Raw genomic sequence first — 57106 nt, 5'->3', positions numbered from 1 at the left:
CATCGCGTTCTCGAGTGCCTTGATGCTCTTCGGACGACCGACGAAGAGCGGAATCACCATGTGCGGGAACACCACCACGTCGCGCAAGGGCAACAGCGGCAATTCAATCGCTTCTTTGGGGAGGTCAGCAGGACCCGGCATTTTTTATTTCCTTCATGAAAGGGTTCCGCTCATCTATGGGCGGGCCCCAGGAATTCAAGTGGCGGGCTGCAACAAAGGCCCCGCGCTCAAGGCGCGGGGCATCAAGCCTCAATTGGCTCCCGACACCTTCTGCTGATCAGCATAGATCAGGAGCGGCTTGCCACCTTCCTCGATGGTCGATTCGTCCACGACAACCTTCTCCACACCGTCCAGCGTCGGCAGGTCGTACATGATGTCGAGCAGGGCCGCCTCGAGGATGGAGCGCAGACCGCGCGCCCCCGTCTTGCGCTTGATGGCCTTGCGCGCCACTGCGTGCAGTGCTGCGGGGCGGATCTCGAGCTCCACGCCTTCCATCGAGAACAGCTTCTGGTACTGCTTGACCAGTGCGTTCTTCGGCTCGACGAGGATCTGGATCAGTGCCTCTTCATCCAGTTCCTGGAGTGTCGCCACCACCGGAAGGCGGCCGATCAGCTCGGGAATGAGACCGAACTTGATGAGATCTTCCGGCTCCACCTGACGGAAGGTGTCGGTAAGGCTCTTGGTGTCCTTGCTCTTCACCTCGGCACCGAAACCGATCCCGACCTTCTCGGTACGGTTGCGGATCACCTTCTCGAGCCCGTCGAAGGCGCCACCGCAGATGAACAATACGTTGGTGGTATCGACCTGGATGAAATCCTGGTTCGGGTGCTTGCGCCCGCCTTGCGGCGGAATCGAAGCCACCGTGCCCTCGACGAGCTTGAGCAGGGCCTGCTGCACGCCTTCGCCCGAAACGTCACGGGTGATCGAAGGGTTGTCGGCCTTGCGCGAGATCTTGTCGATCTCATCGATGTAGATGATGCCCTGCTGCGCCTTGTCCACGTCGTAGTCGCACTTCTGCAGCAGCTTCTGGATGATGTTCTCGACGTCCTCACCGACATAGCCAGCTTCGGTCAGGGTCGTGGCGTCGGCCATCACGAAGGGCACGTCGAGCAGGCGGGCAAGTGTCTGCGCGAGCAGCGTCTTGCCCGAACCCGTCGGCCCGATCAGCAGGATGTTGCTCTTGGCCAGCTCGACGTCGTCCTGCTTGGCCTCGACATGGCGCAGGCGCTTGTAATGGTTGTATACCGCCACCGCGAGGTTGCGCTTCGCCTGCCCCTGCCCGATCACGTACTGATCGAGGATCTGGCAGATCTCGCGCGGAGTCGGCAGCGAGCCCTTGACGCCCTCGGGGTCGGACTTGCCAACGATCTCGTCGCGGATGATGTCGTTGCAGAGCTCGATGCACTCGTCGCAGATGAAGACCGAGGGGCCTGCGATGAGTTTGCGGACCTCGTGCTGGCTCTTGCCGCAGAACGAGCAGTACAACAGCTTCTCGCTGCCTGCCTTCTTGTCCGACATTGGGAAAATCTCCTGAATCAGGTGTCGTCGCGGCTGGTGAGGATCTTGTCGACCAGGCCGTACTCCACCGCGGCCGCGGCGGACATGAAGTTGTCGCGGTCGGTATCCTTCTCGATGCGCTCCATGCTCTGGCCGGTGTGCTTGGCCAGCATGCCGTTCAGGCGCTCGCGCAGGTAGAGGATCTCGCGCGCATGGATCTCGATGTCCGAGGCCTGGCCCTGGAAGCCGCCGAGCGGCTGGTGGATCATCACGCGCGAATTGGGCAGGCAGTAGCGCTTGCCCTTCTCGCCCGCCGCCAGCAGGAACGCACCCATGCTCGCCGCCTGACCGATGCACAATGTGCTGACGTTCGGCTTGATGAACTGCATCGTGTCGTAGATCGCCATGCCGGCGGTGACCGAACCGCCGGGCGAGTTGATATAGAAGTAGATGTCCTTGTCCGGATTCTCGGACTCGAGGAACAGCAACTGCGCAACGATCAGGTTGGCGGTGACGTCATTCACCGGGCCGACGAGGAACACCACCCGCTCCTTCAGAAGGCGCGAATAGATGTCGTAGGCGCGCTCGCCGCGACCACTCTGCTCGACCACCATCGGGACCAGGCCGAGACCGACCGGGTTCCAGTCGCTGCTGTGCTGGGGTGTTCCTTGCATCATTCGTCAGACCCTTTGCGACTTTAAGCCGCGTTGCCCATCAATTCGTCGAACGCCACTTCCTTGTCGGTGGCATCAGCCTTGCTGCTGACCCAGGCGACGACGTTGTCTTCGATGACCACCGCCTCGGCCTGAGCCAGACGCTCGGGTTGAGCGTAATACCAGCGCATGAGTTCCGCGGGATCCTCGTAGCTCTGCGCCATTTCCTCGACCAGCGCGCGCACCTGCTCGGGCTTGGCATGCAGTTCGTTGACCTTGACCAACTCGGCCATGATCAGGCCCAGCTTGACGCGGCGCTCGGCCTGCTCACCGAACCAGGACGGATCCACCGGGATGTCCTTGGTCTTGAGGCCGCGCATCTCGAGGTCGCGACGTGCGTTCTCAGCGAGTTGCTGCGCCTCGGCCTGCACCAGCGCCTTGGGCACTTCGATCGGCGTCACAGCGATCAGCGCTTCCATCACCTGCTCCTTGACGCGAGCCTGGATGCGGCGCTTGACCTCGCGCTCGAGATTGGCCTTGACCTCCTCGCGCAGCTTGGCAACCTCGCCATCGGCAACGCCAAGCGACTTGGCGAAGTCGGCATCGACCACCGGCAGCACGGCCTCTTCGACCGCCTTGACGGTCACTTCGAACTGAACCGCCTGGCCGGCCAGGTGCTGGGCATGGTAGTCGGCAGGGAAGCTCATGTCGAAGGTCTTGCTCTCGCCCGCCTTGAGACCGAGCACAGCGGTCTCGAAATCCTTGAGCATGGCGCCAGCACCGATTACGAACGGGAAGTCCTGGGCCTGACCACCCTCGAACACTTCGCCGTCCTTGCGACCGGTGAAGTCGATAAGAACGCGGTCACCGTCAGCGGCTGCACGATCGACCGCGCTGAAGGTGGTGCGCTGCTTGCGCAGCACATCGATCGTCTTGTCGACCTCGGCATCGCCGACGGCAAGCACCGGACGCTCGATCTTCTGGCCGGTCAGTTCGCCGATGGTGACTTCGGGGTACACCTCGAACACGGCGCTGAACTCGAGCGCGCCCTCGCCCTGCGCCTCCTTGGGCTCGATGCGCGGGTAGCCCGCCACACGCAGCCCTTGTTCGCGCACCTTGTCACCGAACGCCTTCTCGACCGCCGCACCGACGGCCTCACCGCGGGCCTGGCCGCCATGCGTCTGCGCCACGATCTTCATCGGCACCTTGCCCGGCCGGAACCCCGGCATCTTCACCGTGCGCGCCATGCGCTTGAGGCGTGCATCCACCTCCTTCTCGATGTCAGCCAGCGCGACGGTGATGTCGATACGGCGCTCCAGCGCGCTCGGGTTTTCCTGGTTCTGCTCCATTAAATCGATCCTGAGAAGTCAATAAGTGCCAATGAATGCGTCACGGCCGTCGCGCTTGCGCACCCGCAAAGTCTTGCGTTCGCAACGTCGCCAGCATGAACACGATGAACGAAGAGCGGAATTCTAGCACAGCCCCTGCGGCGCACCGGAGGCGTGATCGCGAGTGAGAAAAGCGACACACTTCCTGCGAAAAAAAGCCGCGCACAGACTGGAACTCACCCCCGCCGAACTGTTCTCATCTACTGACCCGGTCGGCATGTCCAATGCCCCGGCGAAGGCCGCGCAGACGGCCCCCTGCTGAACCATCCGAAATGGCGGCCGGACCTTGTATACGCGCCGCCCTGGCTCGCACAGGAGAGACGCCATGACCATCTTCAATGCCTACCAGGCGCGCTATGAGGCTGCACGCGAGGAAGAGATGTCCCTCCAGGACTACCTCGAACTCTGCCGCGCCGACCGCATGGCTTACGCGACCGCCGCCGAGCGCATGCTCACGGCCATCGGCGAACCCGAGCTTGTCGATACGCGGCTCGACCCCCGCCTGTCGCGCATATTTTCCAACAAGATCATCAAGCTCTACCCCGCCTTCCGCGATTTCTACGGCATGGAAGAGGTCATCGAGAACATCGTGTCCTACTTCCGCCACGCCGCCCAGGGCCTGGAGGAGAAGAAGCAGATCCTCTACCTGCTCGGCCCTGTTGGCGGCGGAAAATCCTCAATCGCCGAGAAGCTAAAGAGCCTGATCGAAAAGGTGCCCTTCTATGCCATCAAGGGCTCGCCGGTCAATGAGTCGCCACTCGGGCTGTTCAACGCCGCCGAGGACGCGCACATCCTCGAGGGCGACTTCGGCATCCCGCGCCGCTACCTCAATACCATCATGAGCCCGTGGGCCGTCAAGCGCCTGCACGAGTTCAACGGCGACATCACCCGCTTCCGCGTGGTCAAGCTCACCCCCTCGGTACTGCGCCAGACCGCCGTCGCCAAGACCGAGCCGGGCGACGAGAACAACCAGGACATCTCATCGCTTGTCGGCAAGATCGACATCCGCAAGCTCGAGCAGTACTCGCAGGACGACCCGGATGCCTACAGCTACTCGGGCGGCCTGTGCCTGGCCAACCGCGGACTGCTCGAGTTCGTGGAGATGTTCAAGGCGCCGATCAAGGTACTGCACCCACTGCTTACCGCCACCCAGGAAGGCAACTACAAGGGCACCGAAGGATTCGGCGCGATCCCGTTCGACGGCATCGTAATGGCCCACTCGAACGAATCCGAGTGGGTGGCATTCAAGAACAACAAGAACAACGAAGCCTTCCTCGACCGCATCTACACCGTCAAGGTGCCCTACAGCCTGCGGGTGTCGGACGAGATGCGCATCTACGAGAAGTTGCTGGCGCACAGTTCGTTGTCCGAAGCGCCGTGCGCGCCCGACACTCTGAAGATGATGGCCCAGTTCGCCGTGCTGTCGCGCCTCAAGGAACCCGAGAACTCGAGCATCTTCTCCAAGATGCGCGTCTATGATGGCGAGAACCTCAAGGACACCGACCCCAAGGCAAAGAGCTACCAGGAGTACCGCGACTATGCGGGCGTCGACGAGGGCATGACCGGGCTGTCCACCCGCTTTGCCTTCAAGGCGCTGTCGAAGATCTTCAACTTCGACCACCGCGAGGTCGCCGCCAATCCGGTGCACCTGATGTACGTGCTCGAACAGCAGATCGAGGCCGAGCAGTTTCCTGCCGAGACCGAGGCGCGCTATCTCGGCTACATCAAGGAATACCTTGCGCCGCGCTACGCCGAGTTCATCGGCAAGGAGATCCAGACAGCCTACCTCGAGAGCTACTCCGAATACGGCCAGAACATCTTCGATCGCTATGTGATCTACGCGGACTTCTGGATTCAGGATCAGGAGTTCCGCGACCCCAACACCGGCGAGATCCTCGACCGCGCCGCGCTCAACGAGGAGCTGGAGAAGATCGAGAAGCCGGCCGGCATCAGCAATCCGAAGGACTTCCGCAACGAGGTGGTGAACTTCGTGCTGCGCGCCCGCGCCAAGCACGACGGCCGCAACCCGAGCTGGACTTCCTACGAGAAGCTGCGCGCAGTGATCGAGAAAAAGATGTTTTCCAACACCGAGGACCTGCTGCCCGTGATCAGCTTCAATGCCAAGGCCAGCGCCGACGAGCAGAAGAAGCACCAGGACTTTGTCGACCGCATGATCGACAAGGGTTACACCGAGAAGCAGGTGCGCTTGCTGTGCGAATGGTACCTGCGCGTTCGCAAGTCGTCCTGACGTTGCCGGCCGGGCGGAGCGGGGCTTGACGCCCCGCCCGCCTCTTGCGTGATACGGGGAGGAGACATGGTCCGCATCATCGATCGACGCTTCGACAGCAAGAACAAGAGCGCGGTCAACCGCCAGCGCTTCATGCGCCGTTTCAAGCAACAGATTCGCAAGGCGGTGAGCGGAGCCATCCAGGGGCGCTCCATCCGCGATCTCGACAACGGCGAAGAGGTCTCGATCCCCGCACGCGACCTGGCCGAGCCGTCCCTTCATCACGGCCGTGGCGGTGTCTGGGAGCAGATCTTCCCGGGCAATGACCAGTTCAGCAGCGGCGACCGCATCAACAGGCCGCTCGGTGGGGGCGGAGACGGCTCGGGCAAGGGCAAGGCCAGCAACGAGGGCGAACATGAGGACGACTTCGTGTTCCAGCTCTCGCGCGAGGAGTTCCTCGAACTCTTCTTCGAGGACCTCGAGTTGCCACGCCTGATCCGCACGCAGCTTGCCAAGGTCACCGACTACAAGACACAGCGCGCCGGCTTCAAGTCCGACGGCGTGCCTGCCAACATCAACATCATCCGCTCGATGCGCGGCGCGCTTGGCCGCAGGCTTGCGCTCGGCTCGCCCTACGCCGCACGCATTCGCCAGCTTCAGGAGGCCCTTGACGATGCACTGGCCCGCCAGGAGGCAGATGAGGACAGCGACGAAGACACGCTGCGCGCCCTGCGCGAGGAACTCGCCGCGCTACGCGCCAAGGTCGAACGCATCCCCTTCATCGACAGCTTCGACCTGCGCTACAACAACCGCATCAAGGTGCCACGCCCCACCACCCAGGCGGTGATGTTCTGCGTGATGGACGTGTCGGGCTCCATGGACGAGGAGCGCAAGTCCATAGGCAAGCGCTTCTTCATGCTGCTCTACCTGTTCCTTACCCGGACCTACGAGCACATCGAAGTCGTCTTCATCCGCCACCACACCGTCGCCAAGGAAGTCGACGAGGACGAGTTCTTCCACTCCCGCGAGTCCGGCGGCACGGTGGTATCGAGTGCACTGGTGATGATGCGCGACATCGTGCGCGAGCGGTATGCCAACGGGCAGTGGAACATCTACGGTGCGCAAGCCTCGGACGGTGACAACTGGGACAACGACTCTCCAGTGTGCGGCCGGCTGCTGGCAAATGAGATCCTGCCCTGGTGCCAGTACTTTGCCTACGTCGAAATCACCGCTCGCGAGCCGCAGAACCTGTGGCGCGAGTATGCCCGCCTCGGTGCCGAGCACGACAACTTCGCCATGCAGCGCATCGAGTCGCCGGCTGACATCTACCCGGTGTTTCGCGAACTGTTCAAGAAGACGATCGCATGACCACCATGACCTCCAGAGCGAAAGCGCCCGCACGCAAGCCCCCCCTGCCCTCAGGCTCCGAATGGACCGCGGAAGCAATCGAGCGCTACAACGCGGAGATCGCGCGCGTGGCGGCCGCCTACCGGCTCGATCTGTACCCGGTGCAGATCGAGATCATTACCGCCGAACAGATGATGGATGCCTACGCCTCGGTGGGTATGCCGGTCAACTACCACCACTGGTCCTTCGGCAAGCACTTCCTTTCCACCGAGAAGGGCTACAAGCGCGGCCAGATGGGTCTGGCCTACGAGATCGTCATCAACTCCAACCCCTGCATCGCCTACCTGATGGAGGAGAACACGCTGACGATGCAGGGCCTGGTGATCGCTCACGCGGCCTACGGCCACAACAGCTTCTTCAAGGGCAACTACCTGTTCCGCACATGGACCAACGCCGACGCGATCATCGACTACCTGGTGTTTGCACGGAACTACATCAGCGAATGCGAGCAGCGCCATGGCGAAGAGGAAGTGGAACTGCTGCTGGACTCCTGCCATGCGTTGATGAACCTCGGCGTGGACCGATACAAGCGCCCGCCCAAGCTGTCGCTGGCCAAGGAAAAGCTGCGCCAGCAGGAGCGCGAGGAATACCTCCAGGGACAGGTCAATGACCTCTGGCGCACGCTGCCTGCCCATGACACCCGCAGCGGCCCGCGCGAAGCCCCCCGCTTCCCGCCCGAGCCGGAGGAGAACCTGCTCTACTTCATCGAGAAGAACGCACCGCTGCTCGAACCCTGGCAGCGCGAGGTCGTACGCATCGTGCGCAAGATCGCGCAGTACTTCTTCCCGCAGCGCCAGACCCAGGTCATGAACGAGGGCTGGGCCACATTCTGGCATTACACCCTGCTCAACCACCTCTACGACGAAGGCCTGCTGGCCGACAGCTTCATGCTGGAGTTCCTGCAGTCGCACACCAACGTCGTGTACCAGCCGCCCTACAACAGTCGCTGGTTCAACGGCATCAACCCGTATGCGCTCGGCTTTGCGATGTGGCAGGACATCCGCCGCATGTGCGAGCACCCCGACGACGAGGACAGGCGCTGGTTCCCCGAAATCGCGGGCAGCGACTGGCTGGACACCTTCGACTTTGCGATGCGCAACTTCAAGGACGAGAGCTTCATCGCCCAGTACCTGTCGCCGAAGGTGATGCGCGATTTCCGCATGTTCGCGGTACTCGACGACGACCGCCAGGACAAGCTGGAAGTCTCGGCCATCCACGACGACAGCGGCTTCCGCCGTGTGCGCGAGATCCTCTCCGACCAGTACAACCTTGGCGCACGCGAGCCCAACGTCCAGGCCTGGAACGTCGATCTGCGCGGCGACCGTTCGCTCACCCTGCGCCACCAGCCTCACCGCCGCCGGCCGCTGGGAGGCAGCACCGACGAGGTCATGCGCCACCTGGCTCGGCTCTGGGGCTTCACCGTGCGCCTGGAATCCGTGGACGAGGACGGCAACATCGAACTCAAGCATGAAATCCGCGCCGAGCGGCGCCGCAACGGCAACTGAGCGCGGCTGCATGCGGCCGCGAACGGCGTAGAATCCGGGCAACTTTCCGGGAGTCTTCGCATGTTCAGCCCCTTGCGCCCCATTTACCCGGTCGCCGGCATCCGCGCGATCGAGAACAAGCTCATTCCGAGCGCACGCCCACCCCTGATGGAACGCGCCGGACGCGCCGCTGCCGAGGATGCGGTGCGCCTGATCATGGACCGACCGGGCCCGATCCTGATCGCCTGCGGCCCCGGCAACAACGGCGGTGACGGCTTCGTCATGGCACGCCAGCTCGCGCAGGCGGGACGAGAGATCATCGTCGCCTTCGCCGGTCCCGCCGACAAACTCCCGGCCGAGGCCGCCAAAGCGCATGCCGACTACCTCGCAGCAGGTGGCACGGTTGTCTCAGACCTCCCCGCTGCGCCCGCCAATGGCTGGGCCCTGGTGGTCGATGCCTTGTTCGGCATCGGTCTCGGCCGCCCGATCGAAGGCCGTTACTCGAGCTGGATCAACACACTCAACGCCCAACCCGGCCCGCGCATGGCACTCGACGTGCCGAGCGGACTTGACGCCGACACCGGCCAGCCCATGGGCACCACTTTCTGCGCCACGCACACCACCACCTTCATCGCCCTCAAGCCCGGCCTGCTCACACTCGACGGCCCCGACTACTGCGGCGAGATCAGCGTGCAGCGCATCGACATCGACGCCCCGGCCTGGCTCCAACCACACGGCCACGCGATCGCCCCCTCGTTGTTCCGCCACATGCTGAGGCCGCGGCCGCGCAACTCGCACAAGGGCCTCTACGGCGATGCCGCCATCGTCGGCGGCAACACCGGCATGGTGGGTGCCGCACTGCTCGCCGGCCGTGCCGCGCTCTGGCTGGGAACCGGCCGGGTCTATGTGGGCCTGGCGGATCCGGATGGCCCTGCCGTCGACCTCGTACATCCCGAGCTGATGCTGCGCCAGGCCACAGAGGTGCCCGAGCGCCTGAGCGCCATGGCAGTGGGCCCCGGGCTTGGCACCGACACCACCTCCACCGCCCTGCTGGCAGCGGCGCTGCGGCGCGACATACCACTCGTACTCGACGCCGATGCGCTCAACCTCGTAGGCGCAGACCCCGCGCTGGCGAAGGCGCTCGGCACGCGCGCCGCGCCCACCGTGCTCACCCCGCACCCGGCCGAGGCTGCGCGCATGCTCGGCTGCGACACGGCCAGCGTGCAGGCAAACCGCCTCAGCGCCGCCATCGAGCTCGCCCGCCGCCACCAGGCGATGGTCGTGCTCAAGGGCTGCGGCAGCATCATCGCCACCGCAGACGGGCGCTGGTTCATCAACGGCAGCGGTCACTCGGGGATGGCCAGCGCCGGCATGGGCGACGTCCTTACCGGACTGACTGTCGGCCTGCTTGCCCAGGGTTGGCCCACCGAAGCAGGCCTGATGGCCGCGGTGCATCTGCACGGTGCCGCCGCCGACCGCCTCGCGCGCGAAGGCATCGGTCCGGTTGGGCTTACCGCGAGCGAGACCATCGACGCCGCACGCGGCGTCTTCAACGGTTGGCTGATCGAGGCACAGCGCGACCCGCGCCAGGCGGCCGTGCGCCCGCTGCGCTGACTTGGCAAGGCATCGGCAGCCCGTCTGCCGGTGCTAGAATTTTGACCCGTTTCCAGTCTTGGTCGATCACATGCTTTCTGAACAACTCCGCGTCGAAATCCAGCGCAACGTTGCCGCCTCGCTCGCCGAGGACATCGGCACTGGCGACCTCACCGCGCGCCTGATCGCCCCCGACACCGAGGCCCGCGGGCGAGTGATCACCCGCGAGCATGCCATCGTCTGCGGTACGGCATGGTTCGATGCCGCCTTCGCCGCACTCAGCCCGGCGGCCGTGGTGCACTGGCATGTGCGCGATGGTGACCGCGTCGAGCCCGGCCAGACGCTGTGCGAGATCATCGCGCGAGCACGCGTCCTTCTCACCGCGGAGCGCACCGCACTCAACTTCCTGCAGCTGCTGTCGGGCACGGCAACGGTGACACGCCGCTTCGTCGATGCCATCGAGGGCACGCAGGCGAAGATCGTCGATACGCGCAAGACGCTACCCGGGCTGCGGCTCGCGCAGAAATACGCGGTCGCAATCGGTGGCGGCACCAATCACCGCGTCGGCCTCTACGACGGCATCCTGATCAAGGAAAACCACATCATTGCGGCCGGTGGCATCCGCGAGGTGGTCGAGCAAGCACGCAGCATCGCACCCTCGAACGTCTTCATTGAGGTCGAGGTCGAGACCCTTGAGCAGTTGGAGGAAGCCCTCGGCGCTGGGGTGAACATGATCCTGCTCGACAACATGAGCCTCGACGACATGCGCACTGCCGTAGCGATCAACGCCGGCCGTGCCGAACTCGAAGCTTCCGGCGGTGTCAGCTTGGAGCGCGTGCGCGCGATCGCGGAGACGGGCGTCGACCGCATCTCGATCGGGGCGCTGACCAAGGACGTGCGCGCACTCGACCTGTCGCTGCGCCACATCGAGGACTGAACACCAGGTTGAGACCGGACGACGAGGCGCCCATGCCTGCCCCTGCAACCGACGCTCTGCACTGGCCGTCCGTTCCAGCCTGCTACGGATGGCTTGCGCTCGACGCCCGCGGGCAATGGCGCTTGCGCGACGAGCGCATCACCCACCCCGGACTCAATGCCTTCCTCAACGCCAACTACACCAGTGATGCAGAGGGCAGCTGGTTGGTGAATAACGGCCCCCAGCGAGTCTATGTGCGACTTGAGCTTGCACCGCTGGTGCTGCGCCTGGAGCCCGACGGCGGCCTGCTCACCCACACCGGGCGTCGGGTGCAGGCAAGCACACCTGTCTGCATCAATGAGGCGGGCCGTGTCATCATCGCCACCGATGCTGGCCCCGGTGCCGTTGACGATCGCGACCTTGCCGCCTTCATCGATGAACTGCGTGATGCAGCGGACAGAGCGCCCAACGACGACACCCTGCTTGCCTGCGTCGGTGGCGACACCACCATCGCGCTGACCTGGCGCGGTCTGCCTGTCGAGCCCTGCAGCTGCACGGAGCTGCCCGCCCGCTTCGGCTTTCGACTCGATCCGCAGCCCGGCAGCGACGAACGATCGGCCTGTTGACGTAGCCCGGGCATCAAGGCTATAGTCCGCGCCCTCGTACAGCAGCGCTTGCAGCATCCCTCGAACAAGCCCCGCTGCTGATCACGAATGCCTTGGTGGTGAAATTGGTAGACACGCTATCTTGAGGGGGTAGTGGCGAAAGCCGTGCGAGTTCGAGTCTCGCCCAAGGCACCATCTCCCGGCCGTTCGGCCGCGAGTCTCTCAGCCAGAAAGTCGATCAGCATCCTTACGCGGTGCGGGACGTGGCGATTGCTTGGCAATACCGCGAATACCCCCAGCTCGGGCGGCGCGTAGTCTTCCAGCACGCATTCGACGGCACCGGCCGAAAGTGCCTCATCGGCGATGAAATCCGGCTGTACCGAGATGCCCAGCCCTCTTACCGTCGCCGCCATCACCGCGTCGCCGTTGTTGGCATTGATGCGGCAGCGCGGCGTGTGCGTCTCGGCACGACCATCGACGGTAAAGCGCCACAGCTGGCTGCCGAGCCGCGTCATGTAGCCCAGGCACTCGTGATGGGCGAGCTCGCCCGGATGCCTTGGCCTGCCGTGACGCGCCAGGTAATCCGGTGCGGCGACCACGTAGAGGCGGCAGCTGGCAAGTCTGCGCACGATATCGCCCGGCTCGAGCTGCGCAGTGATGCGCACGGCAAGATCGAACCCTTCCTCGATCAGGTTCACCCGACGGTCGGCGTACTCCATGTCCAGCCCCACCTCGGGAAACTGCTGTGAGAAATCGAGCAGCAGCGGCGCAAGCCGGCGCAGGCCATAGCTCAGCGGCAGGCTCAGACGGATGCGCCCGCGCGGCGTCGCAAGCTCCTGCGCAACGCCAGCCTCGGCAACTTCGACCATGTTCAGGATGACACGGCAGCGCTCAAGAAAGGCCGTACCCGCAGTCGTCAGCGTCAGGCGGCGGGTGCTGCGTTCCATGAGCTTGGCACCAAGATGCGACTCCAGGGCCGCCACCTTGCGTGTCACCACTGAACGCGCCACGCCGAGTTGCTGGGCTACGGTCGAAAAACTGCCGGTCTCGGCCACACGCACGAAGAGCTGCATCGCTTCCAGCCGATCCATTGTTGTCATTCCTGCAACAGAAATAACTTGATTGTGCGGTATATGTGACGGAGCCGGAAGCCTATAGTGCATTCAACGCACACGTGAGAATGGTTTCCAACATGCAAGCACGACAGACCAGCCCTCGGCAGCCCGCCCTCTTCGTCCCACACGGCTCGCCCCTGTTCGCGCTTGCGCCGGGCGCGGCCGGCGCGGCGATGGCGGGTCTCGCAAACGTCATGGCTCAACCCCGCGCGGTGGTCATCGTGAGTGCGCACTGGGACACCACCATCCCGACCGTCGGTTTTGCCGAGCGACCTGAAACCATCCACGACTATTACGGTTTCCCGCCCGAACTCTACCGCCTGAACTACCCCGCCACGGGTTGCAGCGAGGTCGCCGAGGAGCTTGTACAAGCGATCGGCGCCGCCGGCCTGCCGGTCGCACGATCGGCGACCCGCGGCCTCGACCATGGAGCCTGGATACCGCTGCGCATCATGTTCCCGGACGCGGACATCGCCGTCGTACCGCTCTCGATTCAAAGCCGTGGCGGACCAAAGGCCGCCTGGCAGCTTGGGCGCAGCCTTGCACCGCTGACGGCCCGCGGCATCCTCGTCGTCGGCTCGGGCAACCTCACCCACAACCTCGCCGATTTCCGCTTCGGTGCCAGCAGCGGCGCGACCGACGTGCCCGCCTACGTGCGCCGCTTTGCCGACTGGTTCGGCGACCGCCTGGCCGCGGGTGATACCGCGGCCTTACTGGACTACCGCCGGCAGGCACCCGAAGCCATGCGCGCCCACCCGAGCGAAGAGCACCTGCTGCCCCTGTTCGTCGCCCTCGGTGCCGCAGGCGATGAACCCTACGCAAGTCGGCTGCACGCCGGCATCGACGATCACGCGCTGGCGATGGACATCTTCGCCTTCGAGCCAGGAGCCCCCGCATGACCCCGAAGCCCCCCGCCCCCCAGGACCGCTCACCCCGACGTGCCGATACCTCCTACACGAGCACGGCCAAAGTGATGCATTGGTTGATGGCCGTACTGATCCCGGCAACGATGGCCCTTGGCATGTACGTGGAAGGCCTGCCCTTTTCGCCCGAAAAACTCAAGTTGATCGCGTGGCACAAGTGGGCCGGCGTCAGCCTTTTCCTGCTCGTGGCACTGCGGCTGACGTGGCGCCTGTTCCATCCACCGCCGCCGCTTCCCGCAAGCATGGCGCCCGCATTGCGCATGGCGGCGCATGCCGGGCACGCCCTGCTGTACGTGCTGATGTTTGCCATCCCGCTCACCGGCTGGCTGATGAGCTCTGCCAAGGGCGTACCGACGGTGTGGTTCGGCGTGGTGCCGATTCCTGACCTTCTGGGCAAGGACGAAGCCCTCGGCAAGCTGCTGCAGGCCACCCACATGTACCTCAACTGGCTGCTCGCCGCGACACTCGTCGGCCATATCGCAGCCGCACTCAAGCATCACTTCCTCGACCGGGACGACATCCTGACCCGCATGCTGCCCACCATCAACCGCAAGGACAGAACATGAGAACCCTGCTTGCCGCCGCAGCGCTTGCCGCCGCTATGCCCCTCGCCGCTCACGCAGCCGACTACACACAGCTGCAGACCGCGCGCAGCAAGGTCGGCTTCAGCTTCACCCAGATGGGCGTAACCCTGGACGGTCACTTCGAACGCTTCGACGGCGAACTGCGCTTCGATCCCGCCGCCCCGGAGTCCGCGCGCGCAGTCGTCGAAGTCGAACTGGCAAGCATCCGCACCGGCATGCCGGATGCCGATGCCGAGGTCGCCGGCCGCAGTTGGTTCAACATTGGCGAGTTCCCCAGGGCGCGCTTCGAATCGAGCAGCGTCAAGGCCCTGGGCGGCGAGCGCTTCGAGGTCAGCGGCGCACTCACCATCAAGGGCCGCAGCCTGCCCGTCGTCGTACCGGCCAGCTTCGCGGTGCGCGACGGCGTCGGCGTGTTCGAGGGCGAGTTCGTCATCCGTCGCGGCGACTTCGCGGTTGGCGAGGGCGCCTGGGCGCACTTCGACGTGGTCGCCAATGAAGTGCGCGTGCGTTACCAGATCAGCGCGACGCAGTAATCCCGGCGGCGCCTAAAGGCCTCGGCGCAATCGTCCCATCCACCACCAAAGCACGATCACCCTCAACAGGAGCTACACCATGCATTCCACTTTCCGCAAGTTCGCTGCCAGCCTCAGCCTCGTCGCCGGCGCCTCCCTCGCCCTGCCGGCGCTTGCCGCGCCGCAGACCTACGTGGTCGACGGCTCGCACACCTTCCCGCGCTTCTCCTACAGCCACTTCGGGCTATCGACCCAGATGAGCCGCTTCAACACCACCACCGGCACCGTGGTGCTCGACCAGGAAGCGCGCACCGGCTCGGTGGACATCGAAATCGACATGCGCTCGGTCGACACCGGCTTTGCGACCTTCAACGAGCACATCCAGGGCGAAGACTTCTTCCACACCGCGCAGTACCCGACCGCAACCTTCAAGTCGACGCGCGTGGTGTTCGAGGGCGACAAGCCGGTTGCAGTCGACGGCGAGCTCACCATCAAGGGCGTGACGCGCCCCGTCACCCTGAGCCTGAGCTCGTTTACCGCCATGCAGCACCCGATGGTGCCCAAGCAGGCCATCGGCGCCAATGCCAGCGTGACCGTGAAGCGCAGCGACTTCAACGCCGGCAAGTACGCCCCCCACGTCAGCGACGAGGTCACCATCGACATCGCCCTCGAGGCCATCGCCCCGTAAACGCAGCTGCCGAAGCGAGAACGCCCGCGGGCCGTCGTGGCCCGCGGGCGTTCTCGCTTCGGTCTGCACACAGGCGCCATTGCCGGACGCCTGGGCGGCCAGGTCAGCCTCGGACGCGCTCGGTGATGAAGCGCTTGATCGCGTCGACGTCGGGCGCCATCACCTCGACACGCTGCGGCAACGCCTCGATGCCGGCAAGGTCGGCGGGACGCTCGGGCTCACGGCCGAGGGCCTCGACGATGGTCTCCGAGAACTTCACCGGCAGCGCCGTTTCCAGCACCAGCAGCGGCACACCGGCCGGCACCGCGCCGGCAAGCTCCCAAGCCACCTTCACGCCGTCGGCGGTGTGGGTGTCGATCATCACGCCATACTGCTCAAACACCTTGCGGATGGTCGCCAGGCGGTCGGCATGGCTGCTCGCACCGGAGAGGAAACCAAACTCGGCAATACGCGCGAATTCAGCCGAGGCCGACAGGTCGAAGGCACGGCCAGCATCGACCTCGGCCCACAGGGCGGCGACCTTCTGCGGGTCGCGACCAACCAGGTCGTAGACGAAGCGCTCGAAGTTGGACGCCTTGGAGATGTCCATCGACGGGCTCGAGGTGACATGGGTCTCGGCCGCCTTGCGCGGACGGTAGACGCCGGTGCGGAAGAACTCGTCGAGCACGTCGTTCTCGTTGGTCGCAAGCAGCAGCTTCGCGACCGGGAGCCCCATCTGGCGCGCGATGTGGCCGGCACAGATGTTGCCGAAATTGCCCGAGGGCACGCAGAACGCGACCTCCTGGTCGTTCGACGACGTGGCGGCGAAATAGCCCTTGAAGTAATAAACGACCTGGGCGGCAACGCGCGCCCAGTTGATCGAGTTGACCGCACCGATCTTGTGCCCGACCTTGAAAGCGTGGTCGTTGGACACTGCCTTCACGATGTCCTGGGCATCGTCGAACATGCCGGTGACGGCGATGTTGAAGATGTTCTCGTCCTGCAGCGAATACATCTGCGCACGCTGGAAGGCACTCATCTTGCCATGCGGCGACAGCATGAACACGCGCACGCCCTGCTTACCGCGCATCGCGTACTCGGCGGCAGAGCCGGTATCACCCGAGGTCGCGCCAAGGATATTGATGCTCTCGCCGCGCTTGGCCAGCACATACTCGAACAGGTTGCCGAGCAACTGCATCGCCATGTCCTTGAAGGCGAGCGTGGGGCCATTGGAGAGCTCGAGCAGGCCGAGCCGCCCAGGCTCGAGCCAATGCACGGGCGTGATGTCGGCGGCACGATCCCCCGCACGCGCATGGCAATACACCTCGGCCGTGTAGGTCTTCGCGCAGATCGCGCGCAGGTCGGCTGCAGGGATGTCGGTGATGAACTTCGACAGGATCTCGAAGGCCAGTTCCGCATAAGGCAGCGCACGCCAGGCGTCCAGCTCGGCACGCGTGACACGGGGGTAGGACTCGGGCAGGTAGAGCCCGCCATCGGGCGCCAGGCCCCCGAGCAGGATGTCGCAGAACTCGGGGTTCGTGGGCTGGCCGGCATGGCCACGGGTGGAGATGTACTTCACGACGCAATCCTTGAAGAAGGCACGGCCGGACGGAGATGCCCGGCTGGGCGAGGCGGAAAGGCGTGATTCTAACGAATCCGGGCCGGGCTTCGCAGGTCTGGGGCAGCAGACAGCGGCGCAATCTGCTGAAACGCCAAGTCCGTTGAGGCGTCAGGTGCGCCACCGCCCTCGCAAGCTCACGGCTGACGCCGCTCCCGCAGTGCGATTCCAGGCATGTGCGGACCGACGGTGGGGGCGCCTGATGCGCCCTTCTGGACGGAACCCGGACTCAATCGGTCTCCAGGCGGAAGCCCACCTTCAGCGTGACCTGGAAATGGGCGACCTTGCCGTCGACCACATGGCCGCGGGTCTCGATCACCTCGAACCAGTCGATGTGGCGGATCGTCCTTGCGGCGGTCTCGATCGCGTTTCGGATGGCATCGTCAGTCCCGGAGGTTGACGAGCCGACGAGTTCGACCATCTTGTAGACGTGGCTGGACATGGCTTTCTCCCTAGTGTTCGGGGTCGGTCGATCTCCCGGGCAGCGTAGCCGTTGGCGGCAACTCGGCGGCCTCGAAGCGGCGTACCGCAGCGCGGTATCCCCGCATGCCGAGCACGGCTATGATGATCAGGATGAGTGTGAAGGTGACGAGTTTGAATGCCATCGGGTGGACTCAAGGAATGTTGCCGAAGACCCGGGCTGCAGTCAGCAGGGACGCGCAAGGACAACTGCAGTGTAGCTCGCAGCACACAGATCTGCCGCGAGGCCTTGGCAAGGCAGTCGACTTCTGCGCCAGGACTTCGCGCTCATCAGCGCGCCGCGCCGTTGCGCTCGAGCCAGTCCGCACGCTCACGGCAACGCTCGGCCTTGTCCGGAGCAAGCCCGGGCGCAGCAGCGATCCGTCTGAGCACTTGCGGGTCGGGACGGTGGGCAAGCACGGCATCCCAGTAGTCAGCGAGCGTCAACGCGGGGCTGGGCCGCTCCTCGAGCTCGATGGTGTCGCCTGGCGCCAGTTCGCCCGGCGTGAGCACCGCGTAATACCAGCCCGTCACCCCGGCAGCCTCGACGAAGCGCGACGCCCCATCCACCTTGATGCGGCGGTCGATCTTCCAGCACGGCGCGCGCGGTTGCGAAACCTGCACACGCGCACTGCCCATGCGCAGGATGTCGCCGATGCACAGGTCGTGCTCGGTCAGTCCATGGGTACTGACGTTCTCGCCCAGCACGCCGGCGGCCAGCAGATCGGCGGCCTGCGGCCACTCCTGAGCCAGCACGGCATAGTGCTCGGCCGGGTAGTGGTGCAGGGCTTTCCACGGGCCGCCGTGATGGCGCAGGTCGGCTTGCTCATCGCCTTCGAGACCCGTCGCACCCAAGCGCAGCGGACGATCCACTGCCGTCTTGTAGATCCCTGTGGGTTCGCACTCGGGCAATAGCGGCCGCACACGGCCGATGAACAGTTGGTCGATCGTGGTCTTCATGGCTCCATCCCAAACCCATTCCCATACCGAGGTACGAGCTGCCCCACCCCAGATGTCAAAAGGCCGCGCCCCGAGGCACGGCCTTTTCTTCTGCAAGCACCGCGATCAGAGGCTCTCCATGCGCAGCTTGGTCACCTGTCCCTGTACCACCGGCAGCGCCTCAATGCGACCGATGGCTGCATTCGCGTCACGCTCAACGGTCTGATGGGTGAGCATGATGATGTCGGTGTGGCTCTCGCCCTCGGCCGCTTCCTTCTGGATCAGGGCCTCGATCGAGATGTCGCTGTCGGCGAGGATGCGGGTGATGTCGGCGAGCACGCCAGGCTTGTCCGCTACGCGCATGCGCAGGTAGTAGGACGTGATGACCTCCTCGATCGGCAGTACCGGCAGCGCCTGCACCTGATCGGGCTGGAAAGCGAGGTGCGGTACGCGGTGCTCCGGGTCGGCCGTGTGCAGGCGGGTCACATCGACGAGGTCGGCGATGACCGCGGAAGCCGTCGGCTCGGCACCTGCGCCCTTGCCGTAATAGAGCGTCGCACCGACGGCATCTGCCTGTACCAGTACCGCGTTCATCGCGCCTTCGACGTTGGCGATCAGACGCTTGGCCGGGATCAGCGTCGGGTGCACGCGCAGTTCGACGCCGGTGTCGCGCTTGCGCGCAATGCCGAGCAGCTTGATGCGGTAGCCCAGCTGTTCGGCGTAGGCGATGTCCACCGCATCGAGCTTGCTGATGCCTTCGACGTAGGCCTTGTCGAACTGCATCGGGATGCCGAAGGCAATCGCGCTCATGATCGTCGCCTTGTGGGCAGCGTCGACGCCTTCGATGTCGAAGGTCGGATCGGCCTCGGCGTAGCCGAGCGCCTGCGCCTCCTTGAGCACTTCGGCAAACGGCAGGCCCTTGTCCCGCATCTCGGACAGAATGAAGTTGGTCGTGCCGTTGATGATGCCGGCCAGCCACTCGATGCGATTGGCGGTAAGGCCCTCACGCAGCGCCTTGATGATCGGGATGCCCCCTGCCACCGCAGCCTCGAAGGCCACCATGACGCCCTTCTTCTGCGCTGCCGAAAAGATCTCGTTGCCATGCACCGCAAGCAGCGCCTTGTTGGCCGTGACCACATGCTTGCCGTTCTCGATGGCCTTCATGACCAGTTCGCGAGCGATGCCATAACCACCGATCAGTTCGACGACGATATCGATTTCCGGATTGGACACGACGGCGAAGGCGTCATCGGTAAGGGCGACCTCGCCCCCGGTCACGCTGCGCGCAAGCTCCAGGTTCTTGTCGGCCACCATGGTGATGCGGATCGGACGTCCGGCGCGGCGGCTGATCTCTTCCGCGTTGCGCTTCAGAACGGTGTAGGTACCGCCACCGACGGTGCCGATGCCGAGGAGGCCAACATTGATCGCTTTCATGCAGTGAGTTCCGTGATTCAGGGTGGGTTGAAATCGGGTGCCGGGGGCAAGGGTCGGGCGTACAGCCTCAGGTACCGTGGCGGCGGCGGTAGTGCTCCAGGAAGCGCGCGACACGGCCGATGGCGTCGCGCAGGTCGTCCTCGTGCGGCAGGAAGACGAGACGGAAGTGGTCGGGGTGGGGCCAGTTGAAGCCCGAGCCCTGGACGAGCAGCACGCGCTCCTCCTCGAGCAACTCGGCGATGAAGGCCTGATCGTCCTCGATCGGGTACACCTTGGGATCGAGCCTGGGGAACATGTACAGGGTGGCCTGCGGCTTGACGCAGCTCACACCCGGAATCTGGTTGATCAGCTCCCACGCCAGGTCGCGCTGGCGGCGCATGCGCCCGCCCTCGGCGACCAGGTCGTCGATGCTCTGGTAGCCGCCAAGCGCGGTCTGGATGGCGTACTGCCCCGGCACGTTGGCGCACAGACGCATTGAGGCCAGCATGTTGAGACCTTCGATGTAATCCACGGCGCGGCGCTTGTCGCCGCACACCACCATCCAGCCGGCGCGGTAGCCGCAGGAACGGTAGTTCTTCGACAGGCCGTTGAAGATGATGGTCAGCACGTCCTCGGACAATGCAGCCATCGAGGTATGGGTGATACCGTCGTACAGGACCTTGTCGTAGACCTCGTCCGCGTACAGGATGAGGTCGTGCTCGCGGGCGAGCGCGACGATCTGCCGCAAGGTTTCTTCCGGGTACACGGCGCCGGTCGGGTTGTTCGGGTTGATGACCACGATCGCGCGCGTGTTAGGGGTGATCTTCGCGCGCATGTCCTCGATGTCGGGCAACCAGCCCTTGGACTCGTCGCACAGATAGTGCACCGGCTTGCCGCCGGACAGACTCACTGCCGCAGTCCACAGCGGGTAGTCAGGCGCCGGCACCAGCACCTCGTCACCCGCATCGAGCAAGGCGTTCATCGCCATCACGATGAGTTCGGAGACACCGTTGCCAATGTAGATATCCTCGATATCCACGCCCTTGATGCCCTTCTGCTGCGTGTAGTGCATCACCGCCTTGCGCGCCGAGAAGATCCCCTTCGAGTCCGAGTAGCCCGCCGCGTTGGGCAGGTTGCGGATCATGTCCATCTGGATCTCCTCGGGCGAATCGAAGCCGAACGCGGCAAGGTTGCCGATGTTGAGCTTGATGATCTTGTGGCCCTCGTCCTCCATCTGCTTCGCGCGCACCAGCACCGGTCCGCGGATGTCGTAGCAGACTTCGGCAAGCTTGGCAGACTTGCGGATCGGCCGCGCGCCGGCAGCGCCCGCCTCGGCCTTCACGGTCGGTTCGGAGGGGGGCGTCGCAAGCTCGAGGGTCTTCACCGCTTTCATCGTCGTCTGTCCTGGCAAGGAAATGGCGCAGGGCGGCCTGTCCGCCACTGCCAAAAGATTGTTATCTTAGCCCCGCTGCCGCACTGCGGCAATTTCGCCATGCAGGCGGGCGGCAGCCTCCCTGTGCAAACCTCCCGATGAGCCTGACATCAGCATGAAGCTCTACCTCGACAACCTCTCCAGCATCAACGTCATCAGCGGCTACGGCGAAGACCATGTGATGGTCGGCAAGGAACGCCACGAGGGCAACCTGCTGCTCTCGGCCAATCGCATCGTCACCGGCTGGGCACCTGAGGCACGCGGCAGTCTGGAAGGCCTGCGTGCCGAAAACCTTGCAGAGGCCACCGGACTCGGGGCGGAAATCCTCATCGTCGGTACGGGCAAGCGCCAGCGCTTTCCGCAGCCGACCTTGCTGAGGCCGCTCATCGAAGCCCGCATCGGGTTCGAGTTCATGGACTTTGCGGCAGCCTGTCGCACCTACAACATCCTGGTTGGCGAAAGCCGCGCCGTCGCACTCGCCCTCATCTACGAGGGCTGATCGAGCCTACCCCGACTTGCGGTCGCACAACCGGCCCCGACACGGCCCGCGATTGCAGCCACCGCCGCCCATCGGCTACCCTGAGGCCGGCCGCAGAGGCCACGAAATGAGGCCACGAAATGCCGACCGCAGCAGGCGCTTGCACGCACACTGCGGCGAGTCGCGCATTCCTGGATCGTTGGGCCACCCCATCCACCACGACAGCAGGAGAAGGCATGAGCGAACGCCCCGCACCGGATTTCACGCTATCGGCAACCGGCAACCAGAGCATCACCCTGTCCGCGTTGCGCGGACGCAAGGTGGTGATCTACTTCTATCCCAAGGACAACACGCCGGGCTGCACCAACGAAACGCGTGATTTCGCCACCCTGCATGCCGCGTTCGCCGAGGCCTCCTGCGAGATCTTCGGCATCAGTCGCGACAGCCTGAAGAGCCACGAGAACTTCAAGGCCAAGCTGGCCCTGCCCTTCGAGCTGATCTCGGACCCCGACGAAGCAGCCTGCGAAGCATTTGGCGTGATGAAGCTCAAGAACATGTACGGCAAGCAGGTGCGCGGTATCGAACGCAGCACCTTCCTGATCGACAGCGCAGGCAACATCGCCCGCGAGTGGCGCGGGGTAAAGGTGGCGGGCCACGCCGAAGAGGTGCTTGCCGCAGCGCGTGGGCTCTGACCCCACCCTGCGCACGCGACGCAATCACACCCGTAGCCAACGCCTCCCTACCTCAGGCCCGACAAGATGCCCGCCACCCGCAAAGACTCGACCAATGACCAGCCCGCCGGCGCAGCCACCATCAAGCCCGCCGCCGCCCGACGCGCTACCCGCCGCAGCGCGCCCAAGGGCGTGAGCCGCAAGCTGTTCGTTCTCGATACCAACGTGCTGATGCACGATCCCACCAGCCTGTTCCGCTTCGAGGAGCACGACCTCTACGTGCCGATCATGACGCTGGAGGAACTCGACAACAACAAGAAGGGCACAACCGAACTCGCACGCAACACCCGCCAGGCCAGCCGTCTGCTCGACGAGATCGTCAGTGCGGCGCCGAACGGAATCGACGCTGGCATCGCCCTCGATCAAGCCTCGCGGGGGATGGCCACCGGTCGGCTTTACCTGCAGACCGAAGCCATCGATGTCCGCCTGCCTGCGGCCCTGCCCACCGCGCGCGGCGACAACCAGATTCTCGGAGTGGTGATGTACCTCGCGGACAAGCACCCTGGGCGCGAAGTCATCCTGGTGTCCAAAGACATCAACATGCGCATCAAGGCGCGTGCACTCGGCCTGGCAGCGCAGGACTACTTCAACGACAAGGTGCTCGAGGACAGCGACCTGCTGTACACCGGCATACGCGAGCTGCCCGCCGATTTCTGGGATACGCACGGCAAGGGCATGGAGTCGTGGAAGGAAGAAGGACAGACCTACTACCGCATCAGCGGCCCGCTCGCTCCGGACATGCTGATCAACGAGTTCGTCTACCAGGATGGCGACAGCCCCCTGCAGGCCTGGGTACGCGAGAAGCGCGGCCGTAGCGTCGTACTCGAGACCCTGATCGACTACGGCCACCAGAAGAACAACGTTTGGGGCATCACCGCGCGCAATCGCGAGCAGAACTTCGCCCTCAACCTGCTGATGAACCCCGACATCGACTTCGTGACACTGCTTGGCCAGGCAGGTACGGGCAAGACCTTGCTCACGCTCGCTGCGGGACTCACCCAGGTGCTGGAGAGCAAGCGCTACAGCGAAATCATCATGACGCGGGTGACCGTGCCCGTCGGCGAGGACATCGGCTTCCTGCCCGGCACGGAGGAAGAAAAGATGGCACCCTGGATGGGCGCTCTCGAGGACAACCTCGAAGTACTCAACGGCACGGCAGGTGAAGGCGGCGACTGGGGCCGTGCCGCCACCCGCGACCTGATCCGCAGCCGCATCAAGATCAAGAGCCTGAACTTCATGCGTGGGCGGACCTTCCTCAACAAGTACCTCATCATCGACGAGGCGCAGAACCTCACGCCCAAGCAGATGAAGACCCTCATCACCCGTGCCGGCCCCGGCACCAAGGTGATCTGCATGGGCAACATCGCGCAAATCGATACGCCCTACCTCACGGAAGGTTCTTCGGGCCTGACCTTCGTCGTCGACCGCTTCAAGGGCTGGGAGCACTCGGGGCATATCACCCTTCAGCGCGGCGAGCGTTCGCGCCTGGCCGACCACGCGGCAGAGGTGCTCTGAGCGCGCGCAAGAACGCAAGAGCCTGTTCATAAACGGGCTTTTGCGTGCAATAAGGCGGTCTGGCGGGCGCGGCCGTATAATCGCGCCACTTCACCGACGACAAGCCCGTCATGACCGCAACCGCCGCCGCCCTCCTGCAGGGGGCCAGCACCGATTTCCTGCGCAATCACTCGCCCTTCAATCGCATGGAGCCCGAGGCGCTCTCCTTCCTGGCAGAGCGTGCAGTCCTCGGCTTTCATCCTCGCGGCAGCGAGATCCTGACCCCAGAAATGGGGGTGCCCGCGCATTTCTACATCGTGCAGCGGGGCAAGGTCCAGGCCCGCCAGACAGGCGCGGCCGTCGTCACGGAGTATGCCAGCCTGGCAATCGGCCCTGGCGAGTGCTTCCCGATCGGCGCCATTTCAGCGCGCAGGCCATCGACCAATGCCTACGTCGCGAGCGAAGACAGCTTCTGCTTCCGGATCGCGGCGGACGACTTCCTGCAGCTCATGCAGATGAGCCCGGCCTTCCACCTCTTTTGCACCCAGTACATCGCGAGCCTGCTCAACCAATCGCGCCAGCAGCTGCAGACCACGTTCACCCAGCGCGCAGCCGAACAGCAGACGATGACCACCTCGCTGGGCAAGCTCATCAAGCAAGCCCCCTTCGCGGTGAGCGCCGAGAGCACGACGCGTGAAGCCCTCGAGCGCATGAACGAGCTCCAGCTCGGCTGTGTTGTCGTGGTCGACAGCGAGCGCCATCCGGTCGGCGTGCTGACCCAGAGCGACCTGCTTCCTCGCGTCATCCTCGCCGCCTTCGATCTCGATCGCCCGATCGGCGAAGTCATGACAGCCAACCCGCACCAGCTCGGGGCCAGCGCCTCGGCCTACGATGCCGCGCTCGAGATGGCAACCCATGGGGTGCGTCACCTGCTCGTCGTGGATGCCGAGGGGCGTCTCGAAGGTGTGGTGTCCGAGCGCGATCTGTTCTCCCTGCAACGCATCAGCCTGCGCCAGATCCGCGCCGGCATCGAGAGCGCCGCCGATATCGAGGCGCTGCAGCGTGCAAGCAAGGACATCCGCCAGCTGGCGCTGAACCTCATTGCACAGGGCATCGGTGCCGAGCAGCTCACCCAGTTCATTTCCGCACTGAACGACGCCCTCACCCGCAGAATCATCGAGCTGGCGCTGGCACAACACGACCTCGCAGGCATCGACTTCAGCTGGGTCGCCTTTGGCTCCGAAGGCCGCCATGAGCAGACACTATCCACCGACCAGGACAACGGCATCATCTGGCGCGCACCCGAGATGGCCAATGACGAACAGGTCAAGAAGCGTCTGCTCGCCTTTGCAGGCGTTGTGAACAGCCATCTTGCCGCCTGCGGTTTTCCGCTCTGCAAGGGCAACATCATGGCAAGCAATCCGGAGCTGTGCCTTACGCTCGAGGAGTGGAAAGCGCGCTTCGGGTCCTGGATCCGCGAACCCGACCCCCAGGCCCTGCTCAACGCCTCGATCTTCTTCGACTTCCGCGTCTTGTATGGCAGCGAGCGCCCGGCAAGCCAGCTGCGCACCTGGCTGAACAAGACCGTCAAGGGCAACTCCACCTTCCTGCGCATGATGGCGGTCAATGCCCTGCAAGTCATGCCCCCGCTCGGCCGAATCCGCGACTTCGTGCTTGAGGACGACGGCAGTATCGATCTCAAGAAATCCGGCGCCCGCCTTTTCGTCGACGTCGCTCGCATCCTTGCCCTGCGCACCGGGGTCGATTCGAGCAGCACGGTTCAGCGCCTGCGCCAGGCGGCGGCGCGGATGGGGGTACCGGCCGAGGAGGTGTCCGCCATCATCGACGGCTTCAACTTCATACAGTTGCTGCGCCTGCGCTCGCAGCACCTCGAGACCGAACACGACGCGCCAGGCGACAACCGGGTGAATCCCGACTCTCTCAACGAGCTCGATCGCCGCATTCTCAAGGAAGCCTTCCGCCAGGCGAGAAAACTCCAGCTGCGCCTGAAACTGGATTACCAACTATGACTGGCTGGCTCTCCCGGCTCATACCCTCGCGCAGCGGCCCACAGCCTCTGAGCGCGCGCGCCGCCGCCACCATGGAACAGTGGCAGTCCCTGCCCGACGTCGATCTTGCGCGCGCGCATTACGAGACGCGCTACACCGTGGTCAACACCGAGGCCACGGGGCTGGACCTGGAACGTGACCGCTTGCTCGCTGTGGGGGGCATCGCCGTAGACTGCGGCCTCATCCACCTCGACGCGGCCTGCTATGAGAAGCTCGATCCTGTTCCGGCGGAGGCCCTGAGCGCCCTGCTCGGCCTCGCCGGCAAAGGGCCCCTGATCGTATTCAACGCGCCCTTCAACCGCGGCATGATCGAGCAAGCCCTGTTGCAGCACCTGGGCCTGAGTCATGCCTTTACCTGGATCGATCTCTACCTTTTGATGCCGGCGCTGTTTCCAGAGCGCTTCGAACGCCCCGTCCGCCTCGCCGAATGGATGGCGAGCTTCGGTATCGAGACCTTCCAGCGCCATCACGCGCTGGGCGACGCCTGGGCGATAGCGCAGCTATTCCTCGCTGCGGAAGCACGCGCCCTGTCGATGGGCCTGAGCACCGCACCCGCGCTCGTTGAACAAGAGCGCGCATACCAGCAGCGTCTCAAGATCTGAGCCTGCCCAGGGGCCGCTCAACTGCGGCGACAGCACGCAACTCGCGAGCCCGCCAGGTACGACAGGACCACAACGCAGCCCGCAACGCCGGTCGGGGCTCCATCGGCATCCCGTCGGTCTCGGGTGCTGCATCGAACAGCTTGCTGTGACACGTCTCGACCTCTCCGGTTCCTCGACCTAGGGTTTACCTATTTACAAGCGCCATTCGCATGCGTATATTCCGTCGAATGTTTTTGCGCCGACTCACTCTCACTCTTGTCGCGGCCCTTGCGCTTGCGCCCTTGGCCGCCCACACGGCCGAGCGGCCTGTCGCAACCGCCACCCAAGCGCAACGGTCGGCGCTGGAAGAATATGCGAGCACTGCCGAACAGCTCGTCGATGAAGCGTTGTCTTACCTGGGCATCCGCTATCGCCGTGGTGGCACTTCACCAGAAACGGGACTGGACTGCAGCGGGCTCGTGCTCAACGTGTTCCGGAATGCGATCGGACTCGACCTGCCCCGCACGGCACGCGAAATGGCCAATCTGGGTGACAAGGTCAGCCGCCAGGAATTGAAGCCCGGCGATCTGGTGTTCTTCAATACCATGCGCCGCACCTTCTCCCACGTGGGCATCTACCTCGGCGACGGCAAGTTCGTCCATGCGCCTTCGACAGGCGGCAAGGTGAGGGTCGAGAGCATCGCCACTCGCTATTGGGCGCAACGCTTCAACGGTGCCCGCCGCCTGGTGGACGACGACGCCACCACCGACTTCATGCCTTCGCTCTCGGCGATGCGCTGATACCCCTCCTGCTACACACAACGTTCGATGCCCCGCTCCGATGCGGGGCATCGAACGTTTACAGCCCGGGTGATGCCAGCTGCGCTCAGTGCGTCTTGCGACATGCCCCCTTTGCGTGCGCCGGACACTGCTGACAGCGCTCATCGAACCGCTTGCCCAGGGCTTGCTGCAGGGCGCAGGTCGATCGCCGGCAGCACACGAACATCACGCCCTCCCGCGTTGCCGCCTCACGGAAGCGCTGCATCACGTTATGACCGAGGAAATCAGTGAAGAGGATCACCATGCCGATCCCGCTCGGCAGAGACGCCGATCGCCTTTGATGGCTGGTATCGCGACCACTGACATGGCTCGCGATGCGAATACCGTAGCGGTCGAGTACATCAGGTATGTTTCCGAGACGATCGGCGCCCACCAGCAGTGCATCCATGACATTTCCTTGTTGCGAATGATTCGCAACAATAGTGCACGCAATGAGACCAATTTGCAACTGCGAATCTTTATCGTTATTATCCGCTCACCCATAACAACCCTCAGGGGCCCTCGAGCATCATGAAGAAAGTCGTCCTCGCCTCCCTTCTTTCCGCCCTCGGCCTGGCTGCAACGGCTCACGCGGCCGAACTCAACATCTACTCGGCCCGCCACTACCAGACGGACGAGCAGCTGTATGGCAACTTCACCAAGCAGACCGGCATCAAGATCAACCGCATCGAGGCCAAGGAAGACGAACTGCTCGAGCGCATCCGCACCGAAGGCGCCAACAGCCCGGCAGACATCTTCATCACCGTCGACGCTTCTCGCCTTGGCAAGGCCGATGAGATGGGCATCTTCGCGCCGGTGAAGTCGGCCGAGATCGAGGCTCGCGTCCCGGCCCACCTGCGTGCCGACAACTGGGTGTCCTACTCCACTCGCGCGCGCATCATCGTGTTCAACCCGACGATGGTGAAGGAAGAGCAGGTCAAGACCTACGAGCAGCTCGCCGACCCCGCCCTCAAGGGCCAGGTGTGCACGCGTTCGGGCAGCCACCCCTACAACCTGTCGCTCGGCGCGGCCATGATCAAGCACAACGGCGCCGAAGCGACCGAGAACTGGGCCAAGGGCATCGTCGCCAATTTCGCTCGCGCACCGAAGGGTGGCGATACCGATCAGATCCGCGCGGTTGCGGCAGGCGAATGCGGCGTCGCCATTGCCAACAGCTACTACCTCGCGCGTCTGATGAACTCGACGAAGCCCGAAGACCAGGCCGCGGTTGCCAACATCAAGGCCGTATGGCCCAACCAGGACAGCTGGGGTACGCACATCAACGTGTCGGGCGCCGGCATGCTCAAGAACGCGCCCAACAAGGAAGCAGCGGTCAAGTTCCTGGAATACCTGGCCTCCGACGAAGCCCAGGCCTACTTTGCCAACGGCAACAACGAGTGGCCGGTGGTGACGACGTTCAAGATTGACAATGCCGCACTCAACAAGCTCGGCGAGTTCAAGGCCGACACCTTGCCGATCGGCGAGCTGGCTGCAACCGTTGCCGAAGCACAGCGCATCTTCGACCGCGCTGGCTACCGCTGAGCCCGATGGCCCGTAGCCGCATGCGACGGGAGCCCATCAACCCGGGCTGACCGACACGGCCCCGCCTTCGAAAGACGGCGGGGCCGTGTCACGTTCACGCGCCAGGACGGCGCGATTGCGCCCACCATGCTTTGCTGCATAGAGCGCCTCATCGGCACGTGAATACGCCTCGTCATGGGCCTGGTCAGCCTCATGCAGCATCGCCACCCCCACACTGACCGTGAATGACAGCGGCTGGCCGTCGACCATTGCCGGGCTCGCGGCTACCACGCGGCAAAGCCGCTCCGCCACCCGCATCGCGCCGAGCGCATCAATGCAGGGCAGCAGGACGGCAAACTCCTCCCCCCCCATGCGCGCGAACACATCGGCCTCGCGCAGCTGCACGTCGACCACGTTAACGAAGTGCCGCAGGACGATATCGCCCGCTGCATGGCCGTGAGTGTCGTTGACCCGCTTGAAGTGGTCGAGGTCGAGCAGAAGCAGCGCGGCCTGCGATTGGCCACGACGGACGCGACCAAGCTCTCCGCGCATCATCTCGGTGAAGTGGCGCCGATTCCACAACCCCGTCAGCGGGTCGCTCGTCGCCAACTGCAGCAAGCTCTCCTCCATCGTCTTGCGCTGCGATATGTCCTGATGGATCCCGACCACGCGCGCTGCTGCACCTTGCTCGTCACGATCGAGCACGCGCCCGGCAGCCATCACCCACACCCAGTGGCCGTCTTGATGGCGGATGCGATACTCCACCCGGTAGCTCTCGGTCGCACCTCCAAGGTGGGGCTCGAGCGCAGCGCGGATGTCACCCCAGTCTTCGGGATGTACGCGCTCCTCCCAGGCCGACACGTGCGCCGGGAGCTCGTCCGCACGGAAACCGATCATCTCGCACCAGGTGGGGCTGAACACGCAGCGCCCGCTGCGCAGGTCCCAGTCCCATACGCCCAGCCCGGCGCTCTCCACGGCAAGCATCACACGCTGCTCGCGCTCGGCGATCTGCTCTCGCATCTTGCGGCGCTCGGTGAAATCGCGACTGATGCGGATCTCGCCAAGGGTGACGCCATTCTCGTCACGATAAGGCGTGCGCAGGGTGTCAAGCAGGCGAAGTCCGCCATCGACCGTCTCCAGCCATTCCTCGTGATGCTCGGGGGTACTGACCACACCTCCGTCAGCCCCCGCTCCGTCGAGATTGCCCGCAGCACGCATGGCCGTCTCCTCGCGCAGGCCGACGAGATCGCACTCGCGCACGCCATAAGCCTTTGCGTACGCCTTGTTGCAGCCCAGGTAGCGCCCCTGCGGATCCTTGAAGGCAATCAGGTCCGGCACCGAATCGATCAAGGCACGCAGCAGCGCCTGCTCACGCCTGAGCGCCTGCTGAGGTTCACGCACGCCGGACACGAACACGGCGCGGTAGATCATGGCGTAGGCTGCGAACTTGTAGAGATGCCCAGCCACATTGAAGAGGTCGCTCACATCGACGTACAGGGTGAAATACAGCTCAGCGAGCGCGAGCACCCAGGCAGCGGCGGCCAGCCACCGAGCAGAGGCATCCCGATCGCGCAGCGCCCGTTGCCAAAGCATCAGGGCGGCCAGCACATAGAGCGCCGCAAGAACGTACTCGGCGCCGACCTTGAAGGGGGTGACCCCTTCACCGGGGATGAAGCTGACCGGGAGCCAGTCCTGATGCCACAGCACGACCCACATCGTCAGCAGCGCAATGCCGAGCGCGGCAGCCGTCACCCCGTCCGCACATGCAGGTGGCCAGCGCCGTTCGGGCAGCAGTGCAAACACAAGCAAGCCAACCACCAACAGCAGGCGCGCTGCAAGCCAGAACTGTATGGCCTTGTCGGCCCCGCTTGGGGTAACGAACACAGGCATGCCTGCGTATGACAAGGTGTGGGCAAAGTCGATCAGACCGACGCCCAGGAACACTGCCCCCAGCCAGACCAGACGTCCGCCCCGCGTGGTGTGGCGCAGATTCCAGCCGAGCGCGAACACCATGGCCGCCACCGCGATCGAGAAGAACTCGAGCGCCGTATGCAATGCGAGATAGTGCTCCGGGTCCGAGAACAGCCTGCCTGGCGGCATGAAGCCGCTGAGGATGAACACGACACCGAGCACGATCGACCAACTGACGGGTTTGCTGACGGACTTGATCGACACGGGACGCTCGTATGCGAGAACTGAGTGCGGTTTAGCTACCCGGATTATCTCCTACCGTGCCCATGGCATGGGACCACGTAAGACCCACTTTCCACCGCCATTTCCGCACTCACGGCTTCCAGCACCGCAACCGCTGCGCAAGCGCGCTGTTAACGCCGTCGGGCGGCCAGGATCTGCCTCGAGATCACGATCATCGGCAACAAGCCCACCGCAACGATGATCAGCGCCGCAGTCGAAGCTTCCGCAAGCCGTTCGTCTGCGGCCAGCGTATGCGCCTGAGTTGCCAGCGTATCGAAGTTGAAGGGGCGTATCACCAGTGTGGCGGGCAGCTCCTTCATCACGTCGACGAAGACCAGCAGGCCGGCCGTGAGCAGGCTGCCCCTGAGCATCGGCACATGCACGCGGGCCAGCGTCGCCCACTTGCCATAGCCCAGACTGCGCGACGCGTCGTCCATGCTCGGCGTGATCTTGCCCAGACTCGAATCGACCGTCTGCAAGGCAACCGCCAGGAAACGCGCAAGGTAGGCATACACAAGCGCGGCGATGCCGCCGGTGAGGATGAGTCCGGGGTTGCTGCCCGAGACCGCCGTCCACACCTGCGCCAGCCAGTTGTCGAGGCGAGTCAGCGGGATCAGCACCCCCACCGCGATCACCGAGCCTGGCACCGCATAGCCCATGCCGACGACACGGTTGAGCGCCTGCGGCAGACGCGATCGCGCCAGCCGCGCGGCATAGGCCAGCAATACGGCAAGCAGCACCGCAATGACGGCTGTGACCGAGGCAAGCACGAAGCTGTTGCGCGCGAGCTGAACGAAGCGCGGTCCGAACTGGGCATCACCCTCCGCGAACGCCATCTGCAGCAGCAGCCCTGCGGGCAGCAGGAAGCCGAGCAGCAGGGGCATGAAGCACGCGAATGCGGCAAGCAGCCCGGGCAGCAAGGCGAGGCGATGCCGCACCGGCAGCTTGCTCTGACGCGAAGTGTTGTTGAAACGCGCCCGGCCGCGTGAGATGCGCTCGAGCGTGAGGACGAGGATCACGAAGGCAAGCAGGGCCGCCGACAGTTGCGCAGCGGCAATGCGGTCACCAAGCGAGAACCAGGCCCGATAGATCCCGGTGGTGAAGGTCTGTACGCCGAAATAGGAGACAGTGCCGAAGTCGGCCAGCGTCTCCATCAAGGCCAGCGCCGTACCGGCGACAACCGCCGGACGCGCCAGCGGCAGAGACACGCGAAAGAAAGAGCCCCAGGGGCCGAGCCCGAGCGAGCGCCCGGCCTCGAGCATGCCCCCGGCACGCTCCAGAAAAGCCGCGCGTGCAATCATGTATACGTAGGGATAGAGCACGAACATGAACATCGCAACTGCACCACCCACCGTGCGCACGTCCGGAAACCAGTAGTCTCCACGCCGCCAGCCGAAGGTCTCGCGCAGGAAGCTCTGCACCGGGCCGACGAACTGCAGGAAATCGGTGTACACGTACGCCATCACATACGCAGGCATCGCCAAGGGCAGCACCAGCGCCCACTCGAAGAAGCGGCGCCCCGGGAAGTCCAGCATCGTGGTGAGCCACGCCGTGGTCACGCCGATCGAAGCCACGCCCAAGCCGACGCCGACACAGAGAATGACCGTATTGACAACGAACTCACCCAGTACGGTGTCGGCCAGGTGCCCCCAGGTATCGCTGGTACCGCCGATGAAGACGTTGGAGAACACCGACAGCACGGGCGCCGCGATGAGCGTCGCAATCAGCACCGCACTCAGGGTCAGTGTCGACCACTCCAGGCGCGCGGCGCCCTGCCCTCCCATTCCGTTCATTCCGTATCCATTGTTGTGGGGCGCCGAGGATCGAGCACGCCCGCTTGTCGGGGCAAATTATAATTGATCGCATTTGGAACGCCCCGGTGCAATAATCGCCCGTACAAAAAATCTCGGCAGCCGTAAAAGCCATGTCACATCTGCAACTCGACGACATTGATCTCGCCTTCGGCAAGCACTCGGTCGTGCGCAAGCTGTCGCTTCGCCTTGAAAAAGGCAGTATCGGCTGCCTGCTGGGCCCCTCCGGCTGCGGCAAGACCACGGTCCTGCGCTGCATTGCAGGGTTCGAACGCCTGGCCGGCGGTCAGATCCTGCTCGACGGCAACATCGTCAGCACGCCCGAGCACAGCCTTGCCCCCGAGCGCAGGCGCATCGGCATGGTGTTCCAGGACTACGCCCTCTTCCCCCACCTGTCGGTCGCTGACAACATCGCCTTCGGACTGCGCGGCGAGAACGCTGCGAGCCGTCGTGAGCGCGTTACGGAACTGCTCGGACTGGTCGGTCTGGCCGAGCACGGCACCAAGTATCCACACGAGATTTCGGGCGGACAGCAGCAACGTGTAGCGCTCGCGCGTGCACTCGCACCACGCCCGAGCCTGCTGCTGCTCGATGAGCCGTTCTCGAACCTGGACGTCGAACTGCGCGAGCGCCTGTCCTACGAAGTCCGCGACATCATCAAGGCCACCAACACCACGGCCATCCTGGTCACGCATGACCAGCACGAAGCCTTCGCTGTTGCCGACGAGATCGGCATCATGCACGAAGGACGCATCCAGCAGTGGGACACGCCTTACAACCTTTATCACAAGCCGGTTAACCGTTTCGTCGCGGACTTCATCGGCCAGGGCGTATTCCTGCGTGGCCGCGTTCTGAATGACCGCCAGGTGCGCGTCGAACTCGGCATCCTCAACAGCGCGCTGCCGCTTGTTTGCGGAGAGGACTGCGGTGGCTGCGCACACGGCAGCGACGTCGACGTGCTGCTGCGCCCGGACGACATCGTCCACGACGACGACAGTCCGCTCAAGGCCGAAGTCGTGCACAAGGCCTTCCGAGGCGCCGACATCCTGTACACCCTTCGCCTCGGCAGTGGCGCACGCGTGCTTTCATTGGTGCAGAGCCATCACAACCATGCCATCGGCGAACACATCGGCATACGCCTCGGCGTCGATCACGTGGTGACCTTTCAGGACGAAAGCACGGGCTTGAACATGGTCGCCCACCCACTCGCCTTGACGGCATGATCCCCTGGCTGGACGCGCCCACCTTTCCACCGCTCGAGCGCGCCCTGGCCGAACCGAATGGCTTGCTCGCCGCCGGCGGCGCCCTTTCACCCGAGTGGCTCCTGGCGGCATACCGCCGGGGCGTATTCCCGTGGTTCAGCGCAGGAGAACCCATCCTGTGGTGGAGTCCGGACCCCCGGCTCGTCCTTATCCCCGAGCGCGTGCACATCAGCCACTCGCTGCGCAAGGTGCTGCGCAGGCGCCGTTTCGAGGTCAGGCTGGACACCGCCTTCGCCGCCGTGATGCAGGCCTGTGCCGCACCCCGTGCGAACGCCTCCGGGACCTGGATCACCGCCGAGATGCAGGCTGCCTACCTGCACATGCATGAACTGGGTTACGCGCACAGTGTCGAATGCTGGCGAGACGGAAGGCTGGTGGGCGGGCTTTACGGAATTGCACTTGGAAGGGTGTTTTACGGCGAGTCGATGTTTGCACACGAGACAGATGCGTCCAAGGTGGCGCTCGCGCATCTTTGCCGGCTGCTCGGCTTACGTGCTTATGGCATGATCGACTGCCAGATGACGACACCGCACCTGCTTTCGATGGGGGCTTGCGAACTGCCACGAAAGGTCTTCTCCGCCGCTCTCGAACGCTGGACCGCCGAGGGCCCCTCACCCCAACGCTGGGCGGCAGACGCCGCTTCCGACTTCGACTGGACCTGAACCGAACGCTCACTCGGCAGATCACGCGATGCAGCAGGACTACCCCTACGCCCTGATCCAGTTCTACGCCACGGCGCCCTACGCCTGCTCCTACCTGAGCGATCGCAGCGCGCGTTCACAGGTGGCAACGCCCGGTCATCTGATCGACCCTCAGGTCTATAGCGAACTCGTGCGTCGTGGCTTTCGCCGCAGCGGCGTATTCACCTACCGCCCCTACTGCGACCATTGTCGCGCCTGCGTTCCTGTTCGCATTGTCGCCTCGGGCTTCCACCCCAGCCGCAGCCAACGCCGCGCCTGGAAGCAGCACGCCGGCCTGCGCGCAAGCGAGCATGCGCTGGAGTTCCGCGAAGAGCACTACCTGCTCTATCAGCGCTATCAGGCCGCTCGGCATTGCGGCGGCGGCATGGACCTGGACAATCGCGAGCAGTACAGCCACTTCCTGCTGCAAAGCCATGTCGACACCCGGCTCGTGGAATTCCGCGACGGCGACACCCTGCGCATGGTGAGCATCATCGACCGACTGGCAGACGGGCTGTCCAGCGTCTACACCTTCTACGAGCCTGACCTGCCACGTGGCGCTCTGGGCACCTACGGCATCCTTTGGCAGATCGAGGCCTGCCGCCGGCTCGATCTCGCCCATGTCTATCTCGGCTACTGGATCGCGCAAAGCCCGAAGATGGCCTACAAGTCCCGCTTTGCCGCGCTCGAGATCCTTCAGGAAGGCGAGTGGCGCCCCTTCAGGGCGGACGTCTGAGACGAATACGCTGAGGTGGCGACCCGGCGCGCGGTGCACCTCGCCGCGACCCGCACGAATCGCTACAATCGTGCGATGCTCTACGACCTCGCTCGCCCGCTGCTGTTTTCGCTCGACGCCGAAAACGCCCACGAATTCGCTCTCCACGCCCTGCACTACGCCGGCAAGCTGCTGCCGGCCGGAACACCCGAACCGGCAACACCGGTCGAGGTCATGGGCTTGAGCTTTCCGAACCGAATCGGTCTCGCTGCAGGTCTCGACAAGAACGGCGAGGCCATCGACGGCTTGGCACGCATGGGATTCGGCTTCATCGAGATCGGCACCGTCACACCGCGTGCGCAACCCGGCAATCCGCGCCCGCGCATGTTTCGCCTGCCCGAGGCCCGCGCCATCATCAACCGCATGGGTTTCAACAACCATGGCGTCGATGCGCTGCTGGCGCACGTGCGGTCGGCACGCTACCAGGGCATCCTGGGCATCAATATCGGCAAGAACTTCGACACGCCAATCGAACAAGCCGTCGACGATTACCTTGCATGCCTGCAGAAGGTGTACGCGCTGGCGAGCTACGTCACCGTGAACATCTCCTCACCGAACACGAAGAATCTGCGCCAACTGCAAGGCGAGTCCGAACTCGATGAGTTGCTCGGGCGCCTCAAGCAGGCCCAGACACGGCTCGCCGACAGCCATGGCCGCTACGTGCCGCTGACACTCAAGATCGCGCCCGATCTCGATGACGCCCAGGTGACGAACATCGCCGATGCGCTTCGACGTCACCGTATCGACGGCGTGATTGCCACCAATACGACGATCGCGCGTGACAAGGTCGAAGGCATGCGTCACGGCAACGAACAGGGCGGACTATCCGGCGCACCGGTCTTTGAGGCCTCCACTGCCGTAGTGCGCAAGCTCGCTGCAACGCTGGGCGGCGAGTTGCCCATCATTGCCGCCGGCGGCGTCCTCGACGGTGCCGGCGCACGCGCCAAGCTCGACGCTGGGGCAAGCCTCGTCCAGCTCTACAGCGGCCTCATCTACCGCGGGCCAGGACTGGTCCGCGAATGCGTTCGGGCCACCGACACAAACATGGCCTGATCACTGCAAGCGGCCACCTCGCGGCAACACTCCGCACCATCGCATACCACCCAACAAGGAGATTTCCGATGCGCCATCGTCGTCAGTTCATCCTGTCCGCTGCCGCGCTCGCGGTCGCCGCATCTCTTCCGCTCAGCGCTGCCGCCGAGGCGCCCGCCAAGATCGGCTTCGTCTATGTGAGCCCGATCGGCGATGCCGGCTGGACATACCAGCACGACGAGGGACGCAAGGAAATGGAGGCAGCCCTTGGCAACAAGATCGAGACACGCTACGTCGAGAGCGTGGCGGAAGGTGCCGACGCCGAACGCGTGATACGCGAGTTTGCAGCGAGCGGCAGCAAGATCGTGTTCGCCACCAGCTTCGGCTACATGAACTATGTCGAGCGCGTGGCGCGCCAGTTCCCCAATGTCACTTTCCTGCATGCCACGGGCTACAAGTCAGCGAAGAACTTCGCACCGTACAACGCCCGCTTCTACGAGGGCCGCTACCTCAATGGAGTGATCGCCGGCAAGATGACCAAGTCCAAGGTGCTGGGCTACGTCGGCGCCTTCCCCATTCCCGAGGTACTGCAGGGTATCAACGCCTTCACGATGGGCGCGCGCAGCGTCAACCCGGACATCGAAGTCCGCGTCATCTGGGCCAACAGCTGGTACGACCCGGGCAAGGAACGCGAAGCCGCGATGACACTGATCTCCCAGGGTGCGGACGTGGTTACCCATCACACCGACTCGACCGCCACCGTGCAGGCCGCGGAAGAACGCGGCGTATACGCCTTCGGTTACCACTCGGACATGTCCAAGTACGGCCCCAAGGCACAACTCACCGCCACCACCCATCACTGGGGCGAGTTCTACACGCGCACCGTGAACGACGTGCTTGCCGGCACCTGGAAGCCGGAGAGCGTCTGGGGCGGCATCAAGGACGGCATGATCAAACTCGCCCCAATGAACCCCGCAGTGCCGGAGGACGTGCAGGCCATGGTCCGCGACCTGGAAGGGCGCATCCGCGACGGCAGCTTCCACCCCTTCACCGGCCCAGTGGTCGACCAGGCGGGAACGGAACGCCTCGCCGCTGGCGCAGTAATGGACGATGCCACGCTCGGGCGCATGGACTATTTCGTCCAGGGCGTCTCGTCGCGCCTGCCCAGCTCGCGCTGATCGCCAAGGCGGCCCTGGACAGCCCTAGGCCGCCGGCACTCAAGGCGACCGTCGATCTGCCGTCGCCTCATCGTCAGCCGGCACACCGTGGCCCAGGCACGCCGCCAACGCGGTCGCAATACCGTCAGCCATGCGTGCCTGACGCTGCGGATCCTGCAGCAGCAACTCCTCATCCCGGTTCTTCAGCACGCCGGCCTCGAACAGCACGGCCGGCATGCGCGCGTGGCGCAACACGGCCAGCCCATCGAAATAGTGCACGGCATGCTCGAAGTCCACGTACTCACGCCGGCGGCCATTCTTGTGCGTAGGCTCGAAGCCCATGCGCTGCAGGCGCGCACCTATCACCCGCGCGCACAATATGCTCATCGCGGTGTCCGGATTGTCGCGTGACACGAACAGCGAGTGGCCTGCAAAGTCGTCGTTGTAGTCGAGGGCCCTGCCCGCCCATTGCCAGGGCCTCAGTTCGAATGCATTGACCGAGTCGTGGTGGATGGACACCAGCAAACGCGCCTCCTCGGCGGCACGAGGGCGTGCCTGCAGACTCTCGATACGGCCGTCGGCGTTGATCAGCCTGGCCTCCATGCCCCGTGCGGAAAGGGCATCGACGAGCGCACGCGCCAGGTCGAGATTGAATTCGAACTCGCTTCGCCCGCGCGCACTGATGGCCCCTGGCGCCACCAGCGTGTGCCCGACATCCACCGCAATCCAGCCCTCACCGCTTGCCGCAGCAGGTAAGGCCAGCACGGCCGCAGCGCCCACCGCCAACAGGCCGCGGCGCACATCTGCCAAATCTCGCCACATCGTATCGACACTCCAGTGTTGCCTGACATCCGCAGGTCATGCCCCGTGAATGCCAGGACCTCGTTCCCGCACCGCCGCAAGGCACGCTGCGGGCCGCGCCGACGCGCCTTCCGGGCAATCTTGATTCAAATCATGGAGGCCCGGGGACGCCGATCCGACAATTCGGCCACCATCGGTTCATCCCTGTTCCGGTGCAACCCCTGAACCACCCAGCCAACCTGACACCAATCCAGACAAAACGAGACTAGCGATGAGGAGTACTCCATGAGCGGTATCTTCACAAAATCCATGGCGCGGAACATCTTCTACGGGGGAACGGTGTTCTTCTTCCTCCTGTTCCTGGCGCTCACCTTCGACACCGAACGCGAACTGCCTAATCGCGACAACCGGCAAAACCTCACCCCCGAAGTCGCCGCCGGCAAGCACATCTGGGAAACGCGCAACTGTCTGGGCTGCCACACCCTGCTGGGTGAAGGCGCCTACTTCGCACCGGAACTCGGCAACGTCTATACCCGCCGCGGACCGGAGTTCATCAAGGCGTGGATGATGTCCCAGCCCACGGGCGCCCCGGGTCGTCGCCAGATGCCGAACTTCCACCTCACCGATGAAGAGCTCGACCAGCTCGTGGCGTTCTTCAAGTACACAGCTGGCATCAACACTGCCAACTGGCCGCCCAACATCGAAGGTTGACCGGAAACCTGGAGACCACAAGGGGATCACACATGCAATACAAATCACAAGCGGTCGCCATGCCCTACTTCATAGCGGCGATCGGGCTATTCGTGGGGCAAATCATCTTCGGCCTGATCCTGGGCATGCAGTATGTCGTCGGCGACTTCCTGTTCCCGGAAATCCCGTTCAACGTCGCCCGGATGGTGCACACCAACCTGCTGATCGTGTGGCTGCTGTTTGGCTTCATGGGCGCAGCCTACTACCTCATCCCTGAGGAAACCGAGACCGAACTGTACAGCCCGAAGCTGGCGCTGATCCTGTTCTGGGTCTTCCTCGTCGCCGGTGCGGCCACCATCCTCGGCTACCTGCTGGTGGATTACGCCACGCTCGCATCGATGACCGGCAACGACCTCCTCGCCACCATGGGCCGCGAGTTCCTCGAGCAGCCCCTGCTGACGAAGATCGGCATCGTTGTCGTCGCGCTGGCCTTCCTGTTCAACGTCACCATGACCGTGCTCAAGGGCCGCAAGACCGTCATCAGCATCGTGCTGCTGCTCGGCCTGTGGGGCCTGGCGATCTTCTTCCTGTTCGCCTTCTACAACCCGGTCAACCTCGTCCGCGACAAGTTCTACTGGTGGTGGGTTGTGCACCTTTGGGTGGAAGGCGTGTGGGAACTGATCATGGCTGCGATGCTCGCCTTCGTGCTGATCAAGGTGACCGGCGTCGACCGCGAAGTGATCGAGAAGTGGCTGTACGTGATCATCACCCTGGCGCTTTGCACCGGCATCATCGGCACCGGCCACCACTACTTCTGGATCGGTACGCCGGAGTACTGGCAGTGGTGGGGTTCGATCTTCTCCGCACTGGAGCCGATCCCGTTCTTCGCCATGACCGTGTTCGCCTTCAACATGGTGAACCGCCGCCGCCGCGAGCACCCGAACAAGGCTGCCGTGCTGTGGGCACTGGGTACCGGCGTGATGGCCTTCCTCGGCGCCGGCGTGTGGGGCTTCCTGCACACCCTGGCTCCGGTGAACTACTTCACCCACGGCTCGCAGATCACCGCTGCACACGGTCACATGGCCTTCTACGGTGCGTACGTGATGGTCGTGATCACCATCATCAGCTACGCGATGCCGATCCTGCGCGGCCGCGCTGCCAACAGCGAGAAGGCTCAGGTCGTAGAGATGTGGTCGTTCTGGCTGATGACGATCGCCATGGTCTTCATCACCCTGTTCCTGACCGCCGCCGGCATCCTTCAGGTCTGGCTGCAGCGCATCTCCGATACGCCCATGTCCTTCATGGCGACCCAGGACCAGCTCATGCTGTTCTACTGGATGCGTGAATGGGCAGGTGTGATGTTCTTCATCGGTCTGCTGACCTATCTCGCCAGCTTCTTCATCAAGGGCGAAGCGAAGACAGCGAAGGCCTGATGAGCAAGGGTGTCTCTCTGTAGTGCCTCCTGGGCGATCCAGGGGAAGGGGTTGGGGCGGCGAAAGCCGCCCCTTTTTTTCGTCCCGGCGCCGGAGGCCGCCGCGCCAGCCGCTAGAATGAGCGCTTCGCGCGGGTGCCACACCTCGGCCCCGCCAGGCCAAGCCCTACTGTCGACATCGTGCCCGCTGCAAGCCACTCCCCTGTATCCTCGACGCCCTGCGCCGATCAGTCGTCCCCTTTTCGCATCGTGATCAACGGCTACGGCCGCATCGGGCGCTGCTACCTGCGCGCGCTCCACGAAGCCGGTCTGGTCGACACCTTCAAGGTCGTCGCCATCAACGAACCGGCCGATCTCGCAAGCATCAGCTACCTGACCCGCTTCGACTCCACGCATGGCCGCTTTCCCGGACAGGTGTACAGCAGCGATGAAGCCCTGCTGGTGGACGGTCATCCGATCCTGATCAGCCACGCCGACAGCCCCGAGGCCGTGGACTGGGCCGCGCTCGAACCCGACCTGATCGTGGAGTGCTCAGGCCAGTACGGCAGTCGTACCGAACTGCAGCGCTTCATCGACGCCGGCTGCCCCCGCCTGCTCCTGTCCCACCCCGGTAACGGCGCCGAGGACGTGGACGCCACCATCGTGTACGGCATCAACCACGAGACGCTGGACGGCCGCGAGGGGCTGGTATCGAACGCCTCATGCACGACCAACGCGGTGGTTCCCGTACTCGACCTGCTGCAGCGCGAGATCGGCATCGACAACGTGCTGCTGAGCACACTGCACTCCGCCATGAATGATCAGCCGCTGATCGACGGCTACCACCACACCGACCTGCGCCGCACGCGGTCGGCGATGCAATCCATCATCCCGGTGTCGACCGGACTGGCACGCGGGGTGGAGCGCCTGCTGCCCGAGCTCGCGGGCAAGGTCCAGGCCAAGGCGATCCGCGTCCCGACGCACAATGTCTCGGCCATCGACATGGTGCTCGGCTTCGCGCGCGACGTCACCGCAGGCGAGATCAACCGCTTGCTGCGCGAGGCGGCCCAGGGTCGCTACCGCAATCTGATCGCCTACTCGGACGAGCCGCACGCTTCGATCGACTTCAACCACGATCCCCACTCCGCAATCGTCGACGGCGGCCAGACGCGCAGCATCGGCAAGCGCATGGTCAACCTGATGGTGTGGTTCGACAACGAGTGGGGGTTCGCGAGCCGCATGGTGGATGTGACTCGCCATTGGCTGGCCCGCACGAGGCGCGCGGACGCGGGTCCCGGCACCAGTTAACCACGATCAAGTTCAAACCATGCGCGCTTGCCTAGACTGCCGCGCATGGAAACGACAAGCACATCCCTCCCCCACGGCGCCGCAGGTCACCCCACACCGGCAGCCGAGCCACGCCTTGCCGGCGACCTGGCGATCTGGGTCTTCATCATGGCGGAGCTGCTTGCCTTCGGCGCCTTCTTCGCCGCCTACGCCTTCACCCGTGCAAACAACATCGAGCTGTTCAATGCCGAGCAGGCAGGGCTCGACCGTACGGCAGGCGCAATCAACACGATCCTGCTGCTGACCTCGAGCTACTTCGTTGTTCGTGCCGTACAGGCTGCCGAGCTGCGTGCCGCACGTGCCGCTGCGAACTGGCTGCTGGCCGCCATCGTCACCGGCCTGGGCTTCATCGTCGTCAAGCTCGGCGAGTACGCCGCTGCCTTCGCGCACGACATCAGCCTGTCGAGCAGCCCCTTCCACATGTTCTACCTGTCGCTCACCTTCTTTCACTTCATGCACGTGATCCTCGGGCTCGTGATCCTGGTGGCGATGTGGAACAACGCCCGCCAGGGGCGCTACGGCCCGGGCAACATGAACGGGATCGAGACCGGTGCCGCCTACTGGCACATGGTGGATCTGGTGTGGCTGATCCTCTTCCCCCTTGTCTACGTGATCCACTGAGGAGCCCGGCCATGGACACGCACATGCACGGCACCCCCAAGCGCGCCACCTGGCTGTGGCTCTCGCTGATCGGCGCAACCTTGCTCACCTGGGGCATGGGCACGCACGGCGCAGCGGGCACCTGGGCCATCGCTGCCCTCGCCGCCATCTCCTTCTGGAAAGGCGCAGTGATCATTCTCGATTTCATGGCCCTGCGCCACGCGCCCCTCCTTTGGCGTGCCATCACCATGGGCTGGATGATCCTGGTGTGGGCCGTCATCGCCATCGCCTATCTCAAAGGACTCGGACAATGAAGCCCGACACGCCCAACCTCGACATCCCCTTCTACCAACCCGCCGCGGACGAGGTCGAGGTCTTCCAGCACGCCTGGAAGAACCGTCTGCCCCTGCTCATCAAGGGCCCCACCGGTTGCGGCAAGACCCGCTTCGTCGCCCACATGGCCGCGCGCCTCGGCTTGCCGCTGTTTACCGTGGCCTGCCACGACGATCTCACCGCAGCCGATCTCGTCGGTCGCCACCTGATCGGCGAGGGCCGCACCATGTGGTGCGACGGTCCGCTCACACGCGCGGTGCGCGAGGGTGGTATCTGCTACCTGGACGAAGTGGTCGAGGCGCGCAAGGACACGACCGTCGTGCTGCACCCGCTGGCCGACGATCGCCGCATCCTGCCCATCGACCGCACCGGCGAGCTCATCGAGGCTCCACCCAGCTTCATGCTGGTGGTGTCCTACAACCCGGGCTACCAGAACCTGCTCAAGGGCATGAAGCCGTCCACCCGCCAGCGCTTCATCAGCCTGCGCTTCGACTTCCCTCGCGCCGAACAGGAAGAGGCGATCCTGATCGGTGAAACCGCCTGCCCGCCGGATCTCGCTCGCCGCCTGGTCGCCATCGCCGGTGCGCTGCGCTCGCTCAAGGACCGCGACCTCGAGGAATCGGCCAGCACACGCTTGCTCGTCTATGCCGCACTGCTCATCAAGGACGGCATGGACCCGGTGGCAGCCTGCCGCGTCGGCATCGTCGAGAGCCTGACCGACGACGCCGACATCGCCGAGGGACTCATGGAGGTGGTATCCGCCACCTTCGGCCGCTGAACACCATCCCACGCGTCACAAGGAAGCCATGAACATCCAACGCCAGGACCCGCTCAAGCACCTCATGCCGGGGCCGCAACTCGCCGTGATGGCCGAAGCCCTGTTCATCATCAACCTGATGCTGCTGCCCGTCCTGGCCTTCCTGGTGCTGATGGTGCTGTGGGCCAAGTTCCACGACCACGAAGACCCACTGGTGCGCAACCACCTGCGCCAGACCGGTTGGACCTGCATCTGGGGCGGTCTGATACTCGTGTGCACAAGCATCGCGATCCTACTGCTCGGCGGCTTCGACAACCCATGGACCTGGGTCATCGGAATCCTGTATTTCTTGCTCGTCCATGCGGGTCTGATCCTGCTTGGCGTCATGGGGCTGTCGCGCGCCATCAACGGCCGCAGCTGGCGCTACCCGGTGTTCGGACCGCGCGAACCCGTCTGAGTACCGCGAGCCCGTGATGAGCACACCCGCGCCGGCACGCCGAATCATCCCCATCGCCCGGGCAGGTACGGACGATGGAGCGCACAGCCCGCGCCAGGGCTTGCGGCTGGCCTTTCAGGTCGGTTTTTTTGCACTCTTCGTGCTCGCACCGGTGTTCGACCTCTTTCGCTACGACCTCAACGCCGACCATGCGTGGTTGCTGGGCATGGAGTGGCGGCTCGGGCTTGACCCATTTCTTGCCGGCCAGGCAAGCGCGCTCGAGGCCGCCGGCAGCATCATGCTGCGCCTGTTCGTGCCGCTGCTGACGGTCGCTGCAGTGGTGCTCTGGGTGGCCTGGAAGTGGGGGCGCATGTATTGCGGTTGGCTATGCCCGCACTTCTCGGTGGTCGAATCCATCAACAAGCTTATGGCGCGCGCCTCGGGCAAACCCAGCGTGTGGGAAAAACACCGCCTGCCGGCCTGGAAGCCGGACGGTTCACGCGCCAAGGTCGATGCACGCTGGTGGGGCCTCGTCGTACCTGCAGCCGTCGCCTTCGCCTTCCTGTGGGCGGTGGTACTGCTGACCTACCTGCTGCCACCTGCCGAGGTGTATGGAAACCTCATCGCTGGCGAACTGACGCGCAACCAGTTCATCTTCATCACCGCCGCAACGGTCGTGCTGAGCCTGGAGTTCCTGTTCGCACGCCACCTGTTCTGCCGCTTCGTCTGTGCAGTCGGCCTGTTCCAGAGCCTGGCCTGGATGGGCAACCGCGACGCGATGGTAGTGGGCTTTGCGCGCGCTCGTGCCACCGACTGCTCGAGCTGCCTCCCCGAGCGCCAGTCGGCCTGTGACGCGGTATGCCCGATGCGGCTGCGCCCGCGCAACATCAAGCGCCACATGTTCACCTGCACGCAATGCCGGCAGTGCATCGACGCCTGTGGCGAGACCCAGCGCGACAACCCCGAAGGCCCGCTACTGAGCTGGGTGACGGGCGAAGCCGCGCGCCAGAACGAAGCGGGTTTCCGCGCGTTCAAGGAACGCTGAACCGAGGGAACGCTGAACCATGGAAGAACACGTCGGACTATTCTGGCACCGTCTGATCACCCGCGCTGCGGGCGGGCACTTCCCCAAGGCCGCGGTCAGGCTCAAGGACATCGAGAAGGTCGCGGGGGTGTTCTTCCGCGCGCTCGGCGGCGACCCGGGCTTGCGCGTGGCCGCTGCCACCGTTGATACCCATGGCGCGCGGCGCAGCCTGCTACAGCGCATCGCCGGCGCAGACGAACGCATTGCGCGCGGCCGCATGGACATCGCCACCCTGCGCCTGCCGCCGGAGATCGACGCCCTGCCAGAACGCAGCCTCAACCGCGACCTCTATCTGTGGCTGGCCGCACTGGCCGCGGGTCATGGCAACGGCGATGCCACCCATGACGCACAGGTGGAGGCCGCACTCGCCCCCCTGCCGACCGGCACCTTCGATACCGAGGCCAGTCGTGAACTGCGCGAGAACCAGCGTGCCACCCTGCGCGCGCTACAACGCTGGCCAGGTATCGAGCCGCGCTATCGCCGACTGGTGGACGCCGTGATCGCCCAGCGCCGCAACCCCGCCAAGCTACCTGCAGCCGAAGCCGAGCGCGAACGCCTGCTGCGCCAGGCAATGCATGCACCGGGCAGCGTTGCGGCCTTACCGGCATTGCCGGTCAAGGCACAGCCCACGCAACCGGTGCTGCTGTGGCTGAGCGACTTCCGTGCCAAGCCCGCAGCAGGCCTCGCCGGCAGCGGCAGCGGCGCCGAGGCTGCCGAGGGCGGCAGCACCAAGCCGGGTCGCGACGCCAGCCAGCAGGCCCACCGTGTCGAGCGCCAGGAGAACGCGCCCGAGAAGCACGGCATGATCATTCCCTTCCGCGCCGAAAGCCTGCTATCGGTTGCCGAGTTCATCAAGGTCAAGCGCAGCACCGACGACGACCCGGACGACAACGCCGCCGATGCCGCAGCCAACCTCGACCACCTGTCGATCACCCGCGACAACGAGCGTGTTGCTTCCAAGGTCCGCTTCGACCTCGACCTGCCCTCGGCCGCCGAGGACGACGTCGTCCTCGGCGACGGCATCCCGCTGCCGGAGTGGGACTACCGCAAGAACCTGCTGCGCGAGGATCATGTCCGCCTCAACGAACTGACGCCGTCGATCAACGATCCTCGTGCGGCACCCTGCGCGCTACCCGAACACCTGCGCCGCACCGCCCGCCGCCTGCACCGTCAGTTCGCCGCGCTGACACCGGGCCGGCGCTGGCTCAAGGGACAGGTCGACGGCACCGAGCTCGACGTCGACGCCGTGGTGCGCGCGACCACCGACCGTGCCTGCGGTCACCACCCATCCGACCAGCTCTACCTGTCGCTGGAGAAGCGCGAGCGCGATCTGGCTTGCCTCGCACTCGCCGACCTTTCCTTGTCAACCGACGCCTGGGTGTCCTCCGAAGCACGCGTGATCGACGTCATCCGCGACTCCTTGCTGCTGTTCGGTGAAGCGCTGATGGCGACCGGCGACCGCTTCGCACTGTGTGGCTTCTCCTCGGTCAAGCGCAGCAACGTGCGCTTTCATCGTCTCAAGGACTTCGACCAGCGCTTCGACGACCGTGCCCGCGGCCGCATCATGGCGATCAAGCCCGGCTACTACACCCGCCTGGGTGCCGCCATCCGCCACGCCACCACCATCCTCGAAAAGCAGACCGCAGCGCGCCGCATTCTGCTCATCCTCTCCGATGGCAAACCGAACGACCTCGACCTTTACGACGGCCGCTACGGTATCGAGGACACCCGGGTCGCGATCGTCGAGGCCCGCAGCCATGGCATCGTTCCCTTCTGCGTCACCATCGACCGCGAGGGCGCAAGCTACCTGCCACACCTGTTCGGTCCGGCGGGCTTCGCAGTGATCCGCCAGCCCGATGAACTCCCCGCCCGCCTGCCCATGTTCTATGCCCAGCTCACTCGGTGAAGCCATGAACTACCGCGACCTCCCCTGCACCGAAGCACTGCGCGACACGCCGCCCGCCGACCAGCCTTCGCCCGAGATCGAGCGCCTGTGCCGCCTGCTGAGCCAGGCCTCGCTCTTCAATGGCCTGGGTTGCCACGACATCGCCCGCTTCGCGCGTGGCGTGCGCGAGCTCAAGGTCGGGCGGGGCGACATTCTTTTCCACCGCGGCGATACCTGCTCCGGCTTTCACTTCATCCTCAGCGGCCAGGTCAAGCTCGCGTTCACCTCTGCGGAGGGCAACGAGAAGGTCGTCGACATCCTGCGTCCTGGGCAGAGCTTCGGCGAAGCCGTGATGTTCATGGACAAACCCTATGTGGTGATGGCCCAGGCCCTGACCGATGCCAGTCTTCTCCACATCGCCAAGCAGGTGTTCTTCGATGAAATGGCTGGCGACCCGGTGTTCTGCCGCAAGATCATCGCCGGCCTGGCCCAGCGCCTGCACCACCTGATGGCCGACGTCGAGAGCTACTCGCTGCGCTCGGGGCGCGAACGCATCATTGGCTACCTGCTGCGCGAGGAAGAGCGCGAGGGCGACGGCATTGCCAACGGGCGGGTGTCAATTCGCCTGCCGACCAGCAAGGGCACGATCGCCTCGCGCCTGAACCTCACCCAGGAGCACTTCTCACGCATCCTGCACGAGCTCACAGACTCCGGCCTGATCGAAGTCGAGGGCCGCACGATCCATATCCCCGACATCGGCAAACTCAGGCGAAGCCTGGGCTGAGGCGGCCCTGTCAGCTCGCTCGGGTGCAGCCGCCTACTGAGACGCCGCTATCGCACTTCGTACATGTACCCGACCTTGACGAGGCCTGTTCGACATCATTACTGTCGCACTTACAACCCAACCCAGGCAGCGCACATGACCAACACGGAATTCCCGCTGCACGCGCCACGAAGTGAGTCCTTACTCCCCGACTGCGGCCGTTGCCGCGCACTTCCGCCCCTGCCCTTCGACTTTACGATGGCCTTCCAGCCGATCATCGACCTCGACAGCGGTTCGTCGTGGGCGTGGGAGGCATTGGTCCGCGGCCCCAATGGCGAGAGTGCAGCTAGCGTATTGGCCAAGCTCACGGACGAAAACCGCTATCAGTTCGACCAGCGTTGCCGGACGAAGGCGATCGAACTCGCTCACCAGCTCGGCTTGTCGTCACGGCTTAGCATCAACTTCCTGCCTAATGCGGTGTACGAACCGCGAGCCTGCATCCGCGCCACCATCGAGGCTGCAAACCGGGTCGGATTTCCGCTCGAGCGGCTTCAGTTCGAAATCACCGAGGTCGAGGAAGTGCGCAATGACGGCCACCTGCGCCGCATCGTAGAGGAATACCGTGCAATCGGCTTTGGCACTGCGATCGACGATTTCGGCGCCGGCTACGCGGGGCTCAACCTGCTGACATACTTCCAGCCCGACGTGTTGAAGCTCGACATGAACCTGATTCGCAACATCGATCAGGACCGCCGTCGGCAATTGATCGTTCGCCACCTGGTCAGCCTCGCCGCTGAACTGCCGTGCACACTGATTGCAGAAGGCGTGGAAACGCTCGACGAGGCGCGCTGTCTCGCCGGCATGGGAATCAGGCTGCAGCAGGGCTATCTATACGCCCGCCCGGGCTTCGAAGCGCTGCCCGTTGCCGACCCGGGGGTACTGGCAGCACTGCTTGGCAGCTGATCGCCCCTGCCCCACCGCACGCACAGGGGCGATCGGCACGAGGGTCTCAACCCTCCTTGCCATCAACCCGCGCCTTGAGCAGGAAAGGCGCATAGCGCCACAGATAGAGGGCAAAGCCAAGCGCCCATAGCGTCGCCGCGGCATGCACACCGCCCACCAGCGCGGCGGGAAAGAGCGCCACGCTCAACACGCGAACCAGCGCCGCCAGCAGCACCAGCGCGTAGGCGGCGGTCTCTACCGGCCCCGCCACGAGCATGCGTCCGGTGTGTCCAAGCGCAGTACGGGTGATCATGCCGATGATCAATCCACCTGTCGCGCCAATCGCAAGCGCATGAATGCCCGCCGAACGCGGCAGTATGCCGAACTGGGTGAGCGCGATCAGCGCCAGACCGAGCGGAATCCACAGGTAGGCCAGATGCAGCACCCACAGCAGAGGGGCGCCTCGCGTCGCCCACGGGTTCCAGCCGCCCAGCCGCAGCGCCTGCAACAAGGCGGCGACCAGCGACACCGCGCCCGCCCACATGCCGGCCCCGAGTGCCCACAGCAACAGCGCGACACCCGTCGCAATCGCCGCCGCCCAGTCCAGGCGCGGATCGCGCCACTGCTTGATGCCGCGCACGGCGTTGAAGGTGAACATCGGGATCACGCGCCCGCCGACGATCGTTTCGAGTACCACGATCAGCCCGAGCGCCAGATGCATCGCCATCAGCGGATCGACCGCAAGCACGCCGAGTACGGCGAGATGGAAGACCAGGTTCGCCAGCGCGAGCAGGGCCGGCAGGACGCCGACAAAGTAATTGCGCCTGCTCTTGGCCTTGATCAGCACACGCAACAACAGGGCTGCCGCGACGGGCAGAAAAGCCATGTCGACGATCGCCACCCAGGCACCACTGCCGAATGCCATCGCCAGCCGTCCAGCCAGCCACAGGGCCGCCAGCGCTGCAAGCGGCGGGCCCGCGGGCGTATCGAGCCCGGTCCAGTTGCGCCCAGCGGTAAACAGGAAACCGATGATCACCGCCACCGCGAAACCGAAGATCATCTCGTGTGCGTGCCACCACATCCCGGGAATCGGCAGTTCGATTCCACCCGAGTAGGCCACCGCCCATACCGGCACGGCGATTGCGGCAAACAGCGCCGCAAGCAGGTAGAAAGGCCTGAAACCAAGTGCCCAGAGCGAGAAGGTATCGGGCGGAATACGGCGGGTGGTGGGTTCGTCGATGCGAATCAGCGGCATGTCTATTTTCTCTGTAATGCTCTTGGGGTTGATGAAGTCAGCTGCAGCGAAGGCACCCGCGGCATACCTGGCGCCCGCGCACCTGCGCGGATGCCGGCTGCACTCAGTGGCTGGTGCCTTCCTCGCGCGTGATCTTGTTCCAGACGTTGTACTTGCCGACGGGTTTTCTCATCGGCAGACGCTTGACCTCTTCGAGGGTCTGCGCGTCGAGAACGATGACCGCCCCCTCATCCTCCCACAGGCTGGCCAGCGCATAGCGGCCATCGCGGGTGAACTCGATGTGGGCAAGCGTCTTGCCAGGCTCGCCGACAATCTCCCTGACCACCTCCAGCGTCTGCTTGTCGATCACCTGCAGGATGTGCTTGGCCTCCGGACTCATCATCGAATCGACGAAGGCATAGCGGCTGTTGCCGTGGCTGCGCAGGAAGAAGCCCGGGCCGCGGGTCTGGATGCGCTTGATGACTTCCCAGGTCTTCATGTCGATGACCGTGACCTCGCCCGCCTTGAGGTTGGTGCTCGCCATGACCGTGCGCGGCTTCGCGTCAGGTCCTGCGGCGGGGTCGGTCCACTCCCAGGTGATGCCCGAACCCAGGTGGGGCATGCCGTCCAGCGGCAGATTGGCGATCTTCTTGCGCACATCCAGGTTCACCACCTGGCCGACACCCTCACGCGATGCGCCCATCAGCTCGGAGTAGTCCTGGGTGAAGAAGAAGTCGTCGAGCACCTCGGCGAGGATGGTGCGGCGTGGATTGAGATAGCCGGGGATGAAGGTCCCCTCGCGCTGGGTGTAGTCGTGGATGTAGCTGGTCGGGATGTCCTCGACCGCCTTGGTGTAGCTGATCTCCCACACCTCGCCGACATCCTTGAGCGCGGCGATGAAGGACTGGCGCGGGGTGGCGTCGTACACCGCCGAGACGCGCGAACTCTGCTTGCCATCCCGATCCATCGCGGGGAGGGTCTTGATCAGGTTCAGATCGCCATCGAGCAACACCAGCGTGTGCGGCAGGTAGTTGGCCACCGCGACGTGCTTGCCATCGGGCGAGGCCGCGACGTTACGGGTATTGATGCCGGCACGCACCTCGGCCACCACCTTCAGGTTCCACAGGTCGAACTTGGTGATCCAGCCGTCGCGCGAACCGAAGAACACATACCGTCCTTCGGCTGCGAACTTGGGACCGCCGTGCAGCGCAAAGCGCGACTGGAAGCGGAAGATCGGCTCGAGCTTGTCGCCGTCGAGCACGCTGACATGGTGGTCCCCTGCCTCGACGACGAGGAAAAGGTTGAGCGGGTCGGCGTCGAACACCGGCTTGTCCGACAAGGTGGCCGGGTCGACATGCTCGATGCGCGAGGCGGTGATGTCGGCATCCGACCAGCGCGGCTCGGGCACCACCGGTGTGTAGATCCAGTCGGCAATCGCGGCGATCTCATGTTGGCCGAGTTGGGCCGCGAAGCCAGGCATCTGGGTGGCCGTACGCCCCTCTGCGATCACCTTGAGCGCTTCGCCCTTGCGCAGACGCGACAGGTTCTCGGGCAGCAGCGCCGGCCCCATCCCGCCCAATCGGCTCGAGGCGTGGCAAGCGGCACAGTGCTGCTCATAGAGTGCGGCAACATCGGCAACCGGCGTAACGGCTGCGGGCGATGCGGCGACAACGGACTGCGCCGCAGGGAAGGCAAGGGCGAGAGCCGCCACAACGGCGGCGACGGAACGGAGCGGCTTCATGCGGACACCTTGTTGAGGCGGACCCAGGGCGTGGTGACGACGCGCTCGGCGCCGTAGTCATCGGCGCTGACGCCGATCTCTTCGTCATCCAGATAACAGGCCGGATCCTCCGCCCAGGGGTTGCCAGTCACCTGCTCGGCACGCACCCGCGAACTGCCATTGCAGATGTCCAGATAACGGCAGGCGCCGCAGCGCCCCTCGAGCTTGCGTGGGTGCTGCTTGAGGCCGGCGAGCAGCGGATTGCTCAGGTCGTTCCAGATCTCGCCGAAGGCACGCTGGCGAACGTTGCCCAGCGGCACATGCCACCACATGGTGTCGGGGTGCACGATGCCGAGGTTGTCGATATTCGAGACATTCACCCCGCTCGCATTGCCGCCCCATTGGCGCAGCCTGGCCTCGACGTGTGCGGCCTTGTCAGGGAATCGGCGCTGCACCCAGTGCAGCAGGAAGGGGCCATCGGCGTCGTTGTTGCCGGTGACGAAGTCCTTTTCGATGCCGCGCCGGTGCAGGTCCAGACAGGTCTCGAACAGCAGTTCCATCGCCTCACGCGTGGTGCGGTGGCGAGCATCGCCTGCGCGGTTCTTGTTGCCGCGGCCGGCGTAGTTCAGGTGCGAGAAGTAGAACTTGTCGATACGCTCGTCCTCGACCAGCTTCAACAGCGCGGGCAGATCGTGGGCGTTGCCCTCTGTCATGGTGTAGCGCACGCCGACCTTGATGCCACGGTCCCGGCACAGGCGGATGCCGTGCATCGAGGCCTCGAAGGCCCCCTGCTTGCGGCGGAAGTGGTCGTGGGTGGCGCCGATTCCGTCCAGGCTCACGCCAACGTAGTCGAAGCCGATCTCGTCTATGGCGTCAATGTTCGATTCGTCGATCAAGGTGCCATTGGACGACAGGCCGACATAAAAGCCCATGCCCTTGGCACGACGGGCAATGTCGAAGATGTCTGGCCGCAACAGCGGCTCGCCGCCCGACAGGATCAACACCGGCACGCGCGCTGCCTTGAGATCATCCATGACCTTGAAGATCTCGGCGGTATTCAGCTCACCCGGAAAATCCTTGTCTGCAGAGATGGAATAGCAGTGCTCGCAGGTGAGGTTGCAGCGCCGGATCAGGTTCCAGATGACCACCGGCCCGGGCGGGTTACGGCGCGGGCCAGCGGGGGTCGGGTGGTCGAGTTCGCGGATGAATTGGGAGATGCGGAACATGGAAGCCTCCTTGTTGCCGCGATTACAGCCGACCTTGGTGGCGGGAAAAATGACGCCGGTCAAGGGGCCGGTCTGGCGCAGCAAATCGCGCTGCTGCGCCCTTCGGCGAGTTCCTCAAGCGCCGATGCGCAAGCCTGTTTTCTTCAGGATCCCGGCCGAAAACAGCACATCGCGGCTACGGCACACACCCGGGAAGTCACGCTCGATCGCCGCTGCGATCTCGCCAACGCGCTCGAGCGCTGCTTCGCGCGTCGCCGCATGCACCATCGCAAACAGGTTGTATGGCCAGTCCGGCAGGTGGCGCGGACGCCGATAGCAGTGGGTGACGAAGGGCAAGCCCCCGACCTGCTCGCCGACTGCATCGATGCATTTGTCATCGATATCCCAGACGCTCATGCCGTTTGCAGGGTAGCCGATGGCGTAATGGTTCGGGACCGCACCGATGCGCCTGATGCGACCATCGGCCAGCATGACCGCCAGGCGCTCACGCACCAACGCTTCGCTCGTGCCCAATTGCTCGGCGAGCAAGGCATAGGGGCGCGCGACCAAGGCCAGCCCACCCTGGGTAGCGAGGACGAGCCGACGGTCGAGGTCGGCAGCTGCCTGCACATCGCCCAGCTTGCCGCTCGGCACCCCGGCACCGCCCACCGCAAAATCAATCGGATCGCTCACCGTCACGCCTCCAGCTTCATCTCGACAAAGTACTCGCGCTCCTTGGGGAACAGGTGCACCGGCAAACCGGTCGCGGCTTCCATGCGCGCAGCACAGTCGGCGATGCCTCCCGGGGTCTCGGTCGCGAGCACGAACCACATGTTCAAGGCATGTTCACGGCGGTAGTTATGCGCCACTTCGGTAAAGGCATTGACGGCCTCGACAACCTCGCCCCAACGCGCCTCAGGCACGGCCATTGCGGCCAGGCAGAAAGCCCCGCCCATGCGCTCGATCTGGAACATGGGGCCGAAGCGTGTCAATACACGGTCGTCGAGCAGACTCTGCAGACGGGCAATGAGCGCCTCCTCGCTCAAGCCCACGGCATCGGCTACCTGCGCGAAGGGGCGCTCCACCAGCGGGAAGTCACCCTGCAAGGCATTGATCAGCCGGCGATCGACGTCGTCGGGCGCGCGGCGTGCGGCGATGCCCTGGCGTCCGGCGACCTTGCTGCCAGACGGGCGTTCTCGAGCTTCAGGCATGGGCAAGGGCTCCGGGGGAGAGATAGTGCGCACCGGTCTGCTTGAAGCGGCGGCAACTGAACAGGGTCGCGCTCGGATAGGCATCCAGGCCCAGGCGCTGTGCGAGGTCTGCACGCGCCGCCAGCACGTCCTCGCGGGCACTGCCATGGATCATGCAGAACAGGTTGTAGGGCCAGTCGGGCAAGGCCCGTCGGCGACGATAGCACAGCGTCACCGCATGCTCGCGTGCGAGGCTTCGCCCCAGCGCGGAAACGTCCTGCTCGGGGACATCCCAAACGCACATCGCATTGGCCTCCATGCCGAGCTCGTGGTGGCGCACCACCACACCAAAGCGCCGAATCAGGCCTTCACACACCCAACGCACGATGAACTCCAGCGTCATCGCCTCGCTCAGCCCGACCTTCTTGCCAAGGGACTCGAATGGACGGGCCTCCAGCGCCAGCCCCCCCTGCAAGGCAGTAACCAACTCGCGCTCGATGGCGGGCAGCGCGCAGGCAGTGTCGCCGTCGAGCACGATCGACGCGCGTTCGCGGCGACGCCCGGCCGGGCTGTTGCACGCGCCCTCGCCCGCCGGTTCGCGCAGATCGAAACCCAGGTCGATATGGAACTCTTCCTCCAAGGGCAACACGATCACCGCGCAGCCGGTATCACGCTCGAGGCCGGCCACGACCTGCTGCAGGCGCGCAGCGGACGACGCCGTCACCACGAACCAGAGGTTGTAACGATGCTCGCGCTGGTAGTTGTGGTTGATCGCCGCCTCGGCGCTGACACGCGCTGCAACCGCCTCGAGCCGCAAGGGCGGCACCGCCATCGCGGCCAGTGCGCTCGCGCCCAAGCGTCGGGGCGCAAACACGGCGCCAATGCGGCTCACCACGCCCTTGGTACGCAACTCACCGTAGGCATCGATCACATCCCCCTCGTCCATGCCGACGGCCGCAGCGATCCGTGCGAACGGCCGGCTCTCGAGCGGGAAGTCGCGCTGCCAGTCGTTGAGCAGGCGCAGTCCGATGTCGCCGACGCCCGCGGGCAGGCAAAGCTTGCGCGGCATCAGAACCCCGTGCGCGCCGCGCGCGTCGTGAAGAAAATGCCGCTAGGGCTCAACGAATCGAAGCCGCCGATGGGCGTCTTGGTGGCCGTGTCGTAGATCACCACGCGATTGTCATCGCGCGCGGACAGCCACACCTCGTGCCCTTTGGAGAGGAACTCCATATGAAGAATGCCGCGCCCGGGCTGGAGGGTATGGGTGACCTGGCCGCTGACGGTGTCGATCACCTGCACCCAGCCATTGTCGGGAAACGCGAAGTTGACCCAGATCTCGCGACCGTCGGGGCGTGCCATTGCGAACACCGGCTGGCTCTTGACCGGGATGCGCCCGACTTCCTGCCAGGTCGTGGTGTCGACCACCAGCACCTCATGACGCCCGATCGCCGGCAGGTAGGCACGCCCTCCGGCCACCGACCACCCACGCAGGTGCGGCATCTTGAAGACCGGCAGCGGCTGCTCACCCCGGCCATAGCCGTCGAGGATCTTGCTGCTGCCCTTGTCCAGGTTCCACAGATCGACCAAGGCCAGGCCGTCCTCCCCGAACAGGCCAGCGATGTAATGGCGGCCGTTGGGCGTCACCAGCGCATCGTAGGGCTGGTTACCACCCGCGAAGCGTTGCGTGACCGGATTGCGCGGATCGGCGAAGTCGGTGATGCGGATCTCTCCCGCCTCGAACAGCGCATAGATGAAGCGCTTGCCCGACAGGTCGGCAAGGCCCACCACCTTGGAGCGACGACCGTCCTCGGTGGTGGCTGGCACGTCGGCGACCAATTCGAGCGTATGTGCATCGAAGGCCTTGATCCCGCCAGGCTCATAGTTCTGCACCACCACGAGGCTGCCGTCGTGCGAGATCGAACCGCCGATGGCGTTGCCCGCCTGGACGACGCGGCCGGCGATCCTGGCCTCGAGCAGGTCGACCTTGGTCAGACCACCGTCGCGCCCGAAGACATACGCATAACGCGCATCGCGCGAGAACACCACCGAGGCGTGCGACAGGTCGCCAAGGCCTTCTACGGTGGCGAGTACGCTGCGCCCGCTTGTCTCGACGATCTTGACCCGTCCGTCCGCGCGCTCGATGACGACGCCGAGGTCGCCCGTGCCGCGCAGCGCAGCGGGCGGCGTCGACGCGCAGGCTGAAAGGAGGAACACCATTGCGGAGAGCACGACACCCCACAGGACGGGCGGTGCGAGGCGAGGTTTCTGCGATGACATGCGGACTCCGTCAATCAAGCTCGGGCGCGATACGCGAACGAGGGTGGAATTGGAATGTTGAGGAAGCTGGAGAAAACGAAATGGGCGAGCGGCCTTGAAGAACTGCCACGGCCGACTGACCAAGGCACTGCGCCGGCGCTCCGCGAGTGGATCAGTTCCGCGCCTGAACGGGCGGCAAACCGGTGTCAGGCGGGAATCCGCGCATCAACTGATCGACGATCCACTCGGCCTCGGACTCGGTCACGATGCCTCGGAACGGTGGCATGGGGGTGCCCGGGCGCCCGCCGATGATGGTGGCCACCATGCTCTCGGCAGGCTTGTCCGCCATGGCTTCGATCGTAAGTGCGGGCCCCAGCCCGCCATTGAGGGTCAGGCCATGACAGGACCCACAGTCCTG

At 64.7% G+C, this 57106-nt stretch carries 55 protein-coding genes, 1 tRNA gene and 1 pseudogene (2 of these 57 cut by a window edge); 34 read left to right on the top strand and 23 right to left on the bottom strand.

Annotated elements, in window-relative coordinates:
- From lon to tig, 4 genes are all read right to left on the bottom strand, one after another.
- Window positions 1-141: the start of an endopeptidase La gene (gene lon, locus B447_RS00820; protein WP_002927077.1), read on the bottom strand. 2289 nt of this gene lie to the left of the window's left edge; 141 of the gene's 2430 nt are visible here — the first part of the coding sequence; it begins with the start codon at window positions 139-141; its stop codon lies beyond the left edge, outside the window.
- A 108-nt stretch (window positions 142-249) separates the two neighbouring features.
- Window positions 250-1518, bottom strand: a complete 1269-nt coding sequence (gene clpX, locus B447_RS00815; RefSeq protein ID WP_002927079.1) for an ATP-dependent Clp protease ATP-binding subunit ClpX — start codon at window positions 1516-1518, stop codon at window positions 250-252.
- Window positions 1519-1535: 17 nt separating this feature from the next.
- The gene (gene clpP, locus B447_RS00810; RefSeq protein WP_002927081.1) at window positions 1536-2174 is read right to left on the bottom strand and encodes an ATP-dependent Clp endopeptidase proteolytic subunit ClpP; all 639 of its coding nucleotides are present in this window, start codon (window positions 2172-2174) and stop codon (window positions 1536-1538) included.
- A 20-nt stretch (window positions 2175-2194) separates the two neighbouring features.
- Window positions 2195-3499 carry a trigger factor gene (tig, locus tag B447_RS00805; RefSeq protein ID WP_002927083.1) on the bottom strand — a complete coding sequence of 435 codons (1305 nt, stop codon included), beginning with the start codon at window positions 3497-3499 and terminating at the stop codon, window positions 2195-2197.
- 364 nt (window positions 3500-3863) lie between these two features.
- On the opposite strand from tig, the gene B447_RS00795 reads away from it, so the two are divergent.
- From B447_RS00795 to B447_RS00765, 7 genes are all read left to right on the top strand, one after another.
- The gene (locus B447_RS00795) at window positions 3864-5786 is read left to right on the top strand and encodes a PrkA family serine protein kinase (protein ID WP_002935643.1); all 1923 of its coding nucleotides are present in this window, start codon (window positions 3864-3866) and stop codon (window positions 5784-5786) included.
- 66 nt (window positions 5787-5852) lie between these two features.
- Window positions 5853-7133 carry a YeaH/YhbH family protein gene (locus B447_RS00790; RefSeq protein ID WP_002935641.1) on the top strand — a complete coding sequence of 427 codons (1281 nt, stop codon included), beginning with the start codon at window positions 5853-5855 and terminating at the stop codon, window positions 7131-7133.
- The gene (locus tag B447_RS00785; protein ID WP_002927089.1) at window positions 7130-8677 is read left to right on the top strand and encodes a SpoVR family protein; all 1548 of its coding nucleotides are present in this window, start codon (window positions 7130-7132) and stop codon (window positions 8675-8677) included. Before B447_RS00790 ends, B447_RS00785 begins: the two co-directional genes overlap by 4 nt.
- Before the next feature lie 60 nt (window positions 8678-8737).
- Window positions 8738-10270 carry a bifunctional ADP-dependent NAD(P)H-hydrate dehydratase/NAD(P)H-hydrate epimerase gene (locus tag B447_RS00780; RefSeq protein ID WP_002935639.1) on the top strand — a complete coding sequence of 511 codons (1533 nt, stop codon included), beginning with the start codon at window positions 8738-8740 and terminating at the stop codon, window positions 10268-10270.
- Between the two features lie 70 nt (window positions 10271-10340).
- Complete coding sequence (gene nadC, locus B447_RS00775; RefSeq protein ID WP_002927095.1) at window positions 10341-11186, top strand: carboxylating nicotinate-nucleotide diphosphorylase; 846 nt, start codon at window positions 10341-10343, stop codon at window positions 11184-11186.
- A 32-nt stretch (window positions 11187-11218) separates the two neighbouring features.
- A complete protein-coding gene (locus B447_RS00770) occupies window positions 11219-11791 on the top strand; it encodes a DUF2946 family protein (RefSeq protein WP_002935631.1) in 573 nt (190 codons plus the stop codon).
- Window positions 11792-11880: 89 nt separating this feature from the next.
- Window positions 11881-11965, top strand: a tRNA-Leu gene (locus tag B447_RS00765).
- An 80-nt stretch (window positions 11966-12045) separates the two neighbouring features.
- Here B447_RS00765 and B447_RS21985 read toward each other — a convergent pair.
- Window positions 12046-12843, bottom strand: a pseudogene (locus tag B447_RS21985) (LysR family transcriptional regulator); the annotation flags it as partial.
- Between the two features lie 119 nt (window positions 12844-12962).
- Here B447_RS21985 and B447_RS00755 point away from each other — a divergent pair.
- The 4 genes from B447_RS00755 to B447_RS00740 all read left to right on the top strand — a co-directional run bounded on the left by B447_RS00755 (window position 12963) and on the right by B447_RS00740 (window position 15592).
- A complete protein-coding gene (locus B447_RS00755; RefSeq protein WP_037982153.1) occupies window positions 12963-13784 on the top strand; it encodes a DODA-type extradiol aromatic ring-opening family dioxygenase in 822 nt (273 codons plus the stop codon).
- Complete coding sequence (locus tag B447_RS00750) at window positions 13781-14374, top strand: cytochrome b (protein ID WP_002935628.1); 594 nt, start codon at window positions 13781-13783, stop codon at window positions 14372-14374. Before B447_RS00755 ends, B447_RS00750 begins: the two co-directional genes overlap by 4 nt.
- Window positions 14371-14925: a YceI family protein gene (locus tag B447_RS00745; protein WP_002927104.1), complete on the top strand. Its 555-nt coding sequence runs from the start codon at window positions 14371-14373 to the stop codon at window positions 14923-14925. Before B447_RS00750 ends, B447_RS00745 begins: the two co-directional genes overlap by 4 nt.
- Before the next feature lie 79 nt (window positions 14926-15004).
- Complete coding sequence (locus tag B447_RS00740) at window positions 15005-15592, top strand: YceI family protein (protein WP_002935627.1); 588 nt, start codon at window positions 15005-15007, stop codon at window positions 15590-15592.
- A gap of 103 nt (window positions 15593-15695) precedes the next feature.
- Here B447_RS00740 and thrC read toward each other — a convergent pair whose 3' ends face one another.
- The 6 genes from thrC to B447_RS00715 all read right to left on the bottom strand — a co-directional run bounded on the left by thrC (window position 15696) and on the right by B447_RS00715 (window position 21393).
- Window positions 15696-17150, bottom strand: coding sequence for a threonine synthase (gene thrC / locus B447_RS00735; protein WP_002935626.1), 1455 nt, complete (start codon window positions 17148-17150; stop codon window positions 15696-15698).
- A gap of 268 nt (window positions 17151-17418) precedes the next feature.
- Window positions 17419-17631, bottom strand: coding sequence for a dodecin (locus B447_RS00730; RefSeq protein WP_002935625.1), 213 nt, complete (start codon window positions 17629-17631; stop codon window positions 17419-17421).
- A 10-nt stretch (window positions 17632-17641) separates the two neighbouring features.
- The gene (locus B447_RS22695; protein WP_002927115.1) at window positions 17642-17794 is read right to left on the bottom strand and encodes a hypothetical protein; all 153 of its coding nucleotides are present in this window, start codon (window positions 17792-17794) and stop codon (window positions 17642-17644) included.
- A gap of 145 nt (window positions 17795-17939) precedes the next feature.
- Window positions 17940-18608, bottom strand: a complete 669-nt coding sequence (locus tag B447_RS00725) for an MOSC domain-containing protein (RefSeq protein WP_002927116.1) — start codon at window positions 18606-18608, stop codon at window positions 17940-17942.
- Window positions 18609-18713: 105 nt separating this feature from the next.
- Window positions 18714-20021, bottom strand: coding sequence for a homoserine dehydrogenase (locus B447_RS00720; protein WP_002935623.1), 1308 nt, complete (start codon window positions 20019-20021; stop codon window positions 18714-18716).
- A 67-nt stretch (window positions 20022-20088) separates the two neighbouring features.
- A complete protein-coding gene (locus B447_RS00715; RefSeq protein WP_002927118.1) occupies window positions 20089-21393 on the bottom strand; it encodes a pyridoxal phosphate-dependent aminotransferase in 1305 nt (434 codons plus the stop codon).
- A gap of 154 nt (window positions 21394-21547) precedes the next feature.
- Between B447_RS00715 and B447_RS00710 the strand changes: the two genes are divergently transcribed.
- The 6 genes from B447_RS00710 to B447_RS00685 all read left to right on the top strand — a co-directional run bounded on the left by B447_RS00710 (window position 21548) and on the right by B447_RS00685 (window position 27585).
- A complete protein-coding gene (locus tag B447_RS00710) occupies window positions 21548-21931 on the top strand; it encodes an Mth938-like domain-containing protein (protein WP_002935622.1) in 384 nt (127 codons plus the stop codon).
- A gap of 215 nt (window positions 21932-22146) precedes the next feature.
- Window positions 22147-22602 carry a peroxiredoxin gene (locus tag B447_RS00705; protein ID WP_002927123.1) on the top strand — a complete coding sequence of 152 codons (456 nt, stop codon included), beginning with the start codon at window positions 22147-22149 and terminating at the stop codon, window positions 22600-22602.
- A 66-nt stretch (window positions 22603-22668) separates the two neighbouring features.
- Window positions 22669-24156 (top strand): PhoH family protein, encoded by a 1488-nt coding sequence (locus B447_RS00700; protein WP_002935620.1) that lies wholly within the window; start codon window positions 22669-22671, stop codon window positions 24154-24156.
- Window positions 24157-24266: 110 nt separating this feature from the next.
- Window positions 24267-26165: a DUF294 nucleotidyltransferase-like domain-containing protein gene (locus B447_RS00695; protein WP_002935617.1), complete on the top strand. Its 1899-nt coding sequence runs from the start codon at window positions 24267-24269 to the stop codon at window positions 26163-26165.
- On the top strand, window positions 26162-26806 hold the full coding sequence (locus B447_RS00690) for a 3'-5' exonuclease (protein ID WP_002927131.1): 645 nt from the start codon (window positions 26162-26164) through the stop codon (window positions 26804-26806). Before B447_RS00695 ends, B447_RS00690 begins: the two co-directional genes overlap by 4 nt.
- Before the next feature lie 227 nt (window positions 26807-27033).
- Entirely contained in the window at window positions 27034-27585 is a 552-nt protein-coding gene (locus B447_RS00685) for a C40 family peptidase (protein WP_002927133.1), read from the top strand.
- A gap of 85 nt (window positions 27586-27670) precedes the next feature.
- On the opposite strand, the gene B447_RS00680 is transcribed toward B447_RS00685, so the two are convergent.
- Entirely contained in the window at window positions 27671-28012 is a 342-nt protein-coding gene (locus tag B447_RS00680; protein WP_002927134.1) for a DUF2325 domain-containing protein, read from the bottom strand.
- A gap of 122 nt (window positions 28013-28134) precedes the next feature.
- Between B447_RS00680 and B447_RS00675 the strand changes: the two genes are divergently transcribed.
- Window positions 28135-29145, top strand: a complete 1011-nt coding sequence (locus B447_RS00675) for a Fe(3+) ABC transporter substrate-binding protein (protein WP_002935616.1) — start codon at window positions 28135-28137, stop codon at window positions 29143-29145.
- Between the two features lie 36 nt (window positions 29146-29181).
- Here the strand turns inward: B447_RS00675 and B447_RS00670 are convergent, their stop codons facing one another.
- Window positions 29182-31299, bottom strand: a complete 2118-nt coding sequence (locus B447_RS00670; protein ID WP_002927147.1) for a sensor domain-containing diguanylate cyclase — start codon at window positions 31297-31299, stop codon at window positions 29182-29184.
- Between the two features lie 149 nt (window positions 31300-31448).
- Window positions 31449-33101, bottom strand: a complete 1653-nt coding sequence (locus tag B447_RS00665) for an ABC transporter permease (RefSeq protein WP_002935615.1) — start codon at window positions 33099-33101, stop codon at window positions 31449-31451.
- A 140-nt stretch (window positions 33102-33241) separates the two neighbouring features.
- Here B447_RS00665 and B447_RS00660 point away from each other — a divergent pair, with 140 nt between their 5' ends.
- The 5 genes from B447_RS00660 to B447_RS00640 all read left to right on the top strand — a co-directional run bounded on the left by B447_RS00660 (window position 33242) and on the right by B447_RS00640 (window position 38055).
- A complete protein-coding gene (locus B447_RS00660) occupies window positions 33242-34351 on the top strand; it encodes an ABC transporter ATP-binding protein (RefSeq protein ID WP_002927149.1) in 1110 nt (369 codons plus the stop codon).
- Window positions 34348-35052 carry a leucyl/phenylalanyl-tRNA--protein transferase gene (gene aat / locus B447_RS00655; RefSeq protein ID WP_002935613.1) on the top strand — a complete coding sequence of 235 codons (705 nt, stop codon included), beginning with the start codon at window positions 34348-34350 and terminating at the stop codon, window positions 35050-35052. Before B447_RS00660 ends, aat begins: the two co-directional genes overlap by 4 nt.
- A gap of 28 nt (window positions 35053-35080) precedes the next feature.
- Window positions 35081-35806 carry an arginyltransferase gene (locus B447_RS00650; protein WP_002927151.1) on the top strand — a complete coding sequence of 242 codons (726 nt, stop codon included), beginning with the start codon at window positions 35081-35083 and terminating at the stop codon, window positions 35804-35806.
- A 75-nt stretch (window positions 35807-35881) separates the two neighbouring features.
- On the top strand, window positions 35882-36898 hold the full coding sequence (locus tag B447_RS00645) for a quinone-dependent dihydroorotate dehydrogenase (RefSeq protein WP_037982151.1): 1017 nt from the start codon (window positions 35882-35884) through the stop codon (window positions 36896-36898).
- A gap of 68 nt (window positions 36899-36966) precedes the next feature.
- Window positions 36967-38055 carry a BMP family ABC transporter substrate-binding protein gene (locus B447_RS00640; RefSeq protein ID WP_002927158.1) on the top strand — a complete coding sequence of 363 codons (1089 nt, stop codon included), beginning with the start codon at window positions 36967-36969 and terminating at the stop codon, window positions 38053-38055.
- A 39-nt stretch (window positions 38056-38094) separates the two neighbouring features.
- Here the strand turns inward: B447_RS00640 and B447_RS00635 are convergent, their stop codons facing one another.
- Window positions 38095-38856 carry an N-acetylmuramoyl-L-alanine amidase family protein gene (locus B447_RS00635; protein ID WP_002935610.1) on the bottom strand — a complete coding sequence of 254 codons (762 nt, stop codon included), beginning with the start codon at window positions 38854-38856 and terminating at the stop codon, window positions 38095-38097.
- A 264-nt stretch (window positions 38857-39120) separates the two neighbouring features.
- On the opposite strand from B447_RS00635, the gene B447_RS00630 reads away from it, so the two are divergent.
- The 11 genes from B447_RS00630 to B447_RS00580 all read left to right on the top strand — a co-directional run bounded on the left by B447_RS00630 (window position 39121) and on the right by B447_RS00580 (window position 49104).
- Window positions 39121-39546, top strand: a complete 426-nt coding sequence (locus B447_RS00630) for a c-type cytochrome (RefSeq protein ID WP_002935609.1) — start codon at window positions 39121-39123, stop codon at window positions 39544-39546.
- A gap of 32 nt (window positions 39547-39578) precedes the next feature.
- The gene (locus B447_RS00625) at window positions 39579-40958 is read left to right on the top strand and encodes a cbb3-type cytochrome c oxidase subunit I (RefSeq protein WP_002935607.1); all 1380 of its coding nucleotides are present in this window, start codon (window positions 39579-39581) and stop codon (window positions 40956-40958) included.
- Between the two features lie 248 nt (window positions 40959-41206).
- Window positions 41207-42244: a type I glyceraldehyde-3-phosphate dehydrogenase gene (locus B447_RS00620; protein WP_002935606.1), complete on the top strand. Its 1038-nt coding sequence runs from the start codon at window positions 41207-41209 to the stop codon at window positions 42242-42244.
- 45 nt (window positions 42245-42289) lie between these two features.
- Window positions 42290-42904, top strand: coding sequence for a cytochrome c oxidase subunit 3 (locus B447_RS00615; protein WP_002927174.1), 615 nt, complete (start codon window positions 42290-42292; stop codon window positions 42902-42904).
- A gap of 11 nt (window positions 42905-42915) precedes the next feature.
- Window positions 42916-43197: a cytochrome C oxidase subunit IV family protein gene (locus B447_RS00610; RefSeq protein ID WP_002927180.1), complete on the top strand. Its 282-nt coding sequence runs from the start codon at window positions 42916-42918 to the stop codon at window positions 43195-43197.
- Window positions 43194-43994 carry a CbbQ/NirQ/NorQ/GpvN family protein gene (locus tag B447_RS00605; RefSeq protein WP_002927181.1) on the top strand — a complete coding sequence of 267 codons (801 nt, stop codon included), beginning with the start codon at window positions 43194-43196 and terminating at the stop codon, window positions 43992-43994. Before B447_RS00610 ends, B447_RS00605 begins: the two co-directional genes overlap by 4 nt.
- A gap of 28 nt (window positions 43995-44022) precedes the next feature.
- Complete coding sequence (locus B447_RS00600) at window positions 44023-44430, top strand: hypothetical protein (protein WP_002935605.1); 408 nt, start codon at window positions 44023-44025, stop codon at window positions 44428-44430.
- Window positions 44431-44446: 16 nt separating this feature from the next.
- Complete coding sequence (locus B447_RS00595; protein WP_002935604.1) at window positions 44447-45454, top strand: 4Fe-4S binding protein; 1008 nt, start codon at window positions 44447-44449, stop codon at window positions 45452-45454.
- Between the two features lie 19 nt (window positions 45455-45473).
- On the top strand, window positions 45474-47399 hold the full coding sequence (locus tag B447_RS00590) for a nitric oxide reductase activation protein NorD (protein WP_002927187.1): 1926 nt from the start codon (window positions 45474-45476) through the stop codon (window positions 47397-47399).
- Window positions 47400-47403: 4 nt separating this feature from the next.
- Entirely contained in the window at window positions 47404-48162 is a 759-nt protein-coding gene (locus B447_RS00585) for a Crp/Fnr family transcriptional regulator (RefSeq protein WP_002927189.1), read from the top strand.
- A gap of 135 nt (window positions 48163-48297) precedes the next feature.
- Window positions 48298-49104: an EAL domain-containing protein gene (locus B447_RS00580; RefSeq protein ID WP_002927191.1), complete on the top strand. Its 807-nt coding sequence runs from the start codon at window positions 48298-48300 to the stop codon at window positions 49102-49104.
- Between the two features lie 46 nt (window positions 49105-49150).
- Here the strand turns inward: B447_RS00580 and B447_RS00575 are convergent, their stop codons facing one another.
- From B447_RS00575 to B447_RS00535, 8 genes are all read right to left on the bottom strand, one after another.
- Window positions 49151-50338 (bottom strand): NnrS family protein, encoded by a 1188-nt coding sequence (locus B447_RS00575; protein WP_002935601.1) that lies wholly within the window; start codon window positions 50336-50338, stop codon window positions 49151-49153.
- Between the two features lie 103 nt (window positions 50339-50441).
- Window positions 50442-52058, bottom strand: coding sequence for a nitrite reductase (locus tag B447_RS00570; RefSeq protein WP_083491400.1), 1617 nt, complete (start codon window positions 52056-52058; stop codon window positions 50442-50444).
- Entirely contained in the window at window positions 52055-53263 is a 1209-nt protein-coding gene (nirJ, locus tag B447_RS00560) for a heme d1 biosynthesis radical SAM protein NirJ (protein WP_037982148.1), read from the bottom strand. Before nirJ ends, B447_RS00570 begins: the two co-directional genes overlap by 4 nt.
- 114 nt (window positions 53264-53377) lie before the next feature.
- Window positions 53378-53941: a siroheme decarboxylase subunit beta gene (gene ahbB, locus B447_RS00555; RefSeq protein WP_002935594.1), complete on the bottom strand. Its 564-nt coding sequence runs from the start codon at window positions 53939-53941 to the stop codon at window positions 53378-53380.
- The gene (locus tag B447_RS00550; protein WP_002927204.1) at window positions 53938-54453 is read right to left on the bottom strand and encodes an Lrp/AsnC family transcriptional regulator; all 516 of its coding nucleotides are present in this window, start codon (window positions 54451-54453) and stop codon (window positions 53938-53940) included. The genes ahbB (B447_RS00555) and B447_RS00550 overlap by 4 nt, the downstream gene beginning before the upstream one ends.
- A complete protein-coding gene (gene ahbB, locus B447_RS00545; protein ID WP_002935593.1) occupies window positions 54446-55501 on the bottom strand; it encodes a siroheme decarboxylase subunit beta in 1056 nt (351 codons plus the stop codon). Before ahbB (B447_RS00545) ends, B447_RS00550 begins: the two co-directional genes overlap by 8 nt.
- Complete coding sequence (locus B447_RS00540; RefSeq protein ID WP_002927208.1) at window positions 55501-56709, bottom strand: cytochrome D1 domain-containing protein; 1209 nt, start codon at window positions 56707-56709, stop codon at window positions 55501-55503. The genes ahbB (B447_RS00545) and B447_RS00540 overlap by 1 nt, the downstream gene beginning before the upstream one ends.
- 151 nt (window positions 56710-56860) lie before the next feature.
- Window positions 56861-57106: the 3' portion of a c-type cytochrome gene (locus tag B447_RS00535; RefSeq protein WP_002935592.1), read on the bottom strand. It continues 138 nt past the right edge of the window; 246 of the gene's 384 nt are visible here — the last part of the coding sequence; its start codon lies beyond the right edge, outside the window — the gene reads right to left on this strand; its stop codon occupies window positions 56861-56863.

The organism is Thauera sp. 27, assembly GCF_000310125.2.
Classification (GTDB): Bacteria; Pseudomonadota; Gammaproteobacteria; order Burkholderiales; family Rhodocyclaceae; genus Thauera; species Thauera mechernichensis.
This window is presented reverse-complemented; position numbering and strand designations above follow the sequence as displayed.

Bases quoted from the DNA above. Each gene is read 5' to 3' on its own strand.
- B447_RS00645 (WP_037982151.1), top strand. From the start codon at position 35,882: ATGCTCTACGACCTCGCTCGCCCGCTGCTGTTTTCGCTCGACGCCGAA.
- B447_RS00615 (WP_002927174.1), top strand. From the start codon at position 42,290: ATGGAAACGACAAGCACATCCCTCCCCCACGGCGCCGCAGGTCACCCC.
- B447_RS00710 (WP_002935622.1), top strand. From the start codon at position 21,548: ATGAAGCTCTACCTCGACAACCTCTCCAGCATCAACGTCATCAGCGGC.
- B447_RS00770 (WP_002935631.1), top strand. From the start codon at position 11,219: ATGCCTGCCCCTGCAACCGACGCTCTGCACTGGCCGTCCGTTCCAGCC.
- B447_RS00600 (WP_002935605.1), top strand. From the start codon at position 44,023: ATGAACATCCAACGCCAGGACCCGCTCAAGCACCTCATGCCGGGGCCG.
- B447_RS00550 (WP_002927204.1), bottom strand. From the start codon at position 54,453: ATGCCTGAAGCTCGAGAACGCCCGTCTGGCAGCAAGGTCGCCGGACGC.
- B447_RS00540 (WP_002927208.1), bottom strand. From the start codon at position 56,709: ATGTCATCGCAGAAACCTCGCCTCGCACCGCCCGTCCTGTGGGGTGTC.
- B447_RS00665 (WP_002935615.1), bottom strand. From the start codon at position 33,101: ATGGGAGGGCAGGGCGCCGCGCGCCTGGAGTGGTCGACACTGACCCTG.
- B447_RS00730 (WP_002935625.1), bottom strand. From the start codon at position 17,631: ATGTCCAGCCACGTCTACAAGATGGTCGAACTCGTCGGCTCGTCAACC.
- B447_RS00610 (WP_002927180.1), top strand. From the start codon at position 42,916: ATGGACACGCACATGCACGGCACCCCCAAGCGCGCCACCTGGCTGTGG.
- B447_RS00580 (WP_002927191.1), top strand. From the start codon at position 48,298: ATGACCAACACGGAATTCCCGCTGCACGCGCCACGAAGTGAGTCCTTA.
- ahbB (WP_002935593.1), bottom strand. From the start codon at position 55,501: ATGCCGCGCAAGCTTTGCCTGCCCGCGGGCGTCGGCGACATCGGACTG.
- B447_RS00650 (WP_002927151.1), top strand. From the start codon at position 35,081: ATGCAGCAGGACTACCCCTACGCCCTGATCCAGTTCTACGCCACGGCG.
- B447_RS00705 (WP_002927123.1), top strand. From the start codon at position 22,147: ATGAGCGAACGCCCCGCACCGGATTTCACGCTATCGGCAACCGGCAAC.
- B447_RS00720 (WP_002935623.1), bottom strand. From the start codon at position 20,021: ATGAAAGCGATCAATGTTGGCCTCCTCGGCATCGGCACCGTCGGTGGC.
- B447_RS00675 (WP_002935616.1), top strand. From the start codon at position 28,135: ATGAAGAAAGTCGTCCTCGCCTCCCTTCTTTCCGCCCTCGGCCTGGCT.
- B447_RS00680 (WP_002927134.1), bottom strand. From the start codon at position 28,012: ATGGATGCACTGCTGGTGGGCGCCGATCGTCTCGGAAACATACCTGAT.
- B447_RS00605 (WP_002927181.1), top strand. From the start codon at position 43,194: ATGAAGCCCGACACGCCCAACCTCGACATCCCCTTCTACCAACCCGCC.
- tig (WP_002927083.1), bottom strand. From the start codon at position 3,499: ATGGAGCAGAACCAGGAAAACCCGAGCGCGCTGGAGCGCCGTATCGAC.
- B447_RS00575 (WP_002935601.1), bottom strand. From the start codon at position 50,338: ATGCCGCTGATTCGCATCGACGAACCCACCACCCGCCGTATTCCGCCC.
- B447_RS00750 (WP_002935628.1), top strand. From the start codon at position 13,781: ATGACCCCGAAGCCCCCCGCCCCCCAGGACCGCTCACCCCGACGTGCC.
- nadC (WP_002927095.1), top strand. From the start codon at position 10,341: ATGCTTTCTGAACAACTCCGCGTCGAAATCCAGCGCAACGTTGCCGCC.
- B447_RS00795 (WP_002935643.1), top strand. From the start codon at position 3,864: ATGACCATCTTCAATGCCTACCAGGCGCGCTATGAGGCTGCACGCGAG.
- B447_RS00725 (WP_002927116.1), bottom strand. From the start codon at position 18,608: ATGAAGACCACGATCGACCAACTGTTCATCGGCCGTGTGCGGCCGCTA.
- B447_RS00690 (WP_002927131.1), top strand. From the start codon at position 26,162: ATGACTGGCTGGCTCTCCCGGCTCATACCCTCGCGCAGCGGCCCACAG.
- B447_RS00640 (WP_002927158.1), top strand. From the start codon at position 36,967: ATGCGCCATCGTCGTCAGTTCATCCTGTCCGCTGCCGCGCTCGCGGTC.
- B447_RS00700 (WP_002935620.1), top strand. From the start codon at position 22,669: ATGCCCGCCACCCGCAAAGACTCGACCAATGACCAGCCCGCCGGCGCA.
- B447_RS00685 (WP_002927133.1), top strand. From the start codon at position 27,034: ATGTTTTTGCGCCGACTCACTCTCACTCTTGTCGCGGCCCTTGCGCTT.
- B447_RS22695 (WP_002927115.1), bottom strand. From the start codon at position 17,794: ATGGCATTCAAACTCGTCACCTTCACACTCATCCTGATCATCATAGCC.
- B447_RS00590 (WP_002927187.1), top strand. From the start codon at position 45,474: ATGGAAGAACACGTCGGACTATTCTGGCACCGTCTGATCACCCGCGCT.
- B447_RS00635 (WP_002935610.1), bottom strand. From the start codon at position 38,856: ATGTGGCGAGATTTGGCAGATGTGCGCCGCGGCCTGTTGGCGGTGGGC.
- B447_RS00660 (WP_002927149.1), top strand. From the start codon at position 33,242: ATGTCACATCTGCAACTCGACGACATTGATCTCGCCTTCGGCAAGCAC.
- B447_RS00745 (WP_002927104.1), top strand. From the start codon at position 14,371: ATGAGAACCCTGCTTGCCGCCGCAGCGCTTGCCGCCGCTATGCCCCTC.
- clpX (WP_002927079.1), bottom strand. From the start codon at position 1,518: ATGTCGGACAAGAAGGCAGGCAGCGAGAAGCTGTTGTACTGCTCGTTC.
- B447_RS00695 (WP_002935617.1), top strand. From the start codon at position 24,267: ATGACCGCAACCGCCGCCGCCCTCCTGCAGGGGGCCAGCACCGATTTC.
- B447_RS00625 (WP_002935607.1), top strand. From the start codon at position 39,579: ATGCAATACAAATCACAAGCGGTCGCCATGCCCTACTTCATAGCGGCG.
- B447_RS00585 (WP_002927189.1), top strand. From the start codon at position 47,404: ATGAACTACCGCGACCTCCCCTGCACCGAAGCACTGCGCGACACGCCG.
- B447_RS00785 (WP_002927089.1), top strand. From the start codon at position 7,130: ATGACCACCATGACCTCCAGAGCGAAAGCGCCCGCACGCAAGCCCCCC.
- B447_RS00715 (WP_002927118.1), bottom strand. From the start codon at position 21,393: ATGAAAGCGGTGAAGACCCTCGAGCTTGCGACGCCCCCCTCCGAACCG.
- B447_RS00595 (WP_002935604.1), top strand. From the start codon at position 44,447: ATGAGCACACCCGCGCCGGCACGCCGAATCATCCCCATCGCCCGGGCA.
- nirJ (WP_037982148.1), bottom strand. From the start codon at position 53,263: ATGTTCCGCATCTCCCAATTCATCCGCGAACTCGACCACCCGACCCCC.
- B447_RS00790 (WP_002935641.1), top strand. From the start codon at position 5,853: ATGGTCCGCATCATCGATCGACGCTTCGACAGCAAGAACAAGAGCGCG.
- B447_RS00755 (WP_037982153.1), top strand. From the start codon at position 12,963: ATGCAAGCACGACAGACCAGCCCTCGGCAGCCCGCCCTCTTCGTCCCA.
- aat (WP_002935613.1), top strand. From the start codon at position 34,348: ATGATCCCCTGGCTGGACGCGCCCACCTTTCCACCGCTCGAGCGCGCC.
- B447_RS00570 (WP_083491400.1), bottom strand. From the start codon at position 52,058: ATGAAGCCGCTCCGTTCCGTCGCCGCCGTTGTGGCGGCTCTCGCCCTT.
- B447_RS00780 (WP_002935639.1), top strand. From the start codon at position 8,738: ATGTTCAGCCCCTTGCGCCCCATTTACCCGGTCGCCGGCATCCGCGCG.
- B447_RS00740 (WP_002935627.1), top strand. From the start codon at position 15,005: ATGCATTCCACTTTCCGCAAGTTCGCTGCCAGCCTCAGCCTCGTCGCC.
- clpP (WP_002927081.1), bottom strand. From the start codon at position 2,174: ATGATGCAAGGAACACCCCAGCACAGCAGCGACTGGAACCCGGTCGGT.
- B447_RS00630 (WP_002935609.1), top strand. From the start codon at position 39,121: ATGAGCGGTATCTTCACAAAATCCATGGCGCGGAACATCTTCTACGGG.